The following is a 42,699-nucleotide window of genomic DNA, read 5'->3' on the forward strand; positions in this document are numbered from 1 at the left end:
CGATCAGATACTTCAGGACCATCAGCAGAAACCGCACCCTTGGCACCCTGAGCAGAGATGGTACCCGGACCATTGGTAATGATCAGACCAAGCAATACAGAGAAGCTATACAGCTCATGATCTTCAGGCTTACGACCAAACAGGGACAGGAATGCTGTTGCTGAGAAGCTCCAGCTATTGATCAGGTCACTGTTAGCGATGCCTGCAAAACGGTCTGCACTCTGGTCGGCCGCAGCGACGGCAGAACCCACCATGGTGGAGAAGATCTGCATATGCCAAGGCATATTCACAACCGTGGTGCGTGACAGACGCTTACGCATTAAGGGGCGCCAAGCAACATGCAGAGCAATGGCAGCAAGAACACCATCACGACTGGGCTGCTTACCCGCTTTAGCTGCGACCTGCTTAACAAAGTTTACAAAAACACTGTTGGCACTGCGTGCTTCACAACCGGCCAGCATAGCTGCAGCACCATCATCAGCATCGGTGGTAAACAGGGCAGCATCAGCGGCATCAACCTGCGCCGAACAATCGGTTTGGGCTGAAGGGTCGATAATCTTGCTACGACCAAACAGTTCAATCATAGCGTCCGTCGCTTCACGGGCACCACGAACCATGTTAGGACCAACCATACCTACCGCGGTGGAAAGCACCACGTTAGGGCTACTGCCTGCCTCGCGGGAAGCATCAGCAGCCGCCAGACCGGGTTGACCATGTTGATTGACGGAACTGTTTAGTGCCACATTCATCAATGCAGCACTGGTCGCATCGGGATATTCACGAATGAGCGACTGGGCCAGGTTCTCTTCCAGTGTGTGGGTAGAGGCATCCAATACACTGGTGCTATGAATGGAGGAAACCTGAGTTTTGGGATCCATCTTTGACGCGCCAGAAGCATCTTTCATGTTCTGACGGGGGAAGACAGTCCCTACCTGCTTGGAGAGTGCTTCAATCTGGCTATCATAAGGCGCTAGAGCTTCTTCTTGCTTAATGGCCAGATTTTCAGGAAGGGTCAAACCCTGGTCATTCTCAAACCAGCACTTCAAGGAGAGGTCACCATGGGGCGCAAAGTCAGGCTTCTCCCCACGCTTCTCCATAACCATGGTCATGGCCTGGGGAATGTGAGCAATGTTGGTGACCACGGCCCCTTTGGCACTGCAAACAGGGTTTTCTGGTGTAAACAGACTGTCGACACCAAACTTCTCCATAAACCACTCTTCTTTGGCCAGGGCGTTATCACCGGCACCGGCGATGGCACCTGCATGGCCGCAAGAGCGGGTTAATTTGGCTTTCCAACGACCCACAATACAGGCCACCACGGGCTTTTCAAACTCTAGATCATGCTCGTAGTAACCACCGGGCTCAACATAGAGAACCGCCGCTTTGGTACGGTCATCATTATGCATCGCATGGGTATACTCAGGGGCCGCGTAGTGGATGTAAACATCCTTACCGGAACTTACAGAGGTGGTGGTACCCCAACCCGCCGTCGCCAAATACACAGCGATGGTGGTGGTAAAGTTACCGGAGTTGGAGAAGATGGAGACCGAACCAGGAATCAATGATTCCTCAGGGTTGGCACCACCCAAAGCACCGCCCAAACGTACCTTGTTGTGGGCATCGGCCACACCTAGGCAGTTGGCACCCAGAACATCCACACCACGAACCTGACAGTAGGCACGGATAATACGGGCATCCTTAACCGCAACCTTCTCGGTCAGAATGATCACTTTTTTCAGATCGGGTACCACACGTACGGCTTCAATTACGGCATCTTTTACACCGGCGGGGGGGACATAGACCACCGCACAGTTGAACTTATGACCCGCTTCTACCGCTTCTAGCACGTTACTATAGACAGGGATATCACCTGCAGCGGTCTTCAGCTTGCTGCCGGAGCGGCCAGGCTGGGTACCACAGACAATATTACCACCTGAAAAAACGTGGCTGGTTGGGGTTACACTACGGCTTTCACCACCCAGGATATTCAGAACGCAGACGCGATCATCCTTCGTGGCCATATCAGCCAGTGAGTGAATACCCACATAGTAAGGAAACTCCGACACCCCTTTAGCCAGCTGGGTGTTGTAGCCTTCATTGAGATTTTGCTTTAATTCATCAGACATTGAACGTTCCTCGGTCAATGGCGTTTCGGCGAAGTGTGCGCATAATCAAGTGGATTAAGTCCACAGATTAAACGTCACAGCCCAGCTTATCGGCGACTTGTTGACGGCCACCATTGGCCATCCAGTCATCGATATCCTTGGCATAATTGACCACCTCACTCATGGCCGAATCGTAACCAAAGAAGCGGTAGGGCAGACCCAAGGCATCCAGGGTATCTTTAAGATAACCCATACCTCGTACCAAATTGGGGCCACCACGACCAACCACCACATAGATGGGGGTGGGTCCATATTCGCCAAAATATTCTCGTAACGAGTCCGCCATACCACGGAAGGTTTCGAAAATATCCGTATTGTTGGCCTTACCACCAATGATAAAGAAGACGTTGCTCTGTTTCAGCCAGTACTTCAGCGTAATACGGCTGATGTCATACATCTTCTGGTAAGGTGGGTTACCACCAAAGTCGGAAGAGATGGTCGCACGGTCACCCAGCTGTTCGGTCACCAGTGCGTTAGCACCGCCACCAAAGGTCATGGCTGTGATGGAGCCCTGATCATTGATCACATACACATCAGACTGACCCTGATAGGTACGCAGCTGGTTTACTTCCATCTCAAAGTTGGAGTAATCCGCCATATCCAGGTCGGTAGGCAGGTTCAAACGCTCAACGTTGGGATCATCACCATCGAAGGAACACTTGAAGTCACAGGCCACCGGAATGAGGCGCCCCTTAGCATCAGGCATCATACGGATGGGGTTAAGCTCCAGGGTGGTCATACCATAGTTATGGTAGAGGTCCCACAACTTGGGCAGATTCTGCACCAGCGGAGAGATGATCTCGTTAGGTGCACCCAAACGGGTTAGAGCATTAGAAACCACAAACCCTTTAAAGCCCGTCAGGGGGTCAAAAGGTACCGTCGCAATTTTCTCAGGGGGCAACTCTTCAATATCCACACCACCGTGATGGGTGATGGTGATGGTAGGCGCACGATACTTGGTGCTGTCGGTAATTGAGAAATAGATCTCGTATTTGGCCTCAACAAAGCTCTCGAAGGTGACACCTTCAGCTTTGGCATAGGCATTACCGTGCTGATGCTCAGCAAAGTAGAGCCGTTCCTTCTCTTTGAGTGCTGTCTGTACATCCTTGGCGATGCCAAGTAGACCAGCCTTACCTTTTTTACCGACACCGCCTTTAAAGATCGGCTTAACCAGCAAACCGCCAGCCTCATCGATCATGGACTGAAGTTCGTTGGCTGAGGCTTCGGGCCCAAGCACATTGGAGGTGGGAAATCCAACATACTTAAGTAGTTTGGATCCCCAGTACATACCAGTAATCTGCATTAGAACGACTCCCTTAAAACCTGGAAGTTAATTGACGCTGTATTCAGGCTATCCATACTGCTTATCACAAAGGAGTAATATTAGCCAGTACTGATGATGCATTTTGCATATAAACATTCACAACAGTGATGCCACCCACAGCTTTTATATGCAGCGCAAAAAAAAGAGCAAGTCGTTTGCACGTCTTGCTCTTTTTAATATTTGTAAATGGCGGGAGCGACGGGACTCGAACCCGCGACCTCCGGCGTGACAGGCCGGCATTCTAACCAACTGAACTACGCCCCCGCAAAGGGCGGACCTTTTCGGTCCTTATGTTCTCATCGTTGCCGATGAGGCGGACAAATTACCGCTTTGTGAAAATGAAGTCAACACCTTTTGCAAAAAAAATGTATCTGCCTATTTCACAAACTTAATCAGAAACATGGAGAGTTTTTAATCCTCGGTTAAGAGGAAAAAATGGTGGGCGAAACAGGGTTCGAACCTGTGACCCTCGCCTTGTAAGGGCGATGCTCTCCCAGCTGAGCTATTCGCCCCCATGGGTCCAATTAAGGAAACATAGAAATACAGCTTTTCAAAATAGGATGCAACCCTTTTGCGACAGGAAAATGAACTTTCTTCGAAAGTTACCAATTAACAACACCTTACATATTATTTTTCTCACAGCCTCTCACGGGGCATATACAGTGTAAAGAATGTACCAGGCGCCTATGGTCTTTGTCTCTTCCACTTGGGCCGTCCATGATCCGGTCGAAATCGGTAAAACAGAGTACGCAAGCAGGTGCTAACCATAATTTTGAATAATATCTAGAAGTCTTTTCTTTTTTATGGGCTTAGTTAAGTATAGATCACACCCAGCTTCATGCGATTGATCTTCATACTCTTTCAGTGCATGGGCTGTTAACGCAATAATGGGTAAAGAAGCCTTTTTATTTCTTTGCTCCCACAAACGGATCTCTTTGGTCGCCGTTATGCCATCCATAACCGGCATTTGAATATCCATAAACACCAAATCAAACGGTTCATTCAAACAGAGGTCCACCGCCTCCACCCCATTCTCTGCCAATGTAAGCACATGTTCTGTCTTCTTGAGAAAGGCGGTGATTAACATGCGATTATCTTCTGAATCATCAACCAGCAGAATTTTTTTACTTTCAACCTGCCGTTGTTCAGGCCTTTGAGCACGCGCTTCCCCTCTGACCACCTTCTTGACATCTGCAGCATCCATTTGCTGGACAACTTTCAAAGGTAAGCTAAAGAAGAACTGACTACCAAACAACTCCTGACTCTCTGCTTTTAAAGACCCACCCATGGCTTCAACCAAACGACGGCTAATGGATAAACCTAAACCCGTTCCACCAAAACGGCGTGTGATGGAGAGATCAGCCTGTTGGAACGGTTGAAAAATGCGTTCAAGTTGTTCTGTGGCAATACCAACACCACTATCTTCCACCCTAAAATGGATCCCAGCTTGACCCTGCGGTATTGCTATTAAGGCAATTTGTCCATTATGGGTAAATTTAACGGCATTACTCATAAGATTTAACAGCACTTGGCGTAAACGCTGGGCATCCCCTTTAACATAGGTTGGGAGAGACTCATCCCATTGGCTGACCAGCTTTAACCCTTTGCTCTGGGAACGATGCCTGAAAATACCGATGACACCTTTCAATAAGTCCGGCAGATCAAACGCTGTATTCTCAAGTGTTAATTGATCGGCTTCAATCTTAGACATATCAAGAATGTCGTTAATTAAAGCCAACAAGCTATCACTGGTATGGGTCAAAACATTTAAGTGCTGGGTTTGCTCTTCGGTTAAGGAAGACTCCATAAGCAGCTCACTCATACCCAAAATGGCATTAAGTGGGGTACGAATTTCATGGCTCATGTTGGCCAGGAAATCACTTTTACTCTGGTTGGCATGTTCTGCCATCTCTTTGGCCTGGCGCAGTGCATGTTCATACTGTTTACGCTGGGTAATGTCCTGAAAGGTCACTACCGCACCGGTGATTTGCAGATCTTCAATAATGGCTGTACAGATCAACCGTGTGGGAAAGGATTCCCCATCCGCACGCCAACAGAGCTGATCATCCGCCCAGCGGGTTTGGCCATCCTGTAACGTTTGATAAACCGGCGCTTCTTCCTGCTCAAGGGGCAAACCATTAACACAGCTGTGGTGTAACAGCAGATGTGGATCCTGCCCCAACAGATCAGCTTCTGTCCAGCCAATCAGCTGTTCAGCCATGGGGTTGATGAAGGTCAGTCGACCCTCTTGATCCACCCCATAGACACCATCCCCTACACCTTTAAGAATGGATTCATTTTGATGCAAAACTTGGGTTAACCGATGTTCACTGGCTTCACGACGCACAATATCGGCCTGCAGCTCTTCGGCCATATGGTTATACGCTGAAGAGAGTTGATTAAACTCTTGCCAGCGAAACTGTGGAAGCCGATGGGACCACTGTTGTTGGGAAAATTGCAGAGCCCCTTGGGTTAACACCTTCACAGGGACAGAGACAGAGCGGTTCATGATCCATGCGGTTATAAGCGTTATAAAAAAGGTCAAACTACCCAGGAAGATCAACCAATAGCGGATCTCTACCGTTTTTTGGGCCATCTCCTTCTGTTCCAAACGGATATGTACTTTAGCCAGTTCATTAAGGCTTAAAATCTGTGCCTGCACCTGATCTTTATATTGATTGGCCACTTCAATAGCACTGACCACCTGTGAAGCAGAAGGGTCCATAATAGCTGCTTCTTCTGCATAAAACCGCAATGAGGTTTGCCAAGCAATAATAGACTGATCCAGTTCACCCATGAGTTTGATCATAGGATCATAGGCCATTTCATCAACATGGTGATCTTCCAACTCAAATTTAAGCAGTGCTTGTACATACTCCATTTGACGCTGCAACTGGGTGAGATCTTTAAGCAATGTATTGAGGGTTACATAGTAACTATCAATATGTTTTAAATAGACATTCTCAACATGATGAACCATTTGACTAACCAGCATCGCTTGCTCAAGCCATGCAGAATCAGTTTGGCGATGCTGTTGGAACAATACGCGTAACTGCTGTCGATAAGCTTGCAAGGCTTGGTTGAACTGTATCTGTGCTGGACTGAACTGTACGGAACTGGGCAGGTATGTGAGAACTTTCTTTAAATAGTACTCTAAATGATCGGCCTGTTTGATCAGTTCGCCCGAATCATCCAGTTGTACTGTTTTTTCCTTAAGCCGTTGCAGGCCAACCATCACCAGTGAAAGCGTTGTATGGTCCTGTTTTTGAAAAAGGTTCACATTGTGGTCAATACGGTTAAACAGGGCGATTTGGCGGTCCAACTGATGAAGCATGGGAATATGGTATTGCTGCACAGTGGTAATAAAGGAGGCATGACGACGGTTGGTGTTGTCCCCCAAATAGACTAACCCCGCCATCATCAGTATCACCACCGTAGTGCCTAAGCTCAGCAACAGACGAATGGACATCGTGTGGCTCCTAATGCAAAAACCGTAAGGTCAAAACTTCCCCTACATCGCCAGAGCCATAATCTGGTATTTCCAATTGAACATTCCGTGCACGACCGGCAATTTCATAACGCGAAACCCCAAAATGATAATACAAATCTGTACTAAAATTAAGATCATCACTATGGCCAGTCTGTAGTTGACGGGCAAACTCAACCGTCCAAAAACCATCCTTCCACTGCCCTTTGGCTATAACATCTGCACGACTACCTAGGGGAATTTTGTGGATGATACCTCGAATTTCATCACCTTGATAAGCTGGCACCGTAACAATCTGATAGGCCGCTTCACCTTTGTCACCACGGCGACGTAGATAACGGGTTTGGCCCTTTTCATCCATAATAATTTGTGCCCGAGGAAGTGGCTCAACACTATAGAAATGCTGTTTATCATCCGCCCGCCCAGCATGATCGGTACGATCGGCTTTCCAGTACCAGATATCTGCTTTATGGTGTATCCCTTTGCTTAAGGATAACGGCTTGGGCAGTGCATCCATACTCCACTTAAAAACAAACGTATCTTCCCGCTTAGGGCCGCTTTTATATCGTTTTTCTTTAGCATTCCAAATCAGATTTTTATGCAAGCGGTTTTCTGTAGCATCTGGAAAACGTACCAAAAAGAAAACACGATCCTTATTGTAAAGCGCTTTAAGCTGTAGGGGAATATGGGCCACGGCATCTTGGGTGGTGACCATCGGGGCATGCTGCCAACTCGGATCGAGAGCAGAACCATCAATAATGGGCGCATGTTGGGTAAAAACAGCTTGTAGTTGCTGGTCAGCATACACCATAGGCAGTGGTGCCAAAAATAGCATCAAAAACAGTAACCATTGCCGTAACATAGAGATCACTCCGCAAGGGGGTAAACACTGGATGGGGGGAACACACCTTTATGGTAAGAATTTGTCTTCTTAGGGTGGCATGAAAGCGGGCTCTATGACAACACTCTCATGTATGTTCAACATCATTACCTGTTCATAATTATGAAATAAAATGCATGATACGGATAAATCATAAATGAAATCATAATCTTAAAATAAAAAAAGCACATCCATAAGGATGTGCTTTTTTCTTAACGGGTACGGCAACTTACTCAATGATGAGGAACAATACAGTCCTGATCTTTTTCATCCGCAATGGATTTCTCCAAAGGCAGCGCTTCATCTTTATCTGATGGTACTGTTTCCGGCATACGTGTTAGGGCAAGTTTTAGCACTTCACTCACATGTTTAACCGGATGAATCTCCAGATCTTTAAGAATGCTCTGAGGCATCTCTTTTAGATCCTTGGTATTCTCATCGGGAATTAAGATATGACGAATACCAGCCCGATGGGCAGCCAGCAGCTTCTCTTTTAAACCACCAATGATCAGAACACGACCACGCAGGGTGATCTCCCCGGTCATAGCCACATCTTTACGGACCGGAATACCGGTCATGCAGCTAACCAGCGTTGTGCACAGTGCGATACCCGCAGAGGGGCCATCTTTAGGGGTCGCCCCTTCCGGTACGTGGATATGGAAATCCCGTTTTTGGAAGAACTCCCCTTTAATACCCCAATCTTCAGCCATGGTTCGGGCATAGGTCATCGCAGCTTGAACAGACTCCTGCATGACATCGCCCAGCTTACCGGTAATGGTAAAAGAGCCTTTACCTTCCAGATGAATCGCTTCAATGGTAAGGATCTCTCCCCCCACCTCTGTCCAAGCCAAACCTGTGGTCACACCAACGATGTCTCTCTCTTCCGCCATACCAAAGCGGTGGCGACGTGGACCCAAATATTTCTCTAGGCTCTGCGCGGTAATATTGACCTTCTTACGCTTCTCTTCGGTCAGCAGAATCCGTGCGGCCTTACGGCAAAGGGCACCAATTTCCCGCTCCAGGTTACGCACACCAGACTCACGGGTGTAGTAACGGATGATATCTGTGATGGTACCAGAAGAGATATTGATCTCTTTCTCGTCCATACCATGCTCTTCCATTTGACGGGGTACCAGATAACGGGTGGAGATACGTAACTTCTCCTCCTCGGTATACCCAGCCAGACGGATGACCTCCATACGATCCAGCAGCGGACGCGCAATGTTCAGACTGTTGGCTGTGGTGATGAACATGACATTGCTCAGGTCATAATCCACCTCCAGATAGTGGTCATTAAAGGCCACATTCTGTTCTGGATCCAACACCTCTAACAGTGCAGAAGAGGGGTCACCACGGTAGTCTGAGCCAACCTTATCAATCTCATCAAGCAGGAACAGTGGGTTTTTGCTGTCTGCCCGCTTCAGTGATTGAATGATCTTACCGGGCATGGAGCCAATATAGGTACGGCGATGACCGCGAATTTCAGCCTCATCCCGTACACCACCCAGGGAGATCCGTACATATTCACGACCCGTTGCACGGGCAATGGATTTAGCCAGGGAGGTTTTACCAACACCAGGGGGCCCAACCAGACAAAGGATAGGACCCTTCATCTTGCCCACTTTTTTCTGAACAGCCAGATACTCTAAAATCCGCTCTTTAACCTTCTTCAGACCATCATGGTCCTCTTCAAGAATGGTCTCAGCTTCAATCAGATCATGCTTAAGCTCACTCTCTTTGCTCCATGGTAAGCTCACCAACCAATCAATATAGGTGCGTACCACGGTCGCTTCCGCAGACATCGGTGACATCTGCTTCAGTTTTTTCAGCTCAGCATCGGCTTTCTTTTTTACTTCAACGGGCATACCCGCTTCTTCAATTTTATCGCTCAGTTCGGAGATCTCATCTTTCTCCTCACTTTCATCACCCAACTCTTTCTGAATCGCTTTCATCTGCTCATTCAGGTAGTAGTCGCGGTGACTCTTTTCCATCTGTTTTTTGACCCGACCCCGGATCCGCTTTTCAACCTGAATGACCTCAATCTCCCGCTCTAATAGAAGATAGAGTTGTTCCAGTTGATCCACCACCGTCCCGACTTCCAGCAACTGCTGTTTATCTGAGACTTTAAGGGTCAGATGGGAAGCTGCGGTATCCGCCAGGCGGGCAGGATCCTCAATGGATTGCAGCGTCATTAATACTTCTGGTGGTACCTTTTTGTTGAGCTTGCTGTACTGCTCAAACTGGGTAATCACCGAACGCATTAACGCGCGGGCTTCGGCATCGCTGTAGTTATCCTCATCCAGAGGAATCGCTTCCCCTTCAAAATGTGGGTCACTCTGCACATAGCGGGTAATGCGCATACGACGCAGCCCTTCCACCAGCACCTTAACGGTACCGTCGGGCAATTTCAGGATCTGTAGAATGGAGCCCTCAACACCCAGTTCATAGAGATCTTCTTCAGACGGTGAGTCTGTTGAAGCCTCTTTCTGAGTGACCAGCAGGATACGACGATCCTCCTCGCTGGAGGCTGTCACAGCATCCAGGGCACGGATAGAACGATCACGCCCCACAAACAGGGGCACAATCATATGGGGAAACACAACGATATCCCGCAGGGGTAAAACCGGCATACGCACGGTATTCTCTACGGATTCGTAGGCATCATCTGACATGCCTTACCTCGTTTCAGGCATTGGCTTCCAAGGCTTCCTCAGCATAAATGAGTAGGGGTTCGATCTGGTTTTCAACCACTTCACGGTTGATCACCACTTCACGCACCCCTTCCTTGGAAGGAATCTCAAACATGATGTCGAGTAACGTCGACTCCAGCAGCGCACGTAAACCACGGGCACCGGTTTTACGCTCAATCGCCTTTTGCGCCAGTGCTTCAAGCGCACCATCGGTAAAGTTGAGCTTGACGTTCTCCATCTCCAGTAGCTTCTGATACTGCTTCACCAAAGCATTTTTAGGCTCGGTTAAAATACGTACCAGCGCATCTTTACTTAGCTCCTCCAGTGTCGCCACAACCGGCAGACGACCCACAAATTCAGGGATCAAACCGAAAGAGAGCAGATCTTCGGGCTCCAGATCTTTGAGTAGGATATTGACATCTTCCTCTTCACTGTTTTCCCGAACCGTTGCACCAAAACCGATACCATGGTGTTTGGTCGAACGTTTTTCAATCACCTTCTCTAGCCCATTAAAGGCACCCCCGCACACCACCAGGATATTGGTGGTATCCACTTGGAGATACTCTTGCTGGGGATGCTTGCGACCACCCTGGGGCGGTACACTGGCAACGGTACCTTCAATGATCTTCAGCAGGGCCTGCTGCACCCCTTCACCGGAGACATCACGGGTGATGGAGGGATTGTCAGACTTACGGGAAATTTTATCGATCTCATCAATGAAAACGATACCCCGTTGGGCCTTTTCCACATCATTATCTGCCGCTTGCAATAAGCGTAGAATAATGTTCTCCACATCCTCACCTACATAGCCTGCTTCGGTCAGGGTCGTGGCATCCGTAATGGTAAAAGGTACATCCAGAATGCGCGCCAAAGTTTGGGCCAGCAGGGTCTTACCAGAACCGGTTGGACCGATCATCAACACATTACTTTTGGCGATCTCAACATCGTCGGAAGTATCGTTACTCTCCAGACGTTTGTAGTGATTATAAACCGCAACTGCCAAGGTCCGTTTAGCACCATCTTGGCCAATGACATAGTCATCCAGCGTATTTTTAATCTCCAACGGGGTGGGTACACCACCACGTTTTTGCTCCAACTGATCGCTCTTGTCTTCACGAATGATCTCCATGCAGAGATCTACGCACTCATCACAAATGAAGACCGAAGGGCCGGCAATGAGCTTGCGCGCTTCGTTCTGACTCTTACCGCAGAACGAGCAGTGCAGAATGCTGCTGGAATCGGAAGAGTTATTAGACATGGTCAGCTCTACTCCGTAACAGGTCCCGCCAAACGAAAGACGGGCTCGATCCACGCAGCCCACTCTCTTTAGAGTGAGTAACATGGGAAGTTGTTTCGTTACTTATGCTTAGGTGGGTTGCCTAAACATAGTGGCTGCATTCAATGCAGCTTTAAAACAACAAGTTATCCACAAAAAGGTGCGTAAGTTTTTTAAACTAAAGAAAGTTTAGTGCACCCTAAGCAGCTTTTAAGACTCAGCTTCAGGCACTTCACGGTGCTCAATGATCTGATCCACCAGACCATATTCCACCGACTCTTTAGCCGATAGGAAGTTATCCCTTTCGGTATCATTCTGTACCTGTTCCAAGGGCTTTTTACAGTGGTGAGCCAGAACCTCATTAAGATTTTCACGAATACGCAAAATCTCACGGGCATGGATCTCAAAATCAGTTGCCTGACCTTGGAAACCACCCAAAGGTTGGTGAATCATCACACGTGCGTTTGGCAGCACCAAACGTTTGCCCGCTTCACCGGCTGCCAACAGTACGGCCCCCATGCTGGCGGCTTGGCCAATGCACAGTGTGCTGACGTTGGGGCGGATAAACTGCATGGTATCATAGATCGCCATACCAGCAGTGACCGAACCACCAGGACTGTTAATGTAGAGATGGATGTCCTTTTCAGGATTCTCCGACTCCAAAAAGAGCAACTGTGCCACCACCAGATTGGCCATATGCTCTTCCACAGGGCCAACCAAAAACACCACCCGCTCTTTGAGCAGACGGGAATAGATATCGTAGGCACGTTCGCCCCGGTTGGTGGTTTCCACCACCATCGGCACAAGACTCATGGTATCCTTACTCCTGAAAAATCCTTAAAGAGAGAGCGTAGCTTTATCCATTCAGCACGCCCTACTCCCCTCATTCCATCCAATTTGCGTTGTATATCTAGCAAGTTTTGAACCATGGTTAGGGTATGAAGTTCCTTAAAACCTTTATCCCATGGTGGCTAAAACAGACATGCGCATACCCCACAGATGGCTAAAACCCATAAGATAACAGTGTATCTCATGACCCCCGGGTAGGCGCAAGGCGTGACGGTATGAAAAAGGCCTGGAATGTCGATCACTCCAGGCCTTTCCATAGAAATTTTTGCCCACACATAGGCCTCAAACTTGGCGATAAGTACCAAATGAGGACCAGTATGGTTAAAATTTGCTCAGTATGTGCTTAAGCTTTATTCTCAACCAGCTCCTCGAAGGACTTTTCTTCCTCGGTCACACTACCTTGCTCAATAACCCAGGCAACGGTCTTCTCTTCCAGAGCTGCACCACGGAATTCGTCCATGCGCTCTTTATCCCCTTTGAGCTGTTCTTTCAGCTGATCAGCGTAGGGGCCATCGGCGAACTGTTTGATCAGCTCATCAACGTGTGACTCAACAGCCTCATCGTCTACTTCCAAATTTTCTTTGGAGACGATACCGCCCATGAGCAGACCAAGAATGATGCGCTCTTTGGCTTTGTCTTCATACTGGTTCCGCCAGGTCTCATCGGTAAAGCCGAGCTGGTCGGGGTCGACACCCTGACGCTTGTACTCTTCTTTAGCGGTGGTCACCATCTGCTCGATCTCTTGATCAACCATCTGGCTGGGTAGTTCGTTGGGGTTGTTATCCAACAACTGCTTAAAGACCTGCTGTTTCATGTCCTGCTTAACCGCTTTATCGGCTTCTTTAACCAGACGCTCATGAATCTCTTTTTTCATGGCATCCACACCACCTTCAGCGACACCAGCTTTTTTGGCCAGCTCTTCGTCGATCTCAGGTAGCTTGCGGGTTTCAACTTCTTTAACCGCACACTTGAAGGTCGCTTCTTTACCAGCCAGCTCTGTACCGTGGTAATCTTCAGGGAAGGTAACCTTCACTTCCAATGCATCACCAGCTTTGGCGCCAATGAGCTGATCTTCAAAACCGGGGATAAAGCGGTTGGAACCCAGCTCCAGAACATAATCGTCGGCTTGGCCACCCTCAAAAGCTTCACCATCGACAAAGCCTTCGAAGTCAAACTTCATGCGGTCACCGTTAGAAGCTTCAATACCTTCTTGTGCTTCATACTCAGCGTTGGCTTCCTGAACACGGGTGATGACGGTTTCAACATCCGACTCTTGGATATTGGTCACAGGCTTGACGAAGCTTAAGCCGGTGTAGCCGGTAGGCTCAACGGTGGGGAAGATTTGGATCTTGGCGGTATAGGTAAAGGGCTTACCCTTTTCAATCTCACCCACATCCAGCTCAGGCTGACCAACCGGGCGGAGATCTTTTTCCATCAACGCACCGGTGTAGGACTCACGGAACAGCTGCTCGGCTACTTCAGCACGAATGCTGGCCCCAAAGCGCTGCTCAATCATACCAGCTGGAACCTTACCGGGACGGAAACCGGGTAGACGGACCTGAGAGGCCGTTTTAGCGACTTCTTGGCTTAGCAGAACATCAACCTTTTCCGCTGGCACGGTAATGGTAATGTCGCGATCAAATTGGCCATTTTCTACAACGTTGACTTCCATGATAAGCACCGGTCTGGTTTTTTGAGCGAAGGGGTTAGTAAGAAATTACCTTATGACACGGGAGGATACAAAATTTGGTGCGAAAGGGGGGAGTCGAACCCCCACGCCTTGCGGCACTGGATCCTAAATCCAGCGCGTCTACCAGTTCCGCCACTTTCGCCCACAGCTGGAGGGTAGTATCCGTCCGGTCATATACAAAAGAACCCGGCCCTGCAAAGGGCCGGGTCCCATGTGATTTTGGGGCGATGGACGAGGTTTGAACTCGCGACCGCCGGAGCCACAATCCGGAGCTCTACCGACTGAGCTACCACCGCCATAATCAGGGTTGTTTCACCCGAAGGTAGAAACTGCCCTATATTTAATGTCTCAGAGGAAGAATGGCAAAGGATTATTTTCCGCCAACTGCAAGGATTGCCTTTTACCAACACCTTTTCGAAAGCCAGCAACGGTCCCCTGTGGCAGAGGATGGCGCGCCCGGCAGGACTCGAACCTGCAACCTACGGCTTAGAAGGCCGTTGCTCTATCCAGTTGAGCCACAAGCGCTTAAACCGAAGCAAGTCCTTCTCAAAGATGTGGAAAAAAGCTGGTCGGGGCGAGAGGATTCGAACCTCCGACCCTCGGTTCCCAAAACCGATGCGCTACCAGGCTGCGCTACACCCCGAATCCGCAAACGACGGATCATTCCAACTCTTTTCAAGGAACTCGAAAGCTCCTTAGAAAACGGTCAAAAACATCCCGTATCGGACACTCTTCCATTTCCGAGAAAAGGCAATATACGACAAGAGGGACGACGTGACAAGTACTATTCTCGATGTTCTTACACAATCCATTAACAAACCGGCATAACGACGCTATAATGTCTCGTTCCGTTGTTCGTCACAAAGGCTGTTTTGTGCTGGTTCCTACTCAAGGAATGTGCGTATGTGACCGAAAACGATAAGAAACGAAGCGCATACGATCTGCTATATACAGAGATCGAATGTAGAGGCGCTACGGCGCAGGATCTCTCATCCGAGTGTACTTAAAAAACATCCATGAAGATCGTTGTCGTCGGATTGAACCATAAAAGTGCACCTGTCTCCTTACGGGAGAAGGTTGCTTATAGTAGTGACACACTACCCGCAAGCCTACATGATTTGACGGGGCTCGATGCTGTGCATGAGGGAACCATTCTCTCAACCTGCAACCGGGTGGAAATTTATTTGGCCAGCCGGGATCCCGATGCCGCAGCGGCGCAAACCAGTCAATGGATCGCCCGGGACCATGCTTTGGATCCGGCAGATGTAACCCCCCATTTGTATACCAAAGCAGAAAACGATGCCGTACGGCACGGTTTTCGGGTCGCTTCCAGTTTAGATTCCATGGTACTTGGTGAAGCACAGATCCTGGGGCAGATGAAACAAGCTTATCAGGATGCCGTCTCTGCCGGATCAACCGGTGTGGTGCTCAATCGCTTTTTTCAGCATGCCTTCCAAACTGCCAAACGGGTCCGTACCGAAACCTCCATTGCTGAAAGCTCTGTCTCCGTTGCCTCTGCGGCGGTGGATCTGGCCAAACGAATTTTTGGGGATCTTACCGGTCATACCTGTTTGTTGATTGGTGCCGGTGAAATGTGCGAGTTGGCTGCACGCCATCTGGTCACCCATGGTGTTAAAGATGTTTTGGTGACCAACCGTACCTACTCTCGTGCTGTGGACCTCGCCGAACAGTTTAATGGACACGCATTTCCCATTGAGGAACTTGGGGAGAATTTGCATCGGGCAGACATTGTGATCTCTTCAACCGGATCCACCACCTATATGGTGGGGCCCGATATGGTCAAAGAGGCACTGAAAAGTCGTCGTCAACGCCCCATCTTTTTGATCGATATTGCGGTACCTCGGGATTTGGATCCTGAAATTGCTGAGGTTGATAGCGCCTTCCTTTACGATATGGATGATTTAACCAAGATCATCGAAGATAACCGTCAAGATCGCCAAGAGGCTGCACAGGCTGCTTTGGATATTATTGAGGGTGAGGCACCCATCTTTACCCAGTGGTTGGATACCTTAGATGTTGTCCCCACCATTAAAGCCATGCGACGCAAAGCCGAAGCGACCAAGGATCAACTGCTGCAAAAACATTTGAACGGCTGGGATCTGCAAGAGGCCGACCGCAAAAAGGTGGAAAATCTAGCCCGACAACTGGTCAACAAGCTGATGCATGATCCCACCGAACGGCTCAGAGCCCTGACCAATGAGCATGATGGTGACCGTTATGTGGATGCCGCTCGCAAGCTCTACAAGCTGGATGAATCCTAACCAAACCCCACATTTAGGCGTATATAACCAGCACCATGCCACCCACTGAATGGGGTCATGGTACAGGTAGCCGATGGGTTTAAAGCATTTGACCAACCCAGTGGTACGCGCATCTTTTTCAATCATACACGCTAACTGACCACCGAAGAGACCTCATGGCCATTGAAGAAAAGCTGGAATCCTTAACCAACCGTCATGCAGAGCTCTCCTCTCATCTGGCCGACCCTGCTACGGTCTCGGACGCTAAAAAGTTTGCCGCTTACAGTAAAGAGTTTTCGGACCTAGAGCCGGTGGTAGAGGCTTGGCAGAGCCATCAAACCCTAACCGAGCAAATGGCCGATGCCGAACAGATGCTGGCTGAAGCGGGCGATGATCCTGACATGCGGCAAATGGCCAAAGAGGAACGGGAAACCTTAAAAACTCAACTGGAAGAGAGCCACAAAAACCTGCAACTGATGTTGCTGCCTAAAGATCCCAACGACGAGAAGAACGTTGTTTTGGAGATCCGTGCAGGTACGGGTGGTGATGAAGCGGCACTGTTTGTCTCTGACCTATTCCGTATGTATGGTCGTTTTGCTGAATCTAAAGGGTGGCGCATAGAGATCCTCTCCAGCAGCCCAACGGATCTGGGTGGCTATAAAGAACTCATTGCCATGGTCCATGGCAAAGGGGCCTATATGGGCCTGAAGTATGAGTCTGGTGTGCACCGGGTACAGCGTATTCCTGTCACAGAAACAGGTGGCCGCATCCACACCTCTGCGGTGACCGTGGCCATTTTGGCAGAAGCGGATGATGTGGAGCTTAATCTCCAAGATAAAGATTTACGCTTTGATGTGTACCGCTCTTCAGGCCCCGGTGGCCAGAGTGTAAACACCACCGATTCAGCGGTACGGATTACCCACCTACCCACCGGTTTAATCGTCACCTGTCAGGATGAAAAGTCTCAGCATAAGAACAAAGCCAAAGCGATGAAGGTTCTACAGGCACGTCTGCTGGATGCTGAAAAACAGGCGGCAGCCTCTGAACGGGCCGAAGCCCGCAAAGGTCAGGTGGGTAGTGGCGACCGATCCGAGCGTATTCGCACCTATAACTTCCCCCAAAGCCGGGTGACCGATCACCGTATTAATCTGACCTTGCATAAGCTCGATCAGGTTATGCAGGGTGCCTTGGCTGAAGTGGTGGATGCCTTGGCTACACATGATCAAGCTGAAATGCTAGCCCAGTTAGGGAACCCCCATTAATTCATGAGGCGAGCCACACTGCGTTTATAAAGTCTGACGTAACAGAAAGGGGGCACAGCCATGGCTGTGCCCCCTTTTTTTAAGATCTACTTGGAGTCATGGGCCCTAGAAGGGGATATCATCATCAAAGTCAGGTCCCTCATTAAAGGTATCTGCCGGAGAAGCAGGCTGCTTACCCCCTTGGGGTGCGCCGCCACCTTGGGGTGCACCGCCCCCTTGGCCGCCCTGACCACCACCTTGAGGTGCACCACTCCCATAACCACCACCTTGAGGTGCGCCCCCCCCATAACCACCACCGCCGCCACCGCCGCCACCGGGACGATCCAAAATGATCATCTGGCTATTAAAGCCACTAACCACGGTTTCGGTTGTGTAGCGATCCTGCCCGCTCTGGTCTTGCCATTTACGGGTCTGCAGCTGGCCTTCAATATAGACTTTACTGCCTTTACGTAAGTACTGTTGGACAATTTCAGCAGGCTTGCCAAAAACTACCACACGGTGCCATTCGGTACGTTCCTGGCGTTGACCCTGCTGATCATTCCACGACTCACTGGTCGCAATATTTAAATTGGCAACCGCCTTACCCGCTTGGGTATAGCGAATCTCCGGGTCCCCACCCAGATTTCCGATCAGTTGTACTTTGTTGAGGGAAAAGGCCATTCAATCCTCCTGGCAAACACCCCTAAATGGGGGGAAATCGTTTTAATTGTTGATCAGCACCTGACAAAGCGCCACAAGCATGGTATCCCATGAAAACCTTCTTTTCATGGAACATTACCCGGTCGACGCCCCATGCACCATACCATGTTTCAAATTTTTTGCACCTTCTTGCCGCTGTTAGCAGCCATTGCGACCGCTTTGGCCCCTACAGCCTATGCCCAAGCCCCTGTGCAGATCATGCGCATTGGCACCACCCAGGGTATGGACATGACCTATGTCCGTAACTTAAGACAGATGGCACAGGATATCGAACAGGGTACGGCTGGTCAGATCAAGGTAGAGATTCTTCATAATGGTCAGCAGGGTAACGAGATCACGATGGTGAAATCGCTCATTGAGAATAAGATGGAGGCCGCCTTTATCTCAGCCTCTACCCTGTCTCAAACCTTACCAGCCTACCAGCTACTCCTGACACCAAGGTTGTTTGTCACACCCAATCAATTGGTGCAGTTTGTTCAAAGCCGTTATGACCTGAAGCTCCGCAGACGCGCCATCCGTAAACGTATTCAGGTTTTGGGCTACGGTGGTACGGGCTTTTATGGCATTACCAGCTTTAAAGAGGGATCGTGGGAAGAGATGGCTGGTGCCACCATCCGGTCACCCTCGGTGATTACCCATCAAAAAGGTCTGGAACAGATGGGGTTGGCCCCCAACTATGTACCGGCTGAGTCGGTACCCGGTGCCATTAATGATGGCTGGCTACAGGGTATTTCCAGTACGCCTGAGCTGCTTAATCGCACCCGCTTGACCCAACAGGCCAAACGTTTTTTCCCAACCCACCATCTCTATGGTTGGATGGCCTTTACCGTCAGCAACCGTTGGTATGCCAATCTACCCAAGGAGCTACGCCAGAAGGTTAAAGAGATTGTCGCCGCCTCGCTCAGACAGAGCTTTTCGGAATCTTTACGTTTGGAACAGAAAATTCTTGGGGACTGGAGTGCCGGCCGCGGTCCACAACCCACAGAGGTGGCTGAAAGAGCCATCGCTGAACAGATCAAACCATGGGTTGGTCAAAAACTGCAGGCACTGGAAAAACGGATGGGGCTACATGGTCAGTTATGGCAGATGTGGATCCAAAATAATGGCCTAATGACCACCCCATAACCCACTTTTTTAAAACGGATGCCGTACCATGGATGCACTGTTCTCACCCACTGCACTACTGGCCATTTTTGGGGCCTACCTACTGGGCGCCATCCCCTTTGGACTGGTCATTGCCCGCCTATGGGGTGCCGGGGATATCCGTACGCAAGGTAGTGGTAATATTGGGGCAACCAATGTTCTGCGTACCGCGGGCAAACTGCCGGGCTTGTTAACCCTTATTCTTGATATTGGCAAAGGGGCCATGGCAACCGCAGTGGGTATTGGGTTGTTCGGATGGGAGAGCCCCATTACTGCGGCCATGGCACTGTTATCTTTTATGGGACATCTGTTTCCCATTTATCTGGGTTTTAAGGGGGGCAAAGGGGTTGCAACCGGTTTGGGTGTTTTTTTAATGCTAACCCCCATGGTTGGTCTACTGGCGGTCGCCAGTTGGATCATTGCGGCCGTGTTGTTCCGTATCTCCTCGCTTTCCGCTTTACTCGCTTTTGCCTTGATGCCGGTGTTTCAATACCTCTACGGCACCCAACCTGCGATGGTGGTTGCAGCCATTGTGGTCCCAACCGTGTTTTGGAAGCATCGCCAGAACATTCAACGGATTTTGGCTGGTACCGAACCACGCATTGGTAAAAAGGGCTGATCGGATGGCCCATGAGGACCTTCTGGCATGGCTACAACTGGAGCTTACCCCAGGGCTTGGGCCTATCACCCTTAGGCACCTTAAACAGCAGTATGGTACACCTCAGGCGATTCTAACCGCCCTACCGGATGTAAAACCCCAGATCACATTGGCTGATCGCGCCTGGGTTGCAGATCTTATTCAACAGAACCAAGCCATGGGGGCCCAAGCCATTCATTGGGCACAAGAGATCTACCCCCAACAATTGTTGGAAATTGCAGACCCTCCACCTGTGCTGTTTGTACAGGGTCAGTTGGCACTGCTCAATCAAGAACCACTCATTGCCATGGTGGGTACGCGACGCTGTAGCCGGGATGGTGAACGGTTTGCCCACAAGCTGGGGCATGATCTGGGACAGATGCGATTAACCACCATCAGTGGTCTGGCCCTGGGTATTGATAGTGCCGCCCACCGAGGCTCCCTGGAAGGGGAGGGTTCTACCGTGGCTGTTTTGGGGTGTGGTTTGGATGTGGACTATCCAAAACCTAATCGAGATCTTAAAAAACAGATTGTTCAAAATGGATGCTTGGTCACCGAATATCCCCCAGGCACACAACCCCATGCCAAGCGGTTTCCCCGTCGTAACCGTATCATCAGTGGTTTAAGTCGTGGTGTGGTGGTGGTGGAAGGGGGCTTAAAGTCCGGGTCCTTGATTACAGCCCGCTTGGCTTTAGAACAGAACCGTGAGGTGTTGGCCGTTCCAGGTGCCATCCATGATCCCCGTAGTCGTGGTGTGCATCAGCTCTTAAAAGATGGCGCACAACTGATCGAAAATGCGGCTGATGTGGTGGAAGCACTGGCTTGGGGGGGGACCATTCCCGATCAGGCCAGGAGCACCCAATCACAGGATCTTTCCCTCTATGCCGATGTGATGCAAAACACCCCTGGGGCCACACCTGTGATAGAGGCTTTGGTGGATGGACCATTAACGGTGGATGGACTTTTGCGTCTTTGTCATTTGACACCCGCAGAGCTTTCCAGCACATTACTTCAGCTTGAACTATGCAACATTGTTCGTCGTGAACCAGGAGGAATGCTGGCTCTAGAGCCGCAACATTCCTAGGTATATCATGACTTTACAGGGTGGCATGCTGTGGCCTTTTTGCTACTTCAACCCCCTGATTCTTCAACTTAACTATGAAATGGAGTGGTGGAAACATGACGGCAGTAGTCATCGTGGAATCACCCGCCAAGGCGAAAACCATCAATAAATTTTTAGGTCGTGGCTACAAAGTAGTCGCTACCTATGGTCATATCCGTGATCTGCCCAGCAAAAATGGCTCGGTGGATACGGAAAATGGTTTCGCCATGAAGTATACCGTGCCAAAAGATTCTGCCAAACGGGTGGATGAACTGGCCAAGGCGGTCAAAGGGGCTGATCAAGTTTATCTGGCGACTGACCCTGACCGTGAAGGGGAAGCAATCTCCTGGCATGTTCATGAGATTTTAGAAAAGAAAAAGCTGCTCAAAGAGGTCTTGGTTAAGCGGGTGGTGTTCCATGAGATCACCAAAACCGCCATTCAAGACGCTGTTGCCCATGCCCGTGATGTTGATATGGATATGGTCAATGCCCAGCAAGCACGCCGGGCGCTGGACTATCTGGTGGGCTTTAACCTGAGCCCACTTCTGTGGCGTAAAATCCGCCGAGGGCTCTCAGCAGGTCGTGTGCAGTCGGTTGCCCTACGTCTGGTTTGTGAGCGGGAAGCGGAGATCCAGGCTTTTGAACCCCGTGAGTACTGGAGCATTACCGCACAAGCCGCTAAAACAGCAGATGAGAAACCACGCCCCTTTGAAGCCCGCTTGGCGATAGCCGAGGGTAAAAAGTTAACCAAATTTTCCATTGCCAATGAAGATCAGGCAAAAGGGTTGGTTAAATCTGTGGAGAACCGCCCTCTGTTTGTCTCCGAAGTGGAGAAAAAGCAGAGCAAGCGTAACCCCTCCCCGCCCTTTATCACCTCGACACTTCAGCAGGAAGCCTCCCGAAAACTGGGCTTCTCTGCCAAAAAGACCATGACCGTCGCCCAGCGCCTTTATGAAGGTATGGAGGTCCCCACCGCGGAGGGGGGTAAAGAGTCGGTTGGTCTGATCACCTATATGCGTACTGACTCGGTCAATTTGGCCAATGAGGCCATTGACTCAATCCGTAACCAGATTGAGATCCGCTACGGCAAAGAGTACCTGCCCAAATCGGCCCGTAAGTTTAAATCTTCGGCCAAAAATGCGCAGGAAGCTCACGAAGCTATCCGTCCTACTGATGTTATTCGTACGCCGGAGATGTTGCGTCAGATCTTGGAAAAAGATCAATTCCGCCTCTATGAGTTGATCTGGAAACGTACGGTTGCCTGTCAAATGGCACCTGCTAAAATTGATAAGGTGGCGGCCAATCTCTCTGTGGATAGCCAGGATTCGGCTGCCCCCTTCCGTTTCCGTGCCACAGGCTCCTCTGTAGCTTTCCCAGGCTTTATGAAAGCCTACATGGAAGGCAAGGATGAGGTATCGGCTCAGGATCGTGATGATGACGATAATGAGAGCATGCTACCGCCCCTGGAGGTTGGTCAGCAGTTGGACCAAAAAGCACTGGATGCCCGTCAGCACTTCACAGAGCCTCCCCCACGCTATACGGAAGCGACCTTGGTTAAGGTGCTGGAAAGTTACGGTATTGGCCGTCCTTCCACCTACGCCCCAACCATGTCTACTTTACAGGACAGGGGTTATGTAAAGCTGGAGAGCCGTAAGTTCTTCCCTGAAGATGTGGGGATGGTGGTTAACAGCTACCTGACCAATCATTTTTCCAAGTACGTAGACTATAACTTTACAGCCAACCTGGAAGATGAGCTTGATGCGGTCTCCCGCGGGGAAAAGACCTGGATCCCCCTAATGGAGGATTTTTGGCAACCCTTCATTGAACAGATCAAGGTTAAAGATGAGACCACCTCCAAAGAGGAGGTAACCACCGAACAGACCGATGAGAAGTGCCCCAAATGTGGTGAACTGCTCTCCATCAAACTGGGTCGGTACGGTAAATTTAAGGCCTGTACGGGGTATCCTGAGTGCAAACATACCGAACCCCTCAATAAGGAAGATGAACCCGAGCGGGCCGAACCAGAGATGACCGATATTCCCTGTGATAAGTGTGGTAAACCCATGCTGATCAAAGAGGGACGCTACGGTAAATACTATGCCTGTTCAGGTTATCCCGATTGTAAGAATAATCAGCCCCTGAACAAACCACGGGATACCGGCGTGGCGTGCCCCACTTGTGGCAACGGTACGTTCCTGGAGAAGAAATCCCGCCGGGGTAAGATCTTCTACTCCTGCTCCAACTATCCCAAGTGCAAACATGCTTTATGGGATGAGCCATTGGAGATTCCCTGCCCCAAATGCAAAGCTGCATTTGTGACCAAAAAGGTGACCAAAACTCGGGGTACGGAACATATTTGTGTGGCAGAAGGGTGTGACCACAAAGAGGTGGTGGAACCACCCATTAAAAAATCCAAGCAATCTTAATTAAAAAAGGCCGGTACGAATGTACCGGCCTTTTTTTATACAAAGCCTTTTGCTTTGGTCCCTAAAGTGACACCTGGTGGAACCACGCATACCGATCAGCTATTTAGACCAAATCAACCCTTTAATTTAAAGGCGTGTGCCATGATCAGACATATGGTGATGTTTGAGCTGCTGGAGCAGGCAGAAGGAAAAAGCCGTGTTGAAAATGCACACACTGTTCAGCAGGCACTGGCCTCCATGGCACCTTTGTGTGATGCCCAACGCTTTGAGGTCACGTTAAATGAAAAACGTGATGCCCTATCCAAAGAGATTGATGTGATGCTACTGGCAGAGTTTGACAGTTGGGAGAAACTGGCCAACTACCATAACCATCCTCAGTTTAAGCAGGTGATTGCCACCGTCAGACCCCTACGTAAAAACCGTTGGGCTGTGGATAGTGTGGTTTAAGGCTGTCATAAGAGACAGCCTCACTTGTACCGTTGCCTGGAATCTCTCTTTTTAACAACCCGTGACGGTGACGATAACCTGGCGGCTACGGGGTCCATCAAACTCTGTGAAGTAGAGCCCCTGCCACTGGCCTAACAGTAGCCGCCCACCTTCAACAGGTACGGTTAAGCTATGGCCCATCATACTGGCTTTAATATGAGCATGACTGTTCCCTTCAGCATGCCGGTAATCCCCTTTTTTGGGTACCTGCTTATCCAGTGCTACCAACATATCCCGTGTCACATCCGGATCACAGTTTTCATTAACAGTCACACCGGCCGTGGTATGGGGTACAAAGAGATGACACATCCCCTGTTGAATCTCAGCTTTTTTCACAATGGTTTGTACCCAGCCGGTGATATCAACAAAGGTTTCAGCCTCATCGGTATGGATCGGTAGCTTTTGACGTTTCATGGACCTAAACCTCTGGCTCTATCATGGTGCTAAAGCACCCCATATTTACTTCATGGGATCTTAGCATTTCTTGTTATAAGTTTGGCAAAAAGATCATACGTTAATATCAAATAAGCCTTTGATTACCCAAGGCCATGATCATACCCCTACCGCAAAGGGTTCACCCCACCACCAAGCACCGCCAGGGCAGCACGCTGTTGGTCCAAGGCTGCCACCCACCATTTGGTAGACCAGACACACCCTACAAAAGCCCATGCCTTCATGACCTAAGCTGGATCAACGGTTTACAAAAACAGTTTATAGGCTGGGTTCTCTGTTTCATCTACATAGCGGAAACCCAGCTTATCCAAACAGCTCTGGAGGTTCTGCTCTTGTCCAGAGGGTACTTCCAGACCAATTAAAACCCGTCCAAAATCTCCCCCATGCAAGCGGTAATGAAAGAGTGAAATGTTCCAGTCAGCCTGCATGGTGGTTAAAAAGTGGGCCAAGGCACCTGGTCGTTCTGGAAAACGAAAACGAAACAGACGCTCATTTTTGACCACATGAGAACGCCCACCCACCATATGTCTTACATGGGTTTTGGCCAGATTATTATCGGTCAGATCCTCAAACTGATAGCCCAGGTCGGTCAAACTGTTGGCCAACAATAGCCGTTCATCAGGGGTTCTTAAATCAATACCCACAAAAATATGGGCGGCATCACGACTGGCCAGACGATAGTTAAACTCAGTAATGTTATGGTCCCCAACCACATCCCGGCAAAAATGCCGTAAGGCACCCGGCTTTTCAGGAATGGTAATCGCAAAAAGAGCTTCTCGCTGCTCCCCCACCATGGTGCGTTCGGCCACATAGCGGAGCCGCTCAAAGTTCATATTGGCACCACTGTTAATCACCACCATACGCTGATTACGGATCTTTTTTTCCGCCACATAGTGACGCAAACCAGCTAAAGCCAAAGCACCAGCTGGCTCTACAATGGTACGGGTTGCCTGATAGGTCCACTTAATGGCCGAGCAGATCTCATCCACACTCACCCGCACCATCTCATCCACATATTTCTCACAGAGTGCAAAGGTACGCGGCCCTACTTCTCGTACGGCTACACCATCAGCAAAAATCCCAACCTGCTCCAATGAGGTCAGTTGCCCCTCCTCCAAAGAGCGTGTCATGGCATCACTATCATCGGGCTCAACCCCAATAATACGGATGTTGGGGTTGAGATTTTTCACATAGGCCGCAATGCCAGCGATCAACCCCCCCCCACCCACCGGGACAAAGATGGCATCCAACTGGTTACCACTTTGGCGCATAATTTCCAGACCCACGGTTCCTTGCCCAGCAATAACCAGTTCATCATCAAAAGGGTGGATAAAGGTCATACCATTTTGGGCCGCCAATTGTTTGCAGTAGTCTGCAGCAATGGAGTAATTATCCCCATGCAATACCACATCTGAACCATAGCGCTTAACCGCTTCCACTTTAATATCCGGTGTGGTTTGCGGCATGACAATGGTGGCCTTAAGCCCCAATTCACGGGCACTGAATGCAACCCCTTGTGCATGGTTACCTGCAGAAGCCGCAATAATACCTTTGGCGCGCTCGGCCTCTGTAAGATGGGCAATTTTGTTATAAGCCCCTCTCAACTTAAATGAAAAGACCGGTTGTAGATCTTCTCGCTTAATCAGAACCTCATTATCCAGCTGGGCAGAGAGCCACGCTGATTGCTCCAAAGGTGTCTCAACCGCTGCTTCATAAACGCGGGAGGTAAGGATGTGACGAAACAGCTGTTCAGACATGGAAAACCTTTGCATCCGTAGGTATGAATACCGCACATCGTATATAACCCAGTGGGATGAACGCAATGGTGGGGGAAAAAACCCATAAATCCATCAAGAAACAAAAGAGTATCTGCTACTTTTAAAAGACCAGCTCTTACATCTCTCTCTCTGAGTAGCCACGTCAGAGATAAGCACTCTTAAAACACTAAGATGAATAAATTCCTCTATTCAAATAGATAGCTTGAGACGTATAAGCAAATGTGATTATTCGATATATTTCAAATACCTATAAATACCTGCGAACCTGCAAAAGCCCCTGTCATTGGCCAATCCCTATGTTACACTTGGTCGGATTACGTCTTATTTTTGAATGATCAAGCTATGGATAGCCAGAGAGTTGAACGATGAAACAGCATTTAATCATAGGGGTATTGCTCTTACTCATACTCACCCCACTTGCCCAAGCTCAATCCCAAAGCCAAGACCTTTTACCGTTGGCTGAACAGGGGCATACCCATGCTCAAGCCATGTTGGCAGTGATGTATGAGCAGGGTCAGGGGGTTGAACAGAATTATATAAAAGCGGTGCATTGGTACAAAAAAGCTGCAGAAAAAGGACATATTATTGCTCAATATAGTCTTGCTCAGCTTTATGATGAAGGCCCAACCTTCATCCAGCATGCACCCCGTGCCGCCTATTGGTATAAAAAAGCTGCTGAGCAAGGACATGCCGGTGCGCAGAACAGTTTAGGTGTGATGCATGTAGAAGGACGTGGTGTACCGCATAATTACAGCAAAGCCCACACGTGCTTTAGCAAAGCGGCCAAACAGGGACACAAGCTTGCGGGGTATAACTTGGCCTTTGTTCTTGAGCGGATGGATACCAATCAAATCGTAAAAGCTGAACAAAATCTGACTAAAAATCCATAAACCACCACATATCGATACTTATTGAGGCTATGGCATCTGCTGTGGCCTTTTTATTTATCCGATTCATAGCATGCGCTCTATGATGGCAACCAAGAACACCCTATATCCCAAAAAATCAGATCGTTTATCACATAAATAGGAGCGTATGATGCAGCTGGATGCCATTGGTATTATTAGTCAGAATATGGAAAAATCCGCAGAATTTTATGGGCTTTTGGGCATATCCTTTGAACAGGTCGGTGGACCAGACCATTGGGAAGGCATCACCAGCAGCGGTGTACGTATCATGCTGGATTCTGAAAAACTGATGAAACAACTGGACCCTAACTGGCAACGTACGACAGGGGTGGCCATGGTACTCTGCTTTAAGCAGGAGACGCCGGCACAGGTGGATGAACGGTTTGCGCAGATTACCCAAGCGGGTTTTACCCATAAGACCGAACCCTGGGATGCCTTTTGGGGGCAACGCTACGCCTCTGTCATGGACCCCGATGGTAACCAGATTGACCTTTTTGCTGCGCTACCCCAATAAAGCTTACCTCACACGACAGGTGCCATCCTTAGTGTGTGTACTCACCCTAGGGTTAAGGCCTTGTTTTGAAATAGTGGTTAAAAAAAATCCCCTGCACAGGGTGCAGGGGATTTTCTATGCATGGGTCTACTGAGCCGATTTAACCATCGACCATCTGACTTAACCGATTCCACTGTTTTAGATACTCCAGCAGATGGGGTTTCTCTGCCCCTTCCCGCTCAATCAGCTCACGAACCATATTTTGCTCATTCTGGTAATCCCCAGCATCAAAGTGACCAGAGAAGTGGGCCATGCGCAACCACAGTAGGTAAGTGGTAAGGGCATCAAACTCGTTATAGGCCACAATATCGGCCAAACGACCATCCAACCACATTTGGGGCACTTGGTCCCCAGCCACATCCATTTTACCCGGGATACCCGAGAGGGTGGCCATCTCGTGCAAAGAGGGGGTGAACTGTCCCCAGCCAGAAACCTGCTCTTTGAGATCAATATGCCAGTCCCCACCCCGGGCGAAATAATCGACCCCTTCCCATGGTTTGTTGGGTCGGTGGGCAAACTTTGGTTGGTGCATACCCCGGATGATACCCCGTTGGATCATCGCTTTAATATCCGCACTGATGGAGTTATACCCCACCAATTGTGGTTTTTTTTCACCAACCCCTTGGAGAAAGCGGCTTAAAACAGCATCTTCCTTGGCATAAGCAGCGGTGTGATCCTCCACTTTTTCAGGCAAGGCCATAAGGGTTAATGTGACGGTATTATCCTTATGTTTACGCCGTACGACAGCTGCTATAGAGATAAAACGGCACAAAGCTGTTTTTAAGTAGGGGGTGGGGTTCTCTTCTGTTGCACCACCCTGTTTCCACATCTCCGCCATCACTTCAGCATCAGACAAATCATCGCTCAGGTTATAAAGCATACGACCTGCCAACGGATCGGGAGCCCACTCTGCATCGAACGCCCAGACGGTATGATGTACAAACTTGATCATGATTACCCTACTTCGTTATGTCCAAAAAAGAGTGGTGATTATCCACCGCACTATCCAGATCGATCTATCCACAAGATGGATCTGGATAAGGGGTGGATAAAGGGAGGGGCATCCTACCCAACCCCCTACGAATAAACAAGCCCCCTAAGGTTTCCCAAAGGAGGCGTAAAGAGCATAGCATATTTTGCTTCAAACTGGGGCTAAGAGAGAGATAAACCGCACAATGGCACACTGCACATGGAAAAAACACCCAACGATCCCACCAAAAAACAAAGCCCCCATGGTCTATACCATGGGGGCTTATGCATACAATCTGGGTCCAGCCGTTACGGCCTGGGCTGAACAGCAGGAAGAATATTTCGTTTCCACCACCCTTCAACATGATCCATGGTCGAAGCCCGAGGGGGCATAGGATCTGAAGCGGTAGGGGTACTGGGTGGTGGTTGATCGTGGAAGAATAGGGTCTTAATGGGGTTCGGTTCTTCCGGCTTAGGGGGAGAACTGAGATCTTCCAACGCATTTTGGGTCAAAAACAGTACCTGACGGGTCGCCAGCTCGGTCATCAACTCCAACGAGTAACCAGCCTCAGGTGGGGCATTTTTAGCCAATGAAGAGCTGGTTGTAATGGCCGTTAACGCCAGGGCGGGATTTTTTACAAACAACCCTGTATTAACAAGGGTTGCACTCATACCGGTGGCCATCTCTGCATCATACTTGCGCACATGGGGTGCAGAGTCCACACGAATACGCATACGGCGCATCAGCTCCCCCCCTTCACCCAATAGGTAGGCATCCCAATCCACCAACCCTGTGTTGGCGGCACTGCTGTTGCGCAGTATGCGGGGTGCGATCCAGAGGGTAACGGGCCAGTCGTTATCTTGGGCCAGCATAATCGCCTCTTCCAAATGGTAGGCGGGCTGCCACTCTTGTACCAAACGTTCGGCAATGCGTCCCGGCAAAATTTGGCGATACAGGGTGCGGGTATAGTCAACCAACACCCCTTCCTGCCCAGCCTGCTTTTGGGTTACCGGCAGCAGATGCACCTCTGGAAAAGGGGTGATCTGACCATCATTATTGGTTGAGGCTTCCCAGCAAACCTGGACATCTTTCAGGGGTACTTCACATCCCTTGCGAAAAACCGCTTCAGCATTGCCCGCCGCCATCAGTAGCGCGGCTGTCACTGTCAATCCCATGAGTCGCTTCATCATCACGACGCTCTCCTGATTATCAAGGGGTACCTTCGCAACGCATGGGTTCCATGGCATCAAACAGATGCGCAGCAAAGGGTTGTGCACAGGTAAATCCTGGGGAAACCGCATTGAGCACATGAAAACTGCGGTGGTCCCCCTCAAAATGGAAATCCATCTCCAGTCGTCCCTGACGCAGATTAAACAGCTGCGCACGAATACCGGGCGGTCCCCATTGTCGGTAATCTTTAACCGACACACCGTGCGCCAGTTCCTTGGCCAAGTGGGCCATCCAGGCACGGTTGTATTTCATCATTTCACGCACCGCCAAACGGCGGAAACCAAAGGGGTTATGCCACAACATCTGTAGCTCACGGCCCATGATCTGGCGGCACTCTGCTGCAGAAAAACCAGTTAACCCCCCATAGTGTTCCCGCCAAAAGGCTGGGATCGCGGTCGGGCCTATTTTGGCTTTTCCATCCACCGTGACCGTAAAGTGCACCCCTAAAAAGGGGTTTTCCAAATCCGGCACAGGGTAGATGTTGGTTTTCCAGGCGCCCGGTTGTTCCCCACTTTTTAGGTACAACCCTTTAAATGGCAGCACCACATGGTCCTGGCAGAAACCATAGGCTTTGGCAATATGGTCCGCATAGAGCCCCGCGGCATTGATCACATAACCGGGTTCTAACCGATGTGACCCAAGCTGTACTTGGTTCCCTTGACGGCCTGTCCAAGGGGCGTGGGTACGGATCTCAATACCGGCATCCCTGACATCCTTACTCAGTTCAACCATGACCTCTTTGGGATCCACCGAAGCGGTTATGGGCGAAAAGAGTGCTGAACCTGCTGTTTTAACCCGAGGTTCAATTTTTTGGGCCTGGGCTTCACTGATACGCTCTAAGGGCACATTATTCCGCTTGGCCCGACGTTCCAGCTCATCCAAACCGGCCAGTTCTTGCTCATTTCGCGCCACAACCAGCTTACCGCATGGGTTGATACGCAAGTTGCGTTCCATACAGTAACGGGTCCAGGCTTCATTACCCTCGCGGGTAAAGCGGGCTTTAAGGCTATCTGCCGTATAGTAAAAGCCTGCGTGCAACACCCCGCTGTTACGTCCACTGGCGTGTAACCCGGGCTGGGCCTCTTTTTCCGCCACCATAATGGAGGCATGGGGGTGGCGTTTGCGGGCCTCCAGCGCTAAGGCTAAGCCGATGACACCAGCACCTATAATAAGAAAATCTGGAGAATCCGTTGGCATGGATAGACCTAAACCCTGTCAAGAATGTGACTTACAAACCGCCATATCTGATACGACAGCACAACCTTATGCCCCCACCCCTAACCCAAGCGTACGGGTGGGCGTATCACACGGTATACACGGGTCATGCGGCTCAATACACCTGCCCCCCTAAAGAGAGAACAACAGATGGGTGGTAACCTGATATCCACCCACTTGAGTGCATTGTGGATGACACAACCTATGGTGCATAAACCGGTTGCTGCATGATTAATGCCCATCACACCTGCATGGAACAGATTCACGCTAAAGGAAGCATGGATAACCTACGAGAGACGATACAGACCTGTAGGGATGAGTAACCTGTGTTTCGCGGACCGGCACAAAAAATTGGTCTTCACACCTTTGCCTGGATACAGGCGTATCGCTGGGGAGTCGAACCATCGGTCGCACCCACAGTTCGATTTTTTTACAGGAGATATGATCTGTGGTTTGCTCGGAGTATAGGGTTGACGTGCCCTGTTAAGAGACCAGAACAGATCAACCCCATCTTTGAAGGACACTAAGCGCGTTGGAAGGGCTCCACCATTACGACGCCTTTAGAACCAGACGTGCGGCATAAAAACCATCCACCCCATGGGTTGCGGGCTCTGTACGGAGATCACCCACCTCATCAACCCAATCGGCTTCAATACCTGCCATATTCGGGTCTAACGGCAACCGTTGCCATGCGCTGTTCTCTTTTAGAAATTGCGCAATCTGTTGTTCATTCTCATCCGGTTCTAATGAGCAGGTGGCATAAACCAGGATCCCACCCGGTTTAATGGTCGCCGCTACAGCATTTAAAATGGCCTTCTGCTGCTTGACCACCTCTGTTAACCCACTGGGGTTACGACGCCACTTAATATCGGGATGACGACGAATCACCCCTGTACCGGTACAGGGGGAATCCACCAAAGCGCGGTCATAGCTGCCTGCGATGGGCTGCATGGCATCCACACATTGAAGGTGCACATTGCTCACCCCCAAACGGGCCATATTTTCATCCATACGCATGAGGCGCTGTTCCGCATTATCCAGTGCCGTAATGACGACCCCCTCCCCCCCCAAGGCTGACATATGGGCCGATTTTCCCCCCGGTGCAGCACAGGCATCTAAGATCTGTTCACCAGACTTTGGCTCAACCAGTCGGGCCACCGCCTGAGCCGCGCGGTCCTGCACCGCAAACCACCCTTTATCGTAACCTGGCAGTTGGGTAACCCTTCCCCCACCTGGCAAAAGAACAGACTCTTCCGCTTCCGGGCAGGTTGTTACATCCACCTCAGCCTCACCCGCTGCCTTAAGCCATGCTTCTGGTGAAATATTGGGGGTGTGGATACGTAAAGTCAGGGGGGCTTGGGCATTGGCCGCCACCAAACGGGCTTCCGTATGCTCCATACCATTACGCTTAACCCAACGCTTTACCATCCAGTCTGGATGGGCATAACGCAGCGCCAGTTGCTTAACTGGATCTTTAATGGATGTCCAGGTGCTGGAGAGCTCCACCTCGGTTGAACGGCGTAATACCGCATTAACAAAACCGGAGAGATTACGGTCACGCGGGTGTTTTTTAACCAGCTTCACCGCTTCATCCACAGCAGAGTGGATTGGCGTGCGCATAAATTGTGCTTGGTACAGAGCGGTAAGCAGAACAGCCCGGGCATAGCTATGCTTAGCTTTAAGCTTTTTCTGCATAAAGCGGGTCAATGTTGCTTCCAGCAGGGTCATATGACGGATGGTACCCACAACAATTTCATGGGCCCGCCCACGCATTTCTGGTGAGGTACCCGTCTGTTGATGGATATGTTGTTCCAAAGCTGCTTCCAGGGGCAAATGATCCACAAGGATATGAGAAATGGCATCCGCAGCCATGGTGCGTTCTGAAACGTGGGGTTTCGACATAGGGAAGGTATTCCTGAAGAGAGGGATGAATCCGTCAGTGTGTATCTTTTGTATAAAGGGGTCTAGGGTTCGTCCCTTTATCACGCACAAGGCACAACACCCTTTTGCCTTAGGGTGGGAATGGCTGGGTCAGGCGCTGTGCCTAGCGGGCATCTCCCCCCCGACCCTAAAGCAGGTACCATCCCCTTTATCGACCACCCACCATCACTCTGCATCAAGCATCCGAGTAGGAGAGCGGTGACCTTAGCCACGCAACATCGGTTTATAAGGATGTTAGTCGCAGGCTTTGTTGTGGGCCGCAGGTAGAACCACATCCAAGCTCAAGTCACCCTTTAACGGGCCAAAATGGTTGCCAATGTTTGCCTAAGCTCGATGATCCCATCCCCTTTAGAGGCTGATGTCACCTGTAAGGGAGCCACCGCCAAGGGTACTTTCTCTGCCAGCTCAGCTTTGAGCTTTTTAACCGCTTCACGGCGGGGATTGGATTTTAACTTGTCACTCTTGGTCAAGACCGGCAAGACCGGCAGACCCATTTCAAAGATAAAATCCAACATGGCTTGGTCTTGCTCCGTCACACCCCGGCGGATATCCAAAAGCAAGATCACAGCCCGTAGATCTCGGCGGCTGTTAAAATAGAGACCAATACCCCGATCCCATACCTCTTTTTGCCCCCGCCCCACTTTGGCAAAACCGTAACCAGGCAGATCCACGTAATAATACGCTTCATCAACACGAAAAAAATTCAACTCCCGTGTCCGCCCTGGTGTATTACTGACCCGCGCCAACTTGCGCCGGTTTAATAAACGGTTCAATAACGACGATTTACCCGCATTGGAGCGACCTGCAAAGGCCACTTCGGGCAAATTATCATCAGGGTACTGTGCAGGCTTAACCGCACCGATGATAAATTCGGCATTAAAACCGGTATCCAACTTGCTCTTGTCCATTTCAACTTGCTCTTAACGCCGTTAGTCCCTTAAATATGATTAATTGTTAATCATAGCAGGGTTAAAATATGGACACACATGATCCAATTGTGAACCTTTTTGCTCAAAACCTAGCCGGTGGCCGTCCACCGCTGGTTTTGGCACCCATGGCCGGGGTGACCGATGCCCCATTTCGTCTCATCGCTAAGCGATATGGGGCGGACCTGACTGTCTCAGAGATGATTGCATCCCAGGCTATGGTACGTAACGTCAGTAAAAGTCTACTGATTGGTACCGCACATGAGGCAGAGCACCCCTTATCTGTACAGATCGCTGGTGGTGACCCAGAGGTCATGGCCCAAGCAGCCCGCATGAATGTAGACCGGGGTGCTGAAATTATCGACATCAATATGGGCTGTCCGGTAAAAAAAATCGTTAAGGGCCAAGCTGGTGCCGCATTAATGCGCGATGAACCCTTGGTCGCACGTATTTTAGCAGCCGTTGTAGAAGCCGTCCCCGTACCGGTCACCCTTAAAATCCGCCTGGGCTGGGATAAAAGCAACCTAAATGGTGCACGGATCGGACAAATAGCCCAAGAGCAGGGTGTACGGATGCTCACGGTCCATGGTCGTACTCGGGTACAAATGTACCGTGGCCATGCAGACTGGGATGAGATTGCTCAGATCAAACAGGCGCTTACCATTCCTGTCATTGGTAATGGTGATATCCACACACCACAAGAAGCCAAAGAAAAATGGCAACAGTCCGGTGTGGATGGATTAATGATTGGGCGGGCTATTATGGGTAGACCCTGGCTGTTTACCCAGATTGCCCACTTTTTGGCCACCGGGGAAGAACAAGCTGCACCGGACATCACCGAACAGCATCTGCTGGTGCTGGAGCATTTTGATCGACTGATTGAATTTTATGGTCCTGTGGTCGGGAACCGTATGGCACGCAAACATTTGGCTTGGTATGCCAAGGGGCTGCCTAATAGTGCCCAGTACCGATCGACAGTGAACCAATGTCCCACCCCCGAGGAGACCCGGAAATTGGTGGATGACTTTTATCAGGGTGTTATCAACACCCAAGCTGCGTGACGGGGATCGCCATGGAAAAGGCTGCTCAATTTGACGCTGCACAACTGCTGGATCAAACCTCCATTGCGATCATTGCCCTGGATTGTGAAAACACCATTCGCAATGTGAATACGGCGGCAGAAAAAATTATGGACCGCCCCAGGCAGCACCTTTTGAATACCCATTTGGAAAGAGTACTACCCGGCCATCCGGTGGCATTGGATCTTATTAGCCGTGCCAGCAATCTGCTGATGCCATGCCGGTTCCGTGTCGCCCAACTCTCACCGGCACCGGACATTCATCTTCTGGTCTCTCTGACAGCAACCCCTCTGATGGGGGAGAACGGTCAGCTAGAAGGCACCATCTTGGAGATGGAAGAGGTTGGCTCGGCTGAACAGCTTGAAGAGGGACGACGACTCAACGAAACGCTGGACTCCCTGGGCTCTTTGGCCCTGGCCGTTGCCCATGAGGTTAAAAACCCTCTGGCAGGTATTCGTGGGGCTGCACAGCTGTTGGAGATGGAGAGTACCAGTGAAACCGGCACCACCTGTACCGAGCTGATCCGCTCGGAGGTGGATCGCATCAGCCGGCTGCTCGACAGTCTTTTAGGCTTGGCAGAAGATCATCCCATCAGCCAGAAGAACATCAACATTCATGAAATACTCGACCACGTCGTGCGGCTGTGTGACACCACCGGCACCACCTTAAATCGAGATTATGACCCCTCTCTGCCAGAGATCTCTGGAGACCGGGATAAGTTAATTCAACTCTTTCTTAACCTGATCTCCAATGCCAGTGAAGCGGCAGGAGCTGAAGGGCAGGTACGCATATCCAGCCGTATTTCTAAACAGATCCGTCTGACACAGGGTCGACGGCAGCAGCATATTGTGGTGGAGGTCAAAGACAATGGACCGGGTATTCCCCATGAGCTGCGTAAGCGTATATTCCTGCCATTTGTTACCACCAAATCAAATGGTACCGGGCTAGGCTTGGCCATTTCACAAAAAATTGTGCACGACCACGATGGGCAAATGGCCCTGGAGAGTCGTCCGGGGGAGACCGCTTTTCGGGTCTTTTTACCCCTGAAAACCATGCGCTGAACCGCGCTAACCCATAAACAGGGTAGCTTGTGGGTTTGAGGATAAGGGAGCAGGACGATGCAGCAAGAGTCCGAACAGACCATTTTGGTTGCCGATGATGATCAGGCCGTACGTTTTGTACTGGAGCAGGCACTCACCCGTGCCGGTTATAAGGTGCACGCCTTTGGCAACAGTCAGCCTTTGGTGAGCCATTTTAACCAGTTTGGTGGTGACCTGATCATTACCGATGTGGTCATGCCTGGTGGTTCTGGGCTGGATATGGTGCAAAGCCTGAAATCCAGCTATCCCGATCTACCGATCATTGTCATGACGGCCCAATCCACCCTACGCAATGCAGTGCAAGCTTTTGAACGTGGCGCGTTTGAGTATCTAGCCAAACCCTTTGACATCAATCGCCTCGTGGAGCTAACCCAACGGGCTTTACACAAACATGAAGAGAAGGCCCGGGTACAACCCCAGGCAACCAAAGTACAGGCTGCACAAGATGATATGGATCAGCAGTTGGAGGAGCGCTTTGGGGGAATTATCGGCTCATCCCGTGCCATGCAGGCACTTTTCCATACCATTGGCCGCCTCTCCAACTCTGAGATGACGGTTTTAATTCATGGTGAATCCGGTACCGGCAAGGAGTTGGTAGCCCGCGCTGTTCATGCCTATAGTCCACGTCGAAATGGGCCATTTACAGCCATCAACATGGCGGCCATTCCTCGGGATCTCATTGAGTCTGAACTCTTTGGTCATGAAAAAGGGGCCTTTACTGGCGCGGTATCCCGGCGTCCCGGTCATTTCCAAAAAGCCGAAGGGGGAACCCTGTTTTTGGATGAGATCGGTGATATGCCGATGGAGGCTCAGACGCGTCTGTTGCGCGTTCTACAGGAAGGTACCTTTACCCTGGTGGGGAGTACCGACATCTTACGTAGTGATGTTCGTATTATTGCGGCCACCCATCAGGACCTGCCAACTGCGATCTCTGAAGGACGCTTCAGAGAAGACCTTTTTTACCGCCTAAATGTTATTCCCTTACATGTACCCACACTCCGTTCAAGAAAAGAGGATATCCCCGTCCTCTCCCAATATTTTTTGGCTAAGACATCCAAAGAGCTCGGCGTACCTACCAAACGCATGACACCCGCTGCCATGGAAAAAATGGTGGCTTACGAATGGCCCGGTAACGTGCGTGAACTGGAAAACTTGATCCGCCGTCTCATGGTGTTAATTCCAGAAGATGAGATCCGCCCAGAGAAGATTGAGCTTTTTGAACGCACCATGCCCAAAGTCCCCAGAGGGGAGACATCCCATCGAGAAGATTTGGATGACGGGGCTATGGAAGCGGGCAGTTCCAACAGCTATGAGGAGATCCTCTTACAAGACCTGGATACCTTCTTTGCGACCATGGAAGGGCAGGAAACAACCGGCCTATACAATGTCGTACTGCGTAAAATGGAAGCTGTTCTCATACCCCGTGTTCTACGCCAAACCCGTGGTAACCGTGTAAAAGCTGCACAATTACTGGGGATTAACCGTAATACATTGCGTAAAAAAATGCGTGATCTTGGCCTGGATGATTGATAATTAGGCACATTAAGCTCCTAATCGGTTGAATGCCTATAAGGATTCTCTTATCATGAGGCATACCAACCCACAGGAATGTGCTCATGTGTTCAGGGACTATCCTTTTCATGCATGAGACCCGTTTCTTTGAGTGATGATAAATTCTGGAAAAAATGCGGTGTTAACACGCTTTTAGCCACAGGAACCGTTGACAGAATAAGCGCCTGCGTTTAGAGTGCTTCCGGTTGACGCGATGGACCTGGAATGGAACTGAACTGTGAGTAATGCGCCCAATTCTCCTGAGAAACCGGGCATAAATGCCACGGATCGACAGACCAACCAAACCCTCCGTGAGGGTGGTCCACCTCCGCCGCCCAAATTGAGCGGCATGGGGTTAGGGTTTCGGCTTGCAACTGATTTAGGCTCCGCACTGCTGGTTGGCGGTACCATAGGTTGGATGCTCGATAAGCTGCTTGAGACCAAACCCTGGCTCTTTATTGTATTTATGATCCTTGGCTTTGCGGCCGGGTTTCGTAATATTATGCGGACCTTCAATGAAGTCTCCGCACAAGAAAATGGGGCGGTCACTGGTGAAAACACCAAGGATCGTTGATAAAACCCACACAACCCTGTATAAGGTGCTCCGCACACGGTACTACTGAACACAGGAATGGGTTCATCACCCCAAGTATGAATGTCGAACGGAACGGACGAATCGCTTATGAGCGCCGAAGCCATGCACGCAGCCGCCAATACGGCCCCCAAAATGGACCCCTTACACCATTTCATGGTGCAGAAAGTGGTACCCATTGAGTTTGCAGGCATCGACATCTCTATTACCAACTCCACCATCTGGATGTGGTTGGCGGTAGCGGTTGCTTTTTTCTTTATGAAATGGGCATTCACGGGTCCGACGCAGAGCAAGCTCATCCCCACAAAAATGCAGTCACTGGCTGAGATGACCTTCACCTTTGTGCGGGACATTGTGGACCAGAACATTGGTGGTGAAGAGGGACGTAAGTTCTTCCCCGGTATCTTTGCGATGTTCTTACTGGTACTCTTCTGTAACCTTCTGGGTCTAATTCCCGGTTCGTTTACACCCACATCACAGCTGATCGTTACAGCAACGCTGGCTTTGGGTGTGTTCTTCTTTGCTACAGGCTTGGCCTTAGTAAAGCATGGGGTGAAGTTTTTAGGGTTCTTTGTTCCCTCAGGTGTTCCCCCTGTACTGTTGCTGTTGATGGTGCCCATTGAGATCATTTCGTATCTCTCACGGCCTGTCTCACTCTCCGTTCGTCTGTTTGCGAACATGACGGCGGGTCACACTGTTCTTGCTGTGCTGTTTTTCTTTGCGGCCACGCTGCCCTTGGGTGGTTTGTTGATGCCCGCAGCCTTTGCAACAGTGTTTACTGGTTTTGAGTTGTTCATTGGCTTCATCCAAGCCTATATTTTTACGATCCTTACCTGCGTCTACATCAACGACGCGCTGCATCTGCACTAAGCAGACCAGCGTTACACTGTCGGGGTGGTCTCGACAGATGTGCAGGCATTGATCTCGTCCTAATCCGCTAAGGAGGATAAAGTCCCATGGAAAGCGCTGCCGCCGCATTCATCGGTATGGGCCTGGCCGCTGCAGGTATGGCCGGCTCGGGTGTTGGTCTGGGTTACCTGTTCGGTAAAACCATTGAGTCCATCGCTCGCCAGCCAGGTGCTGAAGCTCAGATGACCAAGTACATGTGGATTGGCGCGGCCTTCGTGGAAGCCGTTGCCCTCTACGGTCTGGTTATCGCCTTCATCATCATGGGCCAAGCTGGCTAAACACTAGAAGAACTGGGTGATCGTTATGATCAGTGCTGCATACGCTGCTGCTAATGCCGCCGCAGAGGAGGCCCACTCGGGCTTGCCCCAGTTCGATTCCAGTACCTTCAGCTCGCAGATCTTCTGGACGATTGTTTCGTTCGTCGCTCTTCTGGTCTTGCTGAAGAAGTTCGTGGTTCCTGCCATCTCTGATGTTCTGGAAGCACGGGCTACGCGGATTGAAGAAGAACTGAAAGCCGCTGAAAACGAACGTAAAGAGGCCGCCGCGCTTCTGGTCGAACAGCAAGCTGAAGTTAAAGCTGAGCGTGAGAAAATTGCGCAAATGCTTGAGTCCGCGCGTAAAGAAGCCGATGCCCAGCGCGAGCAGGCAACGGCAGAGCTGGAAGCCGAATTGGCCAAGCAAAAATCGCTGGCAACTCAAGAAATTGAGTCAGCTCGCCGTCAGGCGATGTCTGAAGTCCGCGGTGTCGTTGTGGAAGTCGCCTTGGCGGTGAGTGAAAAACTCATCACCAAATCGGTTGATAAAACCGAGGCCAACAAACTAGCCGACGAGGCTATTCGTCAGTTAGAGGCCAACAAAGATCAGTTACACTAATCTTTCGAGATTAGTAGATCGATGAAAAGCCCATAGGATCTCGTATCCTATGGGCTTTTTTTGGTGTATTTATTGCTGTTTACCTTAAACCGTCACCTCTTTTTCAAACGGTTTAGGATTACAGGCCTGCCATGTCATTTACCGCCATCAAGACCCACGGCTTACCGCTACTGCCACTTGTTATCGCAGCACTACTTGCTTGGGGTGTTCTCCATCAGTGGGTGGGCCAGGGACCTAAGACCCCATTTAATCAAGTTGCGCTGGGTAAATCTGTCAAAGAAGTGATACAGCCTGTACAAGGCAACCGCATACACTGCCAAACCTTGGTTGATGGGCAAGGATGCCTACAGGACTGGCGTAAACAGGGTTCTAAACCTGTTCACATCTGGCTGGGCAACTCGCAACTACACGGTATCAACCAAATCCGCCCTGGGGATACCACGGCGCCTAACCATCTCTATATGCGTTGGGTGAACAAGCCGTATCGGTTAATGGCATTTAGTCAACCCAATGCCAACCTGATGGAACACTACCTTCTTTTTGAAGCCCTGCTGCAAACGCTGCCCATTAAACGTCTGATCCTACCCGTGGTTTTTGATGATTTACGAGAAGAGGGTATCCGTCCTCAACTCACCTCTATTCTACAGGATAGAGAAGTCACCCCCATGCTTGCCCAAACGGATATTGGTCAACATCTGCTTTCACTGATCTCACCCGACGAACCAGAGAAAGATAGAGAGCTATCGGGCTTAAACCAAACACCACAAAAGCAGATTGAACGGTTTTTTAATCAACACCTCTCCAATCATTGGAATCTGTGGGATAAACGTTCAGAGGCCAGAGGGCAGCTTTTTCTTAAACTCTATCTCTTCCGTAATCAGGTCTTTGGCATTACGGCCCAGAGTAAAAGACGTATGATCCGTGCCCGTTATCTACGTAATATGGAGGCACTTGAAACGCTTTTAAAGCGGGCTGCGCAGGCAGATGTTGAGGTCCTACTCTACATCCCCCCAATACGTAATGATGTCTCACTTCCTTATGTAGCCTCAGAGTACCGTATATTTAAAGACCGCATGCGTCGCTATGGGGCAGAGAAGCATATTCATTTTACAAGTCTGGAAAACTTAATACCGGCTCAGTTATGGGGATTTAATCACGCCACCAACCTTGGTGGTGAACAGGAGTTGGATTTTATGCATTTCCGGGGTGCTGGCCATGTACAGTTGGCGGAGGCCATTGATCAGGTTATTACAACCATGGATGGTAAACAGCCATGATCTTCAACTCCGTGACCTATCTGCTGTTTCTCCCTGTGGTAGCCGCTCTTTATTGGCTGCTCCCCCGCACCCCACGTTTATGGTTAATTTTTGGCGCCAGTATTACGTTTTATGGCTTTTGGCGTATTGAATTTATTCCACTCATTTTAGCCAGCACCATTGTGGATTATCTGGCAGGTCTCTATATCTTTGCGCATAACAGTCCATGGAAAAAGAGGGTGGGTTTACTGGTCAGCCTTGGGGTTAACCTGAGCCTACTTTTCTATTTTAAATATCTTCTGTTCTTTGTGGACAACCTGCACGTGGTCTTTTCACTGTTTGGTCAGGATTTCCACTCACCGGCACTTACTATTATCTTACCGCTAGGCATAAGTTTTTATACCTTTCAAACCATTAGCTACAGTGTGGATGTTTACCGAGGCTTTATTAAACCTGAACGTAATTTTGTACTTTATGGCTGCTTTGTGACGTTTTTTCCACAGCTTGTAGCAGGTCCGGTCTTACGGGCTAAAGAGGTTATTCCCCAGCTGGATAAACGGGCCGACTGGTCCAGTTCACGCTTTGCCTATGGCATTAAACGGGTACTCTTTGGGCTTTTTCTCAAAGTTGTCCTAGCAGATAATCTGGCACCTATCGTCGATGGGGGGTTTGCACAACCTGCGCATCTTCTAAGTGCCATTGATGTGTTGACCCTCGCCTTTTTATTTGGCTTTCAGATCTATTTTGATTTTGCCGGATACTCCCATATCGCCATTGGCTCTGCACGCATGATGGGTATCCGTTTTCCCGAAAACTTCAACTTCCCCTATATAGCACACTCACCCAAAACTTTTTGGAAACGATGGCATATTTCACTCTCTAGCTGGATCAGAGATTATCTGTACTTCCCGTTAGCTAAAGTGACGGTCCAGGACCGATCCGTAGGGGGATTGGCCGTCGCGACTGAGACCCTCAACCCACGCACTAT

General features: G+C 50.0%; 34 protein-coding genes and 6 tRNA genes (1 of these 40 only partly in view). 18 read left to right on the top strand and 22 right to left on the bottom strand.

Features of this window, described 5'->3' with window-relative positions; all coding sequences use genetic code 11:
• The 14 genes from V5T57_RS02805 to V5T57_RS02870 all read right to left on the bottom strand — a co-directional run.
• Window positions 1-2,126 carry the 5' portion of a CoA-binding protein gene (locus V5T57_RS02805; protein ID WP_332889640.1) on the bottom strand. The gene continues 625 nt to the left of window position 1, outside the view, so only the first 2,126 of its 2,751 coding nucleotides appear in the window; it begins with the start codon at window positions 2,124-2,126; its stop codon lies off the left edge, out of view.
• A gap of 67 nt (window positions 2,127-2,193) precedes the next feature.
• Entirely contained in the window at window positions 2,194-3,468 is a 1,275-nt protein-coding gene (locus V5T57_RS02810) for an ATP citrate lyase citrate-binding domain-containing protein (RefSeq protein WP_332889641.1), read from the bottom strand.
• Window positions 3,469-3,676: 208 nt separating this feature from the next.
• A tRNA-Asp gene (locus V5T57_RS02815) sits at window positions 3,677-3,753 on the bottom strand.
• 172 nt (window positions 3,754-3,925) lie between these two features.
• A tRNA-Val gene (locus tag V5T57_RS02820) sits at window positions 3,926-4,001 on the bottom strand.
• A gap of 248 nt (window positions 4,002-4,249) precedes the next feature.
• Complete coding sequence (locus tag V5T57_RS02825; protein WP_332889642.1) at window positions 4,250-6,958, bottom strand: ATP-binding protein; 2,709 nt, start codon at window positions 6,956-6,958, stop codon at window positions 4,250-4,252.
• Between the two features lie 10 nt (window positions 6,959-6,968).
• Window positions 6,969-7,838 (bottom strand): ethylbenzene dehydrogenase-related protein, encoded by an 870-nt coding sequence (locus V5T57_RS02830; RefSeq protein WP_332889643.1) that lies wholly within the window; start codon window positions 7,836-7,838, stop codon window positions 6,969-6,971.
• Window positions 7,839-8,089: 251 nt separating this feature from the next.
• Entirely contained in the window at window positions 8,090-10,528 is a 2,439-nt protein-coding gene (gene lon / locus V5T57_RS02835) for an endopeptidase La (protein ID WP_332889644.1), read from the bottom strand.
• 13 nt (window positions 10,529-10,541) lie between these two features.
• Entirely contained in the window at window positions 10,542-11,804 is a 1,263-nt protein-coding gene (gene clpX / locus V5T57_RS02840) for an ATP-dependent Clp protease ATP-binding subunit ClpX (protein ID WP_332889645.1), read from the bottom strand.
• A gap of 228 nt (window positions 11,805-12,032) precedes the next feature.
• Window positions 12,033-12,635 (bottom strand): ATP-dependent Clp endopeptidase proteolytic subunit ClpP, encoded by a 603-nt coding sequence (clpP, locus tag V5T57_RS02845; RefSeq protein WP_332889646.1) that lies wholly within the window; start codon window positions 12,633-12,635, stop codon window positions 12,033-12,035.
• Window positions 12,636-13,014: 379 nt separating this feature from the next.
• Window positions 13,015-14,343 (bottom strand): trigger factor, encoded by a 1,329-nt coding sequence (tig, locus tag V5T57_RS02850; protein WP_332889647.1) that lies wholly within the window; start codon window positions 14,341-14,343, stop codon window positions 13,015-13,017.
• 75 nt (window positions 14,344-14,418) lie between these two features.
• Window positions 14,419-14,503 (bottom strand) — tRNA-Leu (locus V5T57_RS02855).
• 78 nt (window positions 14,504-14,581) lie between these two features.
• Window positions 14,582-14,657, bottom strand: a tRNA-His gene (locus V5T57_RS02860).
• A gap of 152 nt (window positions 14,658-14,809) precedes the next feature.
• Window positions 14,810-14,886, bottom strand: a tRNA-Arg gene (locus V5T57_RS02865).
• Between the two features lie 41 nt (window positions 14,887-14,927).
• A tRNA-Pro gene (locus tag V5T57_RS02870) sits at window positions 14,928-15,004 on the bottom strand.
• A 373-nt stretch (window positions 15,005-15,377) separates the two neighbouring features.
• Here V5T57_RS02870 and hemA point away from each other — a divergent pair.
• Complete coding sequence (hemA, locus tag V5T57_RS02875) at window positions 15,378-16,643, top strand: glutamyl-tRNA reductase (protein ID WP_332889648.1); 1,266 nt, start codon at window positions 15,378-15,380, stop codon at window positions 16,641-16,643.
• A 155-nt stretch (window positions 16,644-16,798) separates the two neighbouring features.
• Window positions 16,799-17,884: a peptide chain release factor 1 gene (prfA, locus tag V5T57_RS02880; RefSeq protein ID WP_332889649.1), complete on the top strand. Its 1,086-nt coding sequence runs from the start codon at window positions 16,799-16,801 to the stop codon at window positions 17,882-17,884.
• A gap of 105 nt (window positions 17,885-17,989) precedes the next feature.
• Here the strand turns inward: prfA and ssb are convergent, their stop codons facing one another.
• A complete protein-coding gene (gene ssb, locus V5T57_RS02885) occupies window positions 17,990-18,544 on the bottom strand; it encodes a single-stranded DNA-binding protein (RefSeq protein WP_332889650.1) in 555 nt (184 codons plus the stop codon).
• 144 nt (window positions 18,545-18,688) lie between these two features.
• On the opposite strand from ssb, the gene dctP reads away from it, so the two are divergent.
• The 5 genes from dctP to V5T57_RS02910 all read left to right on the top strand — a co-directional run bounded on the left by dctP (window position 18,689) and on the right by V5T57_RS02910 (window position 24,338).
• Complete coding sequence (gene dctP / locus V5T57_RS02890) at window positions 18,689-19,708, top strand: TRAP transporter substrate-binding protein DctP (protein ID WP_332889651.1); 1,020 nt, start codon at window positions 18,689-18,691, stop codon at window positions 19,706-19,708.
• A gap of 28 nt (window positions 19,709-19,736) precedes the next feature.
• Window positions 19,737-20,345 carry a glycerol-3-phosphate 1-O-acyltransferase PlsY gene (gene plsY / locus V5T57_RS02895; RefSeq protein WP_332889652.1) on the top strand — a complete coding sequence of 203 codons (609 nt, stop codon included), beginning with the start codon at window positions 19,737-19,739 and terminating at the stop codon, window positions 20,343-20,345.
• Window positions 20,346-20,349: 4 nt separating this feature from the next.
• A complete protein-coding gene (gene dprA, locus V5T57_RS02900; protein WP_332889653.1) occupies window positions 20,350-21,447 on the top strand; it encodes a DNA-processing protein DprA in 1,098 nt (365 codons plus the stop codon).
• Window positions 21,448-21,542: 95 nt separating this feature from the next.
• Window positions 21,543-23,891: a type I DNA topoisomerase gene (gene topA, locus V5T57_RS02905; RefSeq protein WP_332889654.1), complete on the top strand. Its 2,349-nt coding sequence runs from the start codon at window positions 21,543-21,545 to the stop codon at window positions 23,889-23,891.
• Window positions 23,892-24,032: 141 nt separating this feature from the next.
• A complete protein-coding gene (locus tag V5T57_RS02910) occupies window positions 24,033-24,338 on the top strand; it encodes a Dabb family protein (RefSeq protein WP_332889655.1) in 306 nt (101 codons plus the stop codon).
• Window positions 24,339-24,389: 51 nt separating this feature from the next.
• On the opposite strand, the gene V5T57_RS02915 is transcribed toward V5T57_RS02910, so the two are convergent.
• Window positions 24,390-24,791, bottom strand: a complete 402-nt coding sequence (locus V5T57_RS02915) for a secondary thiamine-phosphate synthase enzyme YjbQ (RefSeq protein ID WP_332889656.1) — start codon at window positions 24,789-24,791, stop codon at window positions 24,390-24,392.
• Between the two features lie 284 nt (window positions 24,792-25,075).
• Window positions 25,076-26,587 (bottom strand): threonine ammonia-lyase, biosynthetic, encoded by a 1,512-nt coding sequence (gene ilvA, locus V5T57_RS02920; RefSeq protein ID WP_332889657.1) that lies wholly within the window; start codon window positions 26,585-26,587, stop codon window positions 25,076-25,078.
• A gap of 386 nt (window positions 26,588-26,973) precedes the next feature.
• On the opposite strand from ilvA, the gene V5T57_RS02925 reads away from it, so the two are divergent.
• Window positions 26,974-27,498, top strand: coding sequence for a tetratricopeptide repeat protein (locus V5T57_RS02925; RefSeq protein ID WP_332889658.1), 525 nt, complete (start codon window positions 26,974-26,976; stop codon window positions 27,496-27,498).
• 145 nt (window positions 27,499-27,643) lie between these two features.
• Complete coding sequence (locus V5T57_RS02930) at window positions 27,644-28,030, top strand: VOC family protein (RefSeq protein WP_332889659.1); 387 nt, start codon at window positions 27,644-27,646, stop codon at window positions 28,028-28,030.
• 139 nt (window positions 28,031-28,169) lie between these two features.
• On the opposite strand, the gene V5T57_RS02935 is transcribed toward V5T57_RS02930, so the two are convergent.
• The 5 genes from V5T57_RS02935 to yihA form a co-directional block, all read right to left on the bottom strand.
• Complete coding sequence (locus V5T57_RS02935; RefSeq protein ID WP_332889660.1) at window positions 28,170-29,021, bottom strand: 3'-5' exonuclease; 852 nt, start codon at window positions 29,019-29,021, stop codon at window positions 28,170-28,172.
• Between the two features lie 326 nt (window positions 29,022-29,347).
• Entirely contained in the window at window positions 29,348-30,229 is an 882-nt protein-coding gene (locus V5T57_RS02940; RefSeq protein ID WP_332889661.1) for a hypothetical protein, read from the bottom strand.
• Between the two features lie 19 nt (window positions 30,230-30,248).
• Window positions 30,249-31,466, bottom strand: a complete 1,218-nt coding sequence (lhgD, locus tag V5T57_RS02945) for an L-2-hydroxyglutarate dehydrogenase (protein WP_332889662.1) — start codon at window positions 31,464-31,466, stop codon at window positions 30,249-30,251.
• 567 nt (window positions 31,467-32,033) lie between these two features.
• Entirely contained in the window at window positions 32,034-33,386 is a 1,353-nt protein-coding gene (gene rsmB, locus V5T57_RS02950) for a 16S rRNA (cytosine(967)-C(5))-methyltransferase RsmB (protein WP_332889663.1), read from the bottom strand.
• A 332-nt stretch (window positions 33,387-33,718) separates the two neighbouring features.
• Window positions 33,719-34,333 (bottom strand): ribosome biogenesis GTP-binding protein YihA/YsxC, encoded by a 615-nt coding sequence (gene yihA / locus V5T57_RS02955; RefSeq protein ID WP_332889664.1) that lies wholly within the window; start codon window positions 34,331-34,333, stop codon window positions 33,719-33,721.
• Window positions 34,334-34,401: 68 nt separating this feature from the next.
• On the opposite strand from yihA, the gene dusB reads away from it, so the two are divergent.
• The 9 genes from dusB to V5T57_RS03000 form a co-directional block, all read left to right on the top strand.
• On the top strand, window positions 34,402-35,412 hold the full coding sequence (gene dusB / locus V5T57_RS02960) for a tRNA dihydrouridine synthase DusB (RefSeq protein WP_332889665.1): 1,011 nt from the start codon (window positions 34,402-34,404) through the stop codon (window positions 35,410-35,412).
• 11 nt (window positions 35,413-35,423) lie between these two features.
• Window positions 35,424-36,491: a two-component system sensor histidine kinase NtrB gene (locus tag V5T57_RS02965; protein ID WP_332889666.1), complete on the top strand. Its 1,068-nt coding sequence runs from the start codon at window positions 35,424-35,426 to the stop codon at window positions 36,489-36,491.
• A gap of 57 nt (window positions 36,492-36,548) precedes the next feature.
• Window positions 36,549-38,060, top strand: a complete 1,512-nt coding sequence (gene ntrC, locus V5T57_RS02970) for a nitrogen regulation protein NR(I) (protein ID WP_332889667.1) — start codon at window positions 36,549-36,551, stop codon at window positions 38,058-38,060.
• Between the two features lie 259 nt (window positions 38,061-38,319).
• On the top strand, window positions 38,320-38,655 hold the full coding sequence (locus tag V5T57_RS02975; RefSeq protein ID WP_332889668.1) for an AtpZ/AtpI family protein: 336 nt from the start codon (window positions 38,320-38,322) through the stop codon (window positions 38,653-38,655).
• A gap of 108 nt (window positions 38,656-38,763) precedes the next feature.
• Window positions 38,764-39,543, top strand: a complete 780-nt coding sequence (locus V5T57_RS02980; protein WP_332889669.1) for a F0F1 ATP synthase subunit A — start codon at window positions 38,764-38,766, stop codon at window positions 39,541-39,543.
• A gap of 86 nt (window positions 39,544-39,629) precedes the next feature.
• Entirely contained in the window at window positions 39,630-39,860 is a 231-nt protein-coding gene (gene atpE, locus V5T57_RS02985) for an ATP synthase F0 subunit C (RefSeq protein ID WP_332889670.1), read from the top strand.
• Between the two features lie 25 nt (window positions 39,861-39,885).
• Window positions 39,886-40,455 (top strand): F0F1 ATP synthase subunit B, encoded by a 570-nt coding sequence (gene atpF / locus V5T57_RS02990; protein ID WP_332889671.1) that lies wholly within the window; start codon window positions 39,886-39,888, stop codon window positions 40,453-40,455.
• A gap of 131 nt (window positions 40,456-40,586) precedes the next feature.
• On the top strand, window positions 40,587-41,732 hold the full coding sequence (locus V5T57_RS02995; RefSeq protein ID WP_332889672.1) for a hypothetical protein: 1,146 nt from the start codon (window positions 40,587-40,589) through the stop codon (window positions 41,730-41,732).
• On the top strand, window positions 41,729-42,699 hold a 971-nt coding region (locus V5T57_RS03000), incomplete at its 3' end, for an MBOAT family O-acyltransferase (protein ID WP_332889673.1). The genes V5T57_RS02995 and V5T57_RS03000, both read left to right, overlap by 4 nt.

Origin of the sequence: Magnetococcus sp. PR-3 (assembly GCF_036689865.1) — a bacterium.
GTDB lineage: Bacteria > Pseudomonadota > Magnetococcia > Magnetococcales > Magnetococcaceae > Magnetococcus.

Coding starts and splice junctions, on each gene's coding strand:
- ssb (WP_332889650.1), bottom strand. CDS start 18,544: ATGGCCTTTTCCCTCAACAAAGTACAACTGATCGGAAATCTGGGTGGG.
- prfA (WP_332889649.1), top strand. CDS start 16,799: ATGGCCATTGAAGAAAAGCTGGAATCCTTAACCAACCGTCATGCAGAG.
- atpF (WP_332889671.1), top strand. CDS start 39,886: ATGATCAGTGCTGCATACGCTGCTGCTAATGCCGCCGCAGAGGAGGCC.
- lhgD (WP_332889662.1), bottom strand. CDS start 31,466: ATGCCAACGGATTCTCCAGATTTTCTTATTATAGGTGCTGGTGTCATC.
- tig (WP_332889647.1), bottom strand. CDS start 14,343: ATGGAAGTCAACGTTGTAGAAAATGGCCAATTTGATCGCGACATTACC.
- V5T57_RS02915 (WP_332889656.1), bottom strand. CDS start 24,791: ATGAAACGTCAAAAGCTACCGATCCATACCGATGAGGCTGAAACCTTT.
- V5T57_RS02930 (WP_332889659.1), top strand. CDS start 27,644: ATGATGCAGCTGGATGCCATTGGTATTATTAGTCAGAATATGGAAAAA.
- dusB (WP_332889665.1), top strand. CDS start 34,402: ATGGACACACATGATCCAATTGTGAACCTTTTTGCTCAAAACCTAGCC.
- V5T57_RS02830 (WP_332889643.1), bottom strand. CDS start 7,838: ATGTTACGGCAATGGTTACTGTTTTTGATGCTATTTTTGGCACCACTG.
- V5T57_RS02965 (WP_332889666.1), top strand. CDS start 35,424: ATGGAAAAGGCTGCTCAATTTGACGCTGCACAACTGCTGGATCAAACC.
- V5T57_RS02980 (WP_332889669.1), top strand. CDS start 38,764: ATGAGCGCCGAAGCCATGCACGCAGCCGCCAATACGGCCCCCAAAATG.
- lon (WP_332889644.1), bottom strand. CDS start 10,528: ATGTCAGATGATGCCTACGAATCCGTAGAGAATACCGTGCGTATGCCG.
- clpX (WP_332889645.1), bottom strand. CDS start 11,804: ATGTCTAATAACTCTTCCGATTCCAGCAGCATTCTGCACTGCTCGTTC.
- V5T57_RS02940 (WP_332889661.1), bottom strand. CDS start 30,229: ATGATGAAGCGACTCATGGGATTGACAGTGACAGCCGCGCTACTGATG.
- hemA (WP_332889648.1), top strand. CDS start 15,378: ATGAAGATCGTTGTCGTCGGATTGAACCATAAAAGTGCACCTGTCTCC.
- plsY (WP_332889652.1), top strand. CDS start 19,737: ATGGATGCACTGTTCTCACCCACTGCACTACTGGCCATTTTTGGGGCC.
- yihA (WP_332889664.1), bottom strand. CDS start 34,333: ATGGACAAGAGCAAGTTGGATACCGGTTTTAATGCCGAATTTATCATC.
- V5T57_RS02925 (WP_332889658.1), top strand. CDS start 26,974: ATGAAACAGCATTTAATCATAGGGGTATTGCTCTTACTCATACTCACC.
- V5T57_RS02935 (WP_332889660.1), bottom strand. CDS start 29,021: ATGATCAAGTTTGTACATCATACCGTCTGGGCGTTCGATGCAGAGTGG.
- topA (WP_332889654.1), top strand. CDS start 21,543: ATGACGGCAGTAGTCATCGTGGAATCACCCGCCAAGGCGAAAACCATC.
- dprA (WP_332889653.1), top strand. CDS start 20,350: ATGGCCCATGAGGACCTTCTGGCATGGCTACAACTGGAGCTTACCCCA.
- dctP (WP_332889651.1), top strand. CDS start 18,689: ATGTTTCAAATTTTTTGCACCTTCTTGCCGCTGTTAGCAGCCATTGCG.
- V5T57_RS02825 (WP_332889642.1), bottom strand. CDS start 6,958: ATGTCCATTCGTCTGTTGCTGAGCTTAGGCACTACGGTGGTGATACTG.
- clpP (WP_332889646.1), bottom strand. CDS start 12,635: ATGAGTCTTGTGCCGATGGTGGTGGAAACCACCAACCGGGGCGAACGT.
- rsmB (WP_332889663.1), bottom strand. CDS start 33,386: ATGTCGAAACCCCACGTTTCAGAACGCACCATGGCTGCGGATGCCATT.
- V5T57_RS02910 (WP_332889655.1), top strand. CDS start 24,033: ATGATCAGACATATGGTGATGTTTGAGCTGCTGGAGCAGGCAGAAGGA.
- ntrC (WP_332889667.1), top strand. CDS start 36,549: ATGCAGCAAGAGTCCGAACAGACCATTTTGGTTGCCGATGATGATCAG.
- ilvA (WP_332889657.1), bottom strand. CDS start 26,587: ATGTCTGAACAGCTGTTTCGTCACATCCTTACCTCCCGCGTTTATGAA.
- V5T57_RS02810 (WP_332889641.1), bottom strand. CDS start 3,468: ATGCAGATTACTGGTATGTACTGGGGATCCAAACTACTTAAGTATGTT.
- V5T57_RS02995 (WP_332889672.1), top strand. CDS start 40,587: ATGTCATTTACCGCCATCAAGACCCACGGCTTACCGCTACTGCCACTT.
- atpE (WP_332889670.1), top strand. CDS start 39,630: ATGGAAAGCGCTGCCGCCGCATTCATCGGTATGGGCCTGGCCGCTGCA.